The 41,366-nt window shown below is 72.1% G+C and carries 30 protein-coding genes (1 of these 30 cut by a window edge); 20 read left to right on the top strand and 10 right to left on the bottom strand.

The genetic code is table 11. From position 1 onward, the window contains the following. Window positions 1-120 precede the first annotated feature (120 nt). Window positions 121-609 carry a GNAT family protein gene (locus tag P3T39_RS18285; protein WP_280698908.1) on the top strand — a complete coding sequence of 163 codons (489 nt, stop codon included), beginning with the start codon at window positions 121-123 and terminating at the stop codon, window positions 607-609. Window positions 610-623: 14 nt separating this feature from the next. Here P3T39_RS18285 and P3T39_RS18280 read toward each other — a convergent pair whose 3' ends face one another. From P3T39_RS18280 to P3T39_RS18260, 5 genes are read right to left on the bottom strand one after another with little or no spacing between them, the layout of a single operon-like run. Next, a complete protein-coding gene (locus tag P3T39_RS18280; protein WP_280698906.1) occupies window positions 624-1,934 on the bottom strand; it encodes a DUF58 domain-containing protein in 1,311 nt (436 codons plus the stop codon). Between the two features lie 40 nt (window positions 1,935-1,974). Then, on the bottom strand, window positions 1,975-2,943 hold the full coding sequence (locus tag P3T39_RS18275; protein WP_280698930.1) for a MoxR family ATPase: 969 nt from the start codon (window positions 2,941-2,943) through the stop codon (window positions 1,975-1,977). A gap of 59 nt (window positions 2,944-3,002) precedes the next feature. Beyond that, window positions 3,003-4,232, bottom strand: a complete 1,230-nt coding sequence (locus tag P3T39_RS18270) for a DUF4350 domain-containing protein (RefSeq protein WP_280698904.1) — start codon at window positions 4,230-4,232, stop codon at window positions 3,003-3,005. Then, window positions 4,229-4,900 carry a DUF4129 domain-containing protein gene (locus tag P3T39_RS18265; protein ID WP_280698902.1) on the bottom strand — a complete coding sequence of 224 codons (672 nt, stop codon included), beginning with the start codon at window positions 4,898-4,900 and terminating at the stop codon, window positions 4,229-4,231. The genes P3T39_RS18270 and P3T39_RS18265 overlap by 4 nt, the downstream gene beginning before the upstream one ends. A 5-nt stretch (window positions 4,901-4,905) precedes the next feature. Continuing rightward, window positions 4,906-6,192: a hypothetical protein gene (locus P3T39_RS18260; RefSeq protein ID WP_280698900.1), complete on the bottom strand. Its 1,287-nt coding sequence runs from the start codon at window positions 6,190-6,192 to the stop codon at window positions 4,906-4,908. A 252-nt stretch (window positions 6,193-6,444) separates the two neighbouring features. Here P3T39_RS18260 and mtrA point away from each other — a divergent pair, with 252 nt between their 5' ends. From mtrA to P3T39_RS18245, 3 genes are all read left to right on the top strand, one after another. Further along, window positions 6,445-7,122: an MtrAB system response regulator MtrA gene (mtrA, locus tag P3T39_RS18255; protein WP_280698897.1), complete on the top strand. Its 678-nt coding sequence runs from the start codon at window positions 6,445-6,447 to the stop codon at window positions 7,120-7,122. Window positions 7,123-7,192: 70 nt separating this feature from the next. Continuing rightward, complete coding sequence (mtrB, locus tag P3T39_RS18250; protein WP_280698895.1) at window positions 7,193-9,382, top strand: MtrAB system histidine kinase MtrB; 2,190 nt, start codon at window positions 7,193-7,195, stop codon at window positions 9,380-9,382. Further along, window positions 9,354-11,264: an LpqB family beta-propeller domain-containing protein gene (locus tag P3T39_RS18245; RefSeq protein WP_280698892.1), complete on the top strand. Its 1,911-nt coding sequence runs from the start codon at window positions 9,354-9,356 to the stop codon at window positions 11,262-11,264. Before mtrB ends, P3T39_RS18245 begins: the two co-directional genes overlap by 29 nt. On the opposite strand, the gene P3T39_RS18240 is transcribed toward P3T39_RS18245, so the two are convergent. Beyond that, window positions 11,248-12,063, bottom strand: coding sequence for a ComF family protein (locus P3T39_RS18240; protein WP_280698928.1), 816 nt, complete (start codon window positions 12,061-12,063; stop codon window positions 11,248-11,250). The two genes, P3T39_RS18245 and P3T39_RS18240, sit on opposite strands and share 17 nt — an antisense overlap. A gap of 487 nt (window positions 12,064-12,550) precedes the next feature. Here P3T39_RS18240 and raiA point away from each other — a divergent pair, with 487 nt between their 5' ends. Together raiA and P3T39_RS18230 are read left to right on the top strand one after the other, a co-directional pair. Next, window positions 12,551-13,255, top strand: coding sequence for a ribosome-associated translation inhibitor RaiA (raiA, locus tag P3T39_RS18235; RefSeq protein ID WP_280698889.1), 705 nt, complete (start codon window positions 12,551-12,553; stop codon window positions 13,253-13,255). Window positions 13,256-13,456: 201 nt separating this feature from the next. Next, a complete protein-coding gene (locus P3T39_RS18230) occupies window positions 13,457-14,224 on the top strand; it encodes a response regulator transcription factor (RefSeq protein ID WP_280698887.1) in 768 nt (255 codons plus the stop codon). A gap of 16 nt (window positions 14,225-14,240) precedes the next feature. Here the strand turns inward: P3T39_RS18230 and P3T39_RS18225 are convergent, their stop codons facing one another. Next, on the bottom strand, window positions 14,241-15,392 hold the full coding sequence (locus P3T39_RS18225; protein ID WP_280698885.1) for a crosslink repair DNA glycosylase YcaQ family protein: 1,152 nt from the start codon (window positions 15,390-15,392) through the stop codon (window positions 14,241-14,243). A gap of 82 nt (window positions 15,393-15,474) precedes the next feature. Here P3T39_RS18225 and P3T39_RS18220 point away from each other — a divergent pair, with 82 nt between their 5' ends. Next, on the top strand, window positions 15,475-15,828 hold the full coding sequence (locus P3T39_RS18220) for a hypothetical protein (RefSeq protein WP_280698883.1): 354 nt from the start codon (window positions 15,475-15,477) through the stop codon (window positions 15,826-15,828). Window positions 15,829-16,016: 188 nt separating this feature from the next. Further along, window positions 16,017-18,803: a preprotein translocase subunit SecA gene (gene secA, locus P3T39_RS18215; protein ID WP_280698881.1), complete on the top strand. Its 2,787-nt coding sequence runs from the start codon at window positions 16,017-16,019 to the stop codon at window positions 18,801-18,803. Between the two features lie 100 nt (window positions 18,804-18,903). Here the strand turns inward: secA and P3T39_RS18210 are convergent, their stop codons facing one another. Beyond that, window positions 18,904-19,464 carry an Rv3235 family protein gene (locus tag P3T39_RS18210; RefSeq protein WP_280698878.1) on the bottom strand — a complete coding sequence of 187 codons (561 nt, stop codon included), beginning with the start codon at window positions 19,462-19,464 and terminating at the stop codon, window positions 18,904-18,906. Between the two features lie 547 nt (window positions 19,465-20,011). Between P3T39_RS18210 and P3T39_RS18205 the strand changes: the two genes are divergently transcribed. From P3T39_RS18205 to P3T39_RS18185, 5 genes are all read left to right on the top strand, one after another. After that, on the top strand, window positions 20,012-21,106 hold the full coding sequence (locus tag P3T39_RS18205; RefSeq protein WP_280698876.1) for a patatin-like phospholipase family protein: 1,095 nt from the start codon (window positions 20,012-20,014) through the stop codon (window positions 21,104-21,106). Window positions 21,107-21,315: 209 nt separating this feature from the next. Beyond that, complete coding sequence (locus tag P3T39_RS18200) at window positions 21,316-21,825, top strand: hypothetical protein (RefSeq protein WP_280698874.1); 510 nt, start codon at window positions 21,316-21,318, stop codon at window positions 21,823-21,825. Between the two features lie 45 nt (window positions 21,826-21,870). Beyond that, complete coding sequence (locus P3T39_RS18195) at window positions 21,871-22,527, top strand: HAD hydrolase-like protein (protein ID WP_280698872.1); 657 nt, start codon at window positions 21,871-21,873, stop codon at window positions 22,525-22,527. Window positions 22,528-22,659: 132 nt separating this feature from the next. Next, window positions 22,660-24,285 (top strand): L-glutamate gamma-semialdehyde dehydrogenase, encoded by a 1,626-nt coding sequence (gene pruA, locus P3T39_RS18190; protein ID WP_280698926.1) that lies wholly within the window; start codon window positions 22,660-22,662, stop codon window positions 24,283-24,285. A 349-nt stretch (window positions 24,286-24,634) separates the two neighbouring features. Beyond that, window positions 24,635-29,581, top strand: a complete 4,947-nt coding sequence (locus P3T39_RS18185) for an NAD-glutamate dehydrogenase (RefSeq protein WP_280698870.1) — start codon at window positions 24,635-24,637, stop codon at window positions 29,579-29,581. 184 nt (window positions 29,582-29,765) lie between these two features. Here P3T39_RS18185 and P3T39_RS18180 read toward each other — a convergent pair whose 3' ends face one another. After that, window positions 29,766-32,624, bottom strand: coding sequence for an FHA domain-containing protein (locus P3T39_RS18180; RefSeq protein WP_280698868.1), 2,859 nt, complete (start codon window positions 32,622-32,624; stop codon window positions 29,766-29,768). Window positions 32,625-32,976: 352 nt separating this feature from the next. Here P3T39_RS18180 and P3T39_RS18175 point away from each other — a divergent pair, with 352 nt between their 5' ends. From P3T39_RS18175 to prfB, 3 genes are all read left to right on the top strand, one after another. Continuing rightward, on the top strand, window positions 32,977-34,848 hold the full coding sequence (locus tag P3T39_RS18175) for a serine/threonine-protein kinase (protein ID WP_280698866.1): 1,872 nt from the start codon (window positions 32,977-32,979) through the stop codon (window positions 34,846-34,848). Window positions 34,849-35,006: 158 nt separating this feature from the next. Further along, window positions 35,007-36,329: a serine/threonine-protein kinase gene (locus P3T39_RS18170; RefSeq protein WP_280698863.1), complete on the top strand. Its 1,323-nt coding sequence runs from the start codon at window positions 35,007-35,009 to the stop codon at window positions 36,327-36,329. Window positions 36,330-36,364: 35 nt separating this feature from the next. After that, entirely contained in the window at window positions 36,365-37,483 is a 1,119-nt protein-coding gene (gene prfB / locus P3T39_RS18165) for a peptide chain release factor 2 (RefSeq protein WP_280698861.1), read from the top strand. A gap of 81 nt (window positions 37,484-37,564) precedes the next feature. On the opposite strand, the gene P3T39_RS18160 is transcribed toward prfB, so the two are convergent. Next, complete coding sequence (locus P3T39_RS18160) at window positions 37,565-37,759, bottom strand: hypothetical protein (RefSeq protein ID WP_280698860.1); 195 nt, start codon at window positions 37,757-37,759, stop codon at window positions 37,565-37,567. 341 nt (window positions 37,760-38,100) lie between these two features. Here P3T39_RS18160 and ftsE point away from each other — a divergent pair, with 341 nt between their 5' ends. The 4 genes from ftsE to smpB form a co-directional block, all read left to right on the top strand. Next, window positions 38,101-38,790, top strand: a complete 690-nt coding sequence (gene ftsE, locus P3T39_RS18155) for a cell division ATP-binding protein FtsE (RefSeq protein WP_045303489.1) — start codon at window positions 38,101-38,103, stop codon at window positions 38,788-38,790. Between the two features lie 54 nt (window positions 38,791-38,844). Next, a complete protein-coding gene (gene ftsX, locus P3T39_RS18150; protein WP_280698857.1) occupies window positions 38,845-39,753 on the top strand; it encodes a permease-like cell division protein FtsX in 909 nt (302 codons plus the stop codon). A gap of 97 nt (window positions 39,754-39,850) precedes the next feature. Next, on the top strand, window positions 39,851-40,978 hold the full coding sequence (locus P3T39_RS18145; protein ID WP_280698854.1) for a S41 family peptidase: 1,128 nt from the start codon (window positions 39,851-39,853) through the stop codon (window positions 40,976-40,978). 93 nt (window positions 40,979-41,071) lie between these two features. Then, window positions 41,072-41,366: the 5' portion of an SsrA-binding protein SmpB gene (smpB, locus tag P3T39_RS18140; protein ID WP_280698852.1), read on the top strand. 182 nt of this gene lie beyond the right edge of the window; only the first 295 of its 477 coding nucleotides appear in the window; the start codon lies at window positions 41,072-41,074; the stop codon falls past the right edge of the window.

The following is a 41,366-nucleotide window of genomic DNA, read 5'->3' as shown; positions in this document are numbered from 1 at the left end:
CAGGGGGGACCCTGTGGGAGAGTAGGACGCCGCCGAACAATTTTTCAGAGAAGCCCCTCCCGGGGATACCGGGAGGGGCTTCTCGCATTTCCGGGGCCAGAAACCCGGTTGTGTGGCGTGGTGAATGATGAGGGGCGTGACCACCTCGCGCCCTGGCTTCCGTGGGCCACGAGCATCAACGACGTCGAGGAGACCAGGCGTTGGCTGAAGCAGTTCGCGGAGGAGCAGGCCAAGGACCGTGGTCGGATGTACGGGATCTGGCTCGACGGGGTGTTGGTGGGAGGCGTGCTGTTCCAGGTGTTCAGGGCACGCTCGGGTATCTGCGAGGTGGGCGCCTGGCTGGCTCCCGAGGCCGAGGGGCGTGGGCTGGTGACGGCGGCGGTGCGACGCATGGTCGACTGGGCGTTCCAGGAGCGGGGCATGGCGCGGGTGGAGTGGCGTACCGAGCCGACGAATCTGCGGAGTATCGCGGTGGCGAAGCGGTTGGGTATGACGCGCGAGGGCGTGCTGCGGGACGTGTTCCGCTTCCAGGACGGCCGGCGTGACCTTGAGGTGTGGTCGCTGTTGGCCTCCGAGTACCGCGGGCAGGGACCGGAGCAGGGCCGGTAGCGCGGCACGACGGTTCAGAGGCGGCCGGCCGCCTTGAGGGCCAGGTAGGCGTCGGCGAGGGCCGGGGGCAGAGTGGCGGGCGGGGCGTCCAGGACGGTGGCGCCGTGCCTGGTGAGGCGCTCTGCGGTACGGCGGCGGTCGGCGCGGGTCTGCTCGGCGGCGGCCGCGCCGTACACGTCCCGGACGGTGCCGCGAGCGGTGGCGAGGTCGTCCAGGCGCGGGTCGGCGACGGAGGCCAGGACGACCTCGTGGCGGCGGGTGAGCAGCGGGAGGTGGGGGAGCAGCCCTTCCTCGATCGGGCGGGCATCGAGGCCGGTGATCAGCACGATCAGTGAGCGGTGCGGCGCCATCCGCAGGGCGCTGGAGGTGAGCGCGCGCATGTCGGTTTCGAGCAGTGCGGGTTCGAGGGTGGCCATCGCGTTGGTGAAGGCGGGCAGGATCTCGTTCGGCGAGCGGCCGACGACGCTGCCGCGCCGGTGCAGATCGTGGGCCAGGAGGTCGACGCGGTCCCCGGCCCGGGTGGCGAGGGCGGTGAGCAGCAGGGCGGCGTCCAGGGCGGCGTCGAGGCGTGGAGCGTCGCCGACACGTCCGGCACTGGTGCGCCCGGTGTCGAGCACGATGAGGATGTGCCGGTCGCGTTCGGGGCGCCAGGTGCGGACGGCGACGGTGTTGCGACGGGCGCTGGCCCGCCAGTCGATGGAGCGGACGTCGTCGCCGGGCAGGTACTCGCGCAGCGAGTCGAACTCGGTGCCCTGACCTCGCGCCAACACCGAGGTGCGGCCGTCGAGTTCGCGCAGTCGGGCGAGCCGGGAGGGCAGGTGCTTGCGGCTGGTGAAGGGGGGCAGGGCGCGGACCGTCCAGGGGGCCCGGTGGGAGCCCTGACGGCCCGCCAGGCCGAGTGGGCCCATGGAACGTACGGTCACTCGGTGGGCGTGGTGGTCGCCCCGGCGGGTGGGGGCGAGCAGGGTGGTGAGGCGACGGCGTTCCCCGGCCGGGATGGTGACGGTGTGCCGGGAACCGGCGGCGGCGGTGCCGGGGCGCCAGGCGGAGGGCGGCCAGGCGTCGCGGAGTTGGGCCCGAAGGGGCCGCTTCGAGGGGTTGGTGACGGTGAGTTCGACGGTGGCGCTCTCGCCGAGCCGGATGGCGGTGTCGCCGCTCCGGTCGAGGCGCAGGGTGCGGACCGGAGCGGCGAGCGCCAGGTCGACGAGGACGCCGAGGAGTACGGGCAGGGTGACCGCGCCGATCCCCGCCCACGAGGGCAGCAGGAGGCCCACGACGAGCGCGCCGAGCGCGGCGAGCAGGGCGGTCCGGCCGGTCAGGACCATGGGGTGTACTCCCTTGGTGGTGCCGTGAGATGGCTGAGCGTCAGCGCGGTGCTGGGGTCTGGGCGAGGACGGCCTGGATGACGGTGTCGGCGGTGACGCCCTCCATCTCGGCCTCGGCGCGCAGCTGGACCCGGTGCCGCAGGGTGGGCAGGGCGAGGGCCTTGACGTCGTCGGGGGTGACGTAGTCGCGGCCGGCCAGCCAGGCCCAGGCGCGGGAGGTGTTCAGCAGGGCCGTGGCGCCGCGCGGGGAGACGCCGATGGACAGCGAGGGCGACTGCCGGGTGGCCCGGCAGATGTCCACGATGTAGGCGAGCACCTCGGGGGAGACGGTCAGTTTGGCGATCCTGGCCTGGGCGGCGGCGACGTCGGCGGGTCCGGCGACCGGGCGGACGCCTGCTGCGGCGAGGTCGCGCGGGTCGAAGCCGGCCGCGTGCCTGCTCAGTACCTGGAACTCCTGGTCGCGGTCGGGCAGCGGCAGGACCAGCTTGAGCAGGAAGCGGTCCAGCTGGGCCTCGGGGAGGGGGTAGGTGCCCTCGTACTCGACCGGGTTCTGGGTGGCGGCGACCAGGAAGGGGACGGGCAGCCGGCGGGGGGTGCCGTCCATGGTGACCTGGCGCTCCTCCATGGCTTCCAGCAGGGAGGACTGGGTCTTGGGCGGGGTGCGGTTGATCTCGTCCGCGAGCAGGAGGTTGGTGAAGACCGGTCCTGGCTGGAAGGAGAACTCGGCGGTGCGGGCGTCGTAGACGAGCGAGCCGGTGACGTCGCCGGGCATCAGGTCGGGGGTGAACTGGATCCGCTTGGTCTCCAGGCTGAGCGCCGTGGACAGGGTGCGGATCAGCAGTGTCTTGGCGACGCCGGGTACGCCTTCGAGCAGCACATGGCCGCCGCAGAGCAGGGCGACGACCAGCCCGGTGACGGCGGCGTCCTGGCCGACCACGGCCTTGGCGATCTCGGCGCGCAGGGCGGTGAGGGCGGCGCGCGGGTCGCGACCGCCTTCCGGGGATGTCAGGGCCGGGGATGTCGGGGTCGCGGGCGCCTGGGTGGAGGGCTCGTTGGGGACCTGCTCGGTCACGGCTGTCGTACCTGCCTTTCCAGGGCATCGAGGTCGTCGGTGAACCGCACCAGGGCGGCGTCGTCGGTGGGTGGGGTGCCGTACAGCAGGGCGTGGACCTCGGCGGCGGGCCGACCCGACCGGTCGGCGACGGCGGCGCAGAGCGCGGCGGGGTCGGGTTCGCCCGCGGTCGGCGGGACGCCCAGGGCGGGGGCGAGCCGGTGCCGGGCGGCCTGGCGCAGTGCGTCGGCGGCGCGGCCTCGGGCCTTGGCGCGCTGGTAGAGGCGGGCCCGGCCCTCGGTGGTCTCGGTGGCACGGACCACCACGGGGAGGTTCTCGGTGACCACCGGGCCGAGTCGGCGCCCGCGCCAGACGGCGGCGAGCAGTGCGGCGACGGCGAGTTGGAGGCCGGCCCAGGTCCAGCCCCTGGGGATGTAGTCGTCGAGGGTCCGCTGTCCGCCGGCCGGTGCGTCGCCGGCGGCGGCCGCTGCGGCGTAGTCGGGCAGGTACCAGACGAGGCGCTGGCGGGAGCCGAGCAGGCCCATGCCGAGCGAGGCGTTGCCGTCCTTGTCGAGCCGGTCGTTGCTCAGCAGCCGGCCGGAGCCGAGGACGACCAGTTCGCGCGAGCCGGGGCCGGTGTGCCGGATCAGCGGGTAGGCGCCGAACCGGGGGTAGCAGGCTGTGTCGCCGGCGCCGGGCTGGTAGAGCAGGCCGCCGAGTTCGGCGTGGCCGGCCAGGTCGGCCTCGGGGAGGGGGCAGTCGGCGGGTACGCCGGTGGAGCCCGCGCTCCTCGGTATGCCGCCCGGGGTGGTCGCCAGGGCGATGCCGGGGGCGAGCGCGGCGAGGGCCGGGGCCTCGGGCGAGATCAGTACGAGGCGGCTGTCGCTGCCCCGGCGGACCTCGGCGATGCGGGCGAGCTGAGGTGTCGTCAGCAGATCCGGCTCGGGGAGGACCACGGTGGTGCCGGGCTCGGCGAGCGCTGCGGCCAGGTCGTCCTGGGTGGCCACCGTACGGGTCGTCAGGCCCTGCTTCTCCAGCAGGGCGACGACGGCGCGGGCGCCGTCCCGGTCGGGGGAGCGCGGGTCCAGCGGTGGGTACTGGCCCGAGCCGCCGAGGCCGGCGATCAGCAGGCCGACGAGCAGCAGCAGGACGGCGCAGAGCAGGAACCAGCGCGAGCGGAGCCAGAGTTGACGGTGGGTCGGCGAGACGCTTGTGGTGGATTCGGGGCCGGCGGTGGTGAGCGTCATACGGCGCCTCCGCCGGTCGGGACGAGCACGGGCCTGGTCTGCCGCAGGGCCCGGTCGAGGTCGAGCAGGGACTGGTAGGCGGCCTGGTCGGCTGCCTGCTCCCCGTACGCGATGTCGTCGAAGGTGCGGGCGGCCGCGGCGAGCGCCGTGGCGTGTGCGGGCAGGGCGCGGCCTGCCTCGGCGGCGGCCTCGTCGGCGGTGCGGCCGGGCCGGACGTCCAGCACGGTGCGCTCCTCCAGGGACCTCACCAGGGCGCGCATCTGCTCGCGAACGGCGGCGGCCCACTCGCCCGCGGCGGCGTGGGCGGCTGCGGCGCTGCGGTGCTGGTCGGCGGTGCGCGGTCCGTCGGTGGTGAACAGGGCTGCGGCGCTGCGGGCCTGGCGGCGCGGGGCGCCCAGCCGCCACCAGACGGCGGCGACGACCAGCGCGGCCACCGCCAGGAAGAGCAGCAGGCCGACGACACCGTTGCCGCCGACGGAGCCGAGCTTCTCCATGGCGTGGCCGAGCTGCTCCTGGATCCAGGTCATCGCCTGCTGGAGCAGGCTCGGATCGTGCTGGTGGTAGACGGGATTGAGCAGTTCCCGGCGGGCGTCGTCGCGGGCCGGGTCGCGTGGAACGGTGACCGGGGCGCCGCTCGTGAGCAGCGCCCCTTCCCCCCAGGAGGCCATCTCTGTCAGATCCTCTGCGGTCCGCCCTGGCCCGGGACGGTGGGGCCCTGCGGCCCGCCGGGACCGGCAGCGCCGGACCAGCCGGCCCCGCCGAACTCGGGCAGCCCGGCGGCACGGGCGAGTTCGATGTCCAGGGCCTCGCGGCGGATCCGCTGGTCGACGTAGAGCAGCACGTTGACACCGGCCGTGACCGGGATGGTGATGGTGGCGGCGATGGTGCCGCCGATGCCGAGGATCACCAGCTCCGCGGGCGTGGCGCCACCGGTCAGCGCGCTGAACGGCGAGCCGGTGGGCGCGGCGTTGTCCGGCGCGAGGAGGACGGCCAGGAAGACGCACGGCATCACGATGATCGAGCCGACGATGCCGATCACGATCCGGCTGAGCAGGGTGACGCCGAAGACCCGCCACCAGGCGCCCTTGACGAGCCGTCGGGAGCGGGACAGCGAGGCGATGACGCCCTGCTTCTCCAGCATCAGGGCCGGCGCGGCCAGGCTGAGCTGGATACCGAGCCAGAGCGCGACCGGGACGGCCGCCAGGATCGGCAGGAACAGCAGGGCGATCAGCCCGGGGCTGGGGACGCCGCCGATCAGTACGGCTATCAGCGGGACGGCGGCGAGCAGGAAGATCCCGGCGATGATCAGGCTGGTGAGGGCGGTGACCCCGGCCAGCCTGAGAAGCCGCGGCCGGGCGGCCCGCCACGCCTCGCCGAGGCCGGTCTGCTGTCCGAGGATCGCCTTGCTCACCACCATGGTCAGCAGGCCGGACGCGATGATGCCCAGCAGGAAGTTCACCGGGTAGGTGGCCAGCAGGCCGATGACGGGGCCGGCGGAGCGAGGGCTGGCGTGCTCCCACGCCTGCGCCAGCGCGGTCAGGGTCTGTTCCAGGGCGGCGACGCCGAGGGAGAGGCCGAGGGCCGTCCGCCAGTGGCGGCGGACGGTGGAGACGGCGCCGTCCAGGATTTCGCCGACGCCGAGCGGGCGCAGCGGGATGACGCCCGGCTTGGGGCTCGGTGGTGCGCCCCAGCCCTGGTAGCCGCCGGGGCCAGGCTGCGGGCCCCATCCGGGCTGCGGGCCCCAGCCCGGCTGCGGGCTCTGCGGGCCGGGGGCAGCGCCGTAGCCGCCGCCGTACGGGCCGGGGGCGCTCCAGCCCTGGGCGGGCGCGTCGGCGGGTGCGGCGGGGGTCTGCGGTGCGGACGCCTGCGGTGCGGACGTCGAGGGTGGTGCCGACGGCCCGGCGGCCTCATGGGGTGGCTCGGGCGAGCTGGGCGGGGCCCAGCCCGGGTTGTCGGTCATCACTGCTCCTCGTAGGGGCTGCACGGGGTTGCGGGGCGCTCGCGGTGTCGGCCGAGCGGCGCCCTGTGCCGCCCATCGTGCCATGGTGGTGCCGGACGCCCCAGAGGTGTTCCCATTGCTGATCGACAACGGTCCACGTGATCTGGTCAGCCTGCGAACTTTGCGACGATATGACTGAGTTGACGGTAGGCTCCACGCCGAAATGGCACGGCTGTGCGGCAGGTCACAATCCGGTAATGAGAGGATGGAGACATGAAGGGACGCGTCCTCGTCGTTGATGACGACACCGCACTGGCCGAGATGCTCGGCATCGTGCTGCGTGGTGAGGGTTTTGAACCGTTTTTCGTCGCCGATGGCGACAAGGCGCTAGCCGCGTTCCGGGAGACCAAGCCGGATCTGGTGCTCCTCGACCTGATGCTTCCCGGCCGGGACGGCATTGATGTCTGCCGACAGATCCGCTCGGAGTCCGGTGTGCCGATCGTGATGCTGACGGCCAAGACCGACACGGTGGACATCGTGGTCGGCCTGGAGTCCGGTGCGGACGACTACGTCACCAAGCCGTTCAAGCCCAAGGAGCTGGTGGCTCGGGTACGTGCGCGGCTGCGCCGTGCCGAGGAGCCCACGCCCGAGCAGCTGACCATCGGCGATCTGGTGATCGACGTGGCGGGCCACTCGGTCAAGCGGGACGGCCGGGGTATCCCGCTGACCCCGCTGGAATTCGACCTGCTGGTCGCCCTCGCCCGCAAGCCCTGGCAGGTGTTCACCCGCGAGGTGCTGCTGGAACAGGTCTGGGGCTACCGGCACGCCGCCGACACCCGGCTGGTCAACGTCCATGTGCAGCGCCTCCGCTCCAAGATCGAGAAGGACCCCGAGCGGCCCGAGATCGTGGTGACGGTGCGCGGCGTCGGCTACAAGGCCGGGCCCAGCTGACGTGACGCACCAGGCTGACACCCCCCCGTCGGGCTCCGCCGCCGACGGGGACCCGGCTGTGCGCGGAGACGTGCTGAGCTCGACCGTGCAGGGCCAAGGGCCCCGGCGGGGTCCGGCCGCGCTCCTCGCGTTGGTGGCACGTCAGCTTCGTCGTCCCGTGCACCGCGTGCTCGCGCTGTACCGGCGCTCCATCCAGGTCCGGGTGGTCGCCGCCACGCTGCTGCTCTCGCTCGCCGTGGTGCTGGTGCTCGGCGTGGTGGTGGTGGCGAACGTCCGGGCCGGACTGCTGGAGGCCAAGAAGCACTCCGCGCAGGGCCAGGCCATCGGCGGCTTCCAGATCGAGCAGGAGAAGATCAACGAGGCCATTGACGTACAGGCGAAGGCCGGTACCAGTGGCAGCGACTCGACCGCCGACGAGCTCAGCACCTGGCTGATCAAGCAGGTCTCCGACCTCGCCACCGGCGGGACGGGTGTCTACTCGGTGATCGCCATCGTCCCGACCACCGGGCAGGAGGAGAACGCGCCCAGCGCCGGACTGCGCGGGGCGTGGTACTCCGGCAACATCCTGCCCAGCAGCATCACGCAGCAGATGCGCCTGGACGTGGCCGCCGACCAGTCGGTCGCGCACGAAAAGGTCACCAAGATCCAGCGCGGCCCCGAGAACGGCAGTGCGCCCTACAGCGAGCCCGGCCTGGTCATCGGCAAGCAGTTCAACGGGCCCGACGGCCGCCCCTACCAGCTCTACTACGTCTTCTCCTTCGGGCAGGAGACCAAGACCCTCGGCTTTGTCACCGGCACGCTGGCCACCGCCGGTGTCTTCGTGGTGATCCTGCTCGGTGTCATCGCCTGGCTGGTGGTCCGCCAGGTCGTCACCCCCGTCCGGATGGCCGCCGGGATCTCCGAGCGGCTGGCCGCCGGGCACCTGGAGGAGCGGATGAAGGTGACGGGGACGGACGACATCGCCCGCCTCGGTGACTCCTTCAACCGGATGGCCAACGGCCTGCAGGCGCAGATCCGGCAGCTGGAGGAGCTCTCCAGGGTGCAGCGGCGCTTCGTCTCGGACGTCTCGCACGAGCTGCGCACCCCGCTGACCACCGTCCGGATGGCCGCCGACCTGATCTACGACAGCCGCGAGGACCTGGACCCGATGGCGGCCCGCTCCGCCGAGCTGCTCCAGGACCAGCTGGACCGCTTCGAGTCGCTGCTCGCCGATCTGCTGGAGATCAGCCGCTTCGACGCGGGCGCCGCGATCCTGGACGCCGAGCCGGTGGACCTGCGCGACATCGTGACCCGAGTGGTGGAGGCCGCCGATCCGCTGGCGCAGGCCAAGGGCAGTGCGGTGATCATCCGGGGCGCGGAGGAACCGGTCGTCGCCGAGGTGGACTCGCGGCGGATCGAGCGCATCCTGCGCAACCTGGTGGTCAACGCACTGGAGCACGGCGAGGGCCGGGACGTTGTCGTCCGGCTCGGCTCGGCCGAGGGCGCGGTCGCGGTCGGTGTCCGCGACTACGGCATCGGACTCAAGCCGGGCGAGGCATCCCGGGTGTTCCACCGATTCTGGCGGGCCGACCCGTCCCGGGTTCGGACCACCGGCGGGACCGGCCTCGGCCTGTCGATCGCGGTCGAGGACGCCCATCTGCACGGCGGCTGGCTCCAGGCCTGGGGCGAGCCCGGCGGCGGCTCGCACTTCCGGCTCACCCTGCCCCGCACCAGGGGCGGGGAGGTCGGCCGGGCGCCGTTCCGGCTGGAACCCGAGGACTCCCGGCACAACCGGGGCCTGGACACCCAGGGCACCCCCTACCGCCGGGCCGCGCGCCCGGCGGGGGCGACCGCGCTGACCGCCTCCGACGAGCGCGCCGGCGCGGCCGCCCCGGAGACGCCGGAGACCCCGGAGACCGGTCAGAGCAGCTTCGGCAGCGGGCTGGGCGGTGTGCTGAGTATCGGCCCTGGTCTCGGCAAGCTTCCGACGGCTCCGGTCTCGGACCCGTCCGACGTCCGGGCGGCCTCGGCGGGGTACGGTGCCACCGGTGCCCACGTGGTGGTGGACCGGCCGGTGGTCCGCCCGGCGGCGCAGCAGCCCACGGCGGGCGGTGCGGCTGCGAGCGACGAGGCCGCCGACGACAAGGCTGCCGGTAGCGGGACTGCCAAGGGCAGTGGTGCGGTCGAGAACGGTGCTGCCGACAACGGCACTGCCGGGACCGGTGCTGGGGACGTCGAGACGGAGGGGCAGCGTGCCAGGGACGGACGGCAGGACGACTGAGCCGAGCGCCGGGGCCGCGGACGCGGGCGGCCGGATATCCGGGCGGGGTCGCCGCCGATGGGGCCGGCCGGCGCTGGTCGTCCTGACGGCACTGCTGGCCGGTGGCTGTGTGCCGATGCCCGACGACGGCCCGCCCGAGCGGGTGGAGTTCGCGCAGGCGGCGGGGGCGGAGAACCTCCAGGTGCGGGTGTACCCGGTCGCGCCGTACCCGGGCGAGGACGTGGCCAATCTCCTGGCCGGTTTCCTGGACGCCTCCAACGCCGACGAGCCCAACTACCAGACCGCGCAGAAGTACCTGACTCCTGCTGCCATCGCACGTTGGCGGCCGGAGGCCGGGGTGACGGTGCTGGCCAAGAGCCCGAGCCGGGTGATCACCGATCCCAAGGACGGTGACGCGAGCGTCGACATCCCGGTGGGCGGGACCCAGGTCGGACAGATCGACGTCCGGCACACCTACCGCGTGGTGGACAATGCTCCGTACCAGGAGAAGTTCACCTTCGTGAAGGTGAAGGAGGGGCGGGACCGGGCGGAGTGGCGGATCGACCGGCTGCCGGACGGTCTGATCGTGGATCAGACCAACTTCAGGAACGGCTACCGCGCGGCCCATCGCTACTTCTACGCGGAGTCCGACCCGTCGGTGGGGGGAGAGCAGGCGCCGGTGCTGGTGCCCGACCCGATCTACCTGCGGCGCCGGACGGACCCGCTGACCGCTGCCGCGCAGGCGCTGGCCGAAGGCCCGTCCGACTGGCTGGGCAGTGCGGTGTACTCGGCCTTCAACGGCGCGAAGGTGGTGAACGGCGTCTCGGTGGGCGACGGCCGAGCCTCCGTCAGGGTGGATGTCCCGGACTTCAACGCGCAGCCGAAGCTCTGTCAGCAGATGGCCGACCAGCTCTACTTCACCCTGCTCGACCAGCAGGGCAAGGGCCAGCTCGACCGACTCGACCTGAGCGGCGCCAAGGGCAGCTGCTCGGTGAGTGCCGCTCAGGCCCAGTCCGTCGCCCCCGGCAGTCTGGCCGCCGGAGGGCCGGGACTTCCGCAGGCCTACTACCTGTCGGACGGCGGGCAGTTGATGCAGATTCAAGGTGCCGGTGAGGGAACGCCGGTGCCCGGCGGGCTGGGGCAGCCGCAGTCGGGGCAGCCGCAGATCGGGGCGGTGGCGGTGCGGCGGGACGGCAGTGCGGCGGCGGCCGTCAGCAGTGACCAGCGGCAGCTCTTCGTGGTCGGCCTCGGCGCCAACGACCGGCTCGGCAACCCCGTGGTCAGCAGCAGCGCGGGCCAGTCGAACCAGGGCCTGACCTCGCCGAGTTGGGACGGGCAGCAGGATCTGTGGGTGGTCGACCGGGACCCGGCGGCGCCCAAGGTGCTGATGGTGCGCGGGCGTTCGGTGATCCCCGTGGCGGTCGGCGACCTCGGCGGCCGTACGGTGCAGGCGCTCAAGATCTCCTCGGACGGGGTCCGCGTCGCCCTGGTGCTGGCGGACCGCTCCGGGGCTCGGACGCTGATGATCGGCCTGGTGGTGCACTCCGGCTCGCCCGCGCACCCGGAAGTGCGGATCACCGGTCTGCGGCCGGTGGCACCGCTGCTCAGCGAGATCGCCTCGGTGTCCTGGGCGGACACCGACCAACTGCTGGTCCTCGGCAAGGAACCGGGAAAGCTGCAGCAGCTGCACTACGTGGGCACGGACGGCTCGCAGAACACCGACTCCCCGTTGCAGGGCGGCGAGTCGATGACCGCGATCTCCGCCTCGGAAGTCCGCTCGGGCGACCAGGCGCTGCCGGTGCTGGCGGTGTCCACCAGCCAGCAGATCTACCGCCTCCAGGGCAACCAGTGGCGCGAGGTCGCACCGCAGCACCACGGCACCTCCTTCAGCTACCCGGGCTGAGGCCCGGGGCGGTCGAGGGTCGGCGGCTCGGTGCTGCTCCAGGGGCGGCCCTGGGGCCGGCGCGGCCGAGAGGCGGCTGGCCGGTGCGGATGGTGGCGGCCACCGTCGCGGCGGCCTGCGGCGGGAGGCCGGCGGCACCCAGCGCCCGGGCAGCCTCGGCCAGGCTCGCCCCGGTGGTGACCAGGTCGTCCACCAGGACCAGCCGGTGGAGCCGGTGGGCCGACGGCCGTCGGCCTGTGGGACGGCCGGTCAGCCGGGCGGCCAGGCGCGCGGGCACCATGAGCGCGCCGTGCAGATTGCGCCGACGCTCGGCCGCCGAGAGACCGGACTGGTCGGCGACCTCCCGCCGGTGCCGCAGCACGGGGGCGACCTGGGCGGCGAGCCCGGCCCGGCGCAGCTCCCCGGCCGCCGCGCGGGCCCGGCGCAGGGTGGGGTCGTGCCCGCGGGCCCGGACGGCCCGCCGGGTGGAGGGCATCGGGACCAGGAGGACGGGCCCGGGATCTTCCGGGGGACCGAGTGCGGAGCGGACGGCTGCGGCCAGTGCCCAGCCGAGCGGCCCGGCCAGCGAGAGGGCACCACGCTCCTTGTGGGCGAGCAGCAGCTGCCGGACCGGGTCGGCATACGGCGCGGCGGCGTGCAGCGGGGGCAGCCTGGACGGGGGCGGCTGCGGACCGGACGGCCCGGCGCGGGCCGTTCGCAGGGCGGACCGGCAGGTCGGGCAGAGTGGGCTGCGCCCCGTGCGGCAGCCCGCGCAGCAGGCCGGGAGCAGCAAGTCCAGCAGGTCGCGGAGGCCGAACAGGTGGCCGAGGGGTCGCGAGTGACCGGTGTGCCCGGCCTTCCTGGTGTGGTCGGCGGTGGGGGCGGAGGCGGCTGTGGAGTCGGTGGCGGAGGTGGTGACGAAGGCGGGAACGAGATCTGTCACGTACTCCTCCCGAGGGCTTCCAGGAGCGGAGACTGGGCCTTACGGTGGACCGCCTCGGTGCTGTTGTCCAGCCGTTTACCCTCGTTTCACCCGCAAGAGGGTAAACAGGGTGAAACAGCTGGACCGCCGATGCTGTGCCGCTACCTTGTTCGACTGGGGAGGCGAAATCCCCCCATGAGGTGTTCTATGAGGCTCCAAGGGGTTTCAAGCGTTCCTGGTGGGGAGGAAGTGAGGTGAGGGCCAGTCGCGATCGTCACCCTCGGCGAAGCGGAGGGTCGGCGGCAGAAGGGCTGGTCCGGCTGGGTCTCAGTCCGGTCCGGTAAGCACTCCGGATCGGCGTCAGCACGAGGGATCGGAGTTCTGCGTGGACATCGTCGTCAAGGGCCGCAAGACCGAGGTGCCCAAGAGGTTCCGCGAGCACGTGGCCGAGAAGCTGGAGAAGGTCCAGAAGTTCGACGGCAAGGTGATCAGCCTCGACGTCGAGGTGTCCAAGGAGCACAACCCGCGTCAGGCCGACCGGTCCGAGCGGGTGGAGATCACCCTCCGTACCCGTGGCCCGGTGATCAGGGCCGAAGCCGCCGCTGGTGACCCGTACGCGGCGCTCGACCTGGCCTCGGCAAAGCTGGACGCGCAGCTGCGCAAGTCCGCCGACCGGCGCCGGGTGCACAAGGGCGGCACCGGCGGCCGTACCCCGATCAGCGTCGCGGAGGCGACGGCCGCACTGGCTGCACTCCCCGAGACGGCACCGGCCGAGGGCGCGGCCAACGGTGCGGTCCGCAAGACCATGATGGGATCCCTGGAGGTGGAGGGCGACGGACCGCTCGTCGTCCGCGAGAAGACGCACCCCGCCGCGCCCATGTCGCTGGATCAGGCGCTGTACGAGATGGAGCTCGTCGGCCACGACTTCTATCTGTTCGTGGACAAGGACAGTGGGCTGCCGAGCGTGGTCTACCGCCGTCACGGCTACCACTACGGTGTCATCCACCTGGAGCCCAACGGCGCGGCCGTCGGTGAGATCGGCGGCGTCGGCGGTGCCGGCGGCGCGATCGGCGAGCCGGACGAGGACTGACCTCGGCCGGCCAACGGCCACCCGGCCGGCAGCGGCGGCCGCCGCTGCCGGCGACAACGGAACAGATCGACTGATCGGGTGACCCCGGTGGCTGGAGCCGCCGGGGTCACCCAGCTGGGCGGTCCGACGCCGGAGGGTGATCGCGCGCTGGTCGGCCATGGAATGATGGCCCGACACTGACCGACGATGGGGGAGGAGCGGATGGGGGAGCACTTCAGGCCCGGTGCGGGGGGAAGCATCGGTGCAGGGCAAAGCCCGGAGCGAGCAGGGCAGTTCGGACAGCCGCAGTACCCGCAGGGACAGACCGAACCGATCCGGGTGCTGGTGGTCGACGACCATGCGCTGTTCCGCCGCGGCCTGGAGATCGTGCTGGCCGAGGAGGAGGACATCAAGGTCATCGGTGAGGCCGGGGACGGCGCCGAGGCCGTGCTCAAGGCCGCCGACCTGCTGCCCGACATCATCCTGATGGATGTCCGGATGCCCCGGCGCAGCGGTATCGAGGCCTGCACCGCGATCAAGGACGTGGTGCCCAGCGCCAAGATCATCATGCTGACGATAAGCGACGAGGAAGCCGACCTCTACGAGGCGATCAAGGCCGGTGCCACTGGTTATCTGCTCAAGGAGATCTCCACCGACGAGGTGGCCACCGCGATCCGGGCGGTGGCCGACGGCCAGTCGCAGATCAGCCCGTCGATGGCCTCCAAGCTGCTCACCGAGTTCAAGTCGATGATCCAGCGCCGTTCGGACGACCGGGAGCTGGTGCCGGCCCCCCGGCTTACCGACCGGGAGCTGGAGGTACTCAAACTGGTGGCGACCGGAATGAACAACCGGGAGATCGCCAAGGAGCTGTTCATCAGCGAGAACACCGTGAAGAACCACGTCCGGAACATCCTGGAGAAGCTCCAGCTGCACTCCCGGATGGAGGCCGTGGTCTACGCGATGCGGGAGAAGATCCTCGAAATAGGGTGACCGCGCACCGGGCCGATCACGCCGCCAGCAGCCGCTCCAGAGCCGGCCGCAGCCGCTCGTCGCCGAGCTGCTCGATCCGGACGGTGTCGCAGCCCACCCACTCGGCGGCCTCGCACAGTGCCCCGGCCAGCGCCTCGACGTGCTTCGGCGCGTCCAGCGAGACCTGACGGGCCACCAGGGTGCGCCCCTCGCGGGCCGGGTCGACCCGGCCGACCAGGCGGCCCTGGGAGAGCAGCGGCATGGCGAAGTAACCGTGCACCCGCTTGTGCCTGGGGGTGTAGGCCTCCAGCCGGTGCGTCATGCCGAAGACCCGCTCGGTGCGGGCGCGGTCCCAGATCAACGAGTCGAAGGGCGAGAGCAGCGTCGTACGGTGCCGCCCGCGCGGCTCGCTCGCCAGGGCTGCCGGGTCGGCCCAGGCGGGCGCGCCCCAGCCCGCCACCTCGACCGGCACCAGCGGGGAGTCGGCGAGCACCGAGTCGACCTGCTCGGCCTTCAGCCGGTGGTAGTCCATCAGATCGGCCCTGGTGGCCACGCCGAGGGCGGCCCCGGCCTGGGTGACCAGCTGCCGCAGACACTCGGCGTCGGAGAGCTCCTGCCCGAACAGCTCGGCCGGGACCGCCTGTTCGGCCAGCTCGTACACCCGCTTCCAGCTGCGCCGCTCGGTGCAGACCACATCGCCGAAGGCGAGCGCCCGCTCGACCGCAATCTTGGTGTCGGACCAGTCCCACCACTCGCTCGTCCTCTTGGCGCCGCCTAGCTCGGTGGCGGTGAGCGGACCCTCGGCGCGCAGCTTGTCCAGGACGTGCCGGTACGTCTCCGGTGCCACCTGGTGGCCCCAGAGGTGGCCGCGATCACGGTGGCGACGGCGGCGGAAGGCGAACAGCGGCCACTCCTCCACCGGCAGGATGCAGGCCGCGTGGGACCAGTACTCGAAGGTGCTCTCCGTGCCCCAGTACGCCGACTCGACGGTGCCCCTGCCGATCGCGCCCAGGCGCGCGTAGGGCACCAGCTCGTGCGAGCGGGCCAGCACCGAGATGGTGTCCAACTGCACCGCGCCCAGGTGCCGGAGCACACCGCGCACCCCGGCACGGCGATCCGGGGCGCCCAGCAGCCCCTGGGCCCGTAGCGCGATCCGGCGGGCCTGGTCGGCCGAGAGCGTCAAGGTCATGCCCGCGAGCCTAGAACGCGGCACTGACAGCGCCCGACCCGGTGGCGCTACGCTGGGTTCGCCATACAAAGGGGGAGGCAGGATGTGGGATTGGCTGTGGATGCTGATCCCCGCCGTGATCATCGGTGGGGGCCGGGTGGAGCGCGCGCTGAAGACCCGGCACAGGCGGAAGTTGGAACTGCTAGAGGTCGCCGAGCGGCAGCAGCGTGAGCTGGAGGCGGCGAACCGGCCGCCGGAGCCGGTCTGCGGCTGCACCCATCACCTCGCCAAGCACGACCGGAGCGGCCGCTGCCACGAGGATGTCGAGGCCCCGGTCGCCTGGGACGCGGACCGCAGGCCGGTGCGGTACGAGCCGCGGCCGTGCAACTGCCAGCAGTACATCGGACCGGAGCCGCTGGGCACGGTCTTCGCGGCGGAGTTGATCGACCCTCGCTGAAGTGCCTTCTGCAGCGCCCCTTTTGCCCGGTAGCGTGCCACTAGGAGGGATTCCTCTCCCGGGTGACACGGGAATACCGTGCTGACGCACCTCCCGGCGCGTTGGCCTCCTCGCATACGATGGCCCATACGGTGGGGTGACCCACCTCGCAGTCGTCCAGAGCCGATCCAGGCAAGGAGCCCGCTCAAGTGTCCGTCTTCGACAAGATCCTGCGCGCAGGCGAAGGAAAGATCCTTCGCAAGCTGCAGCGGATTGCCGCCCAGGTCAACTCCATCGAAGAGGACTTCGTCAACCTCGCGGACGACGAGCTGCGTGCGCTGACCGACGAGTACAAGCAGCGCCTCGCCGACGGTGAGAGCCTGGACGACATCCTGCCCGAGGCGTTCGCCACCGTCCGCGAGGCGGCCAAGCGAGTCCTCGGCCAGCGGCACTACGACGTCCAGCTGATGGGTGGCGCGGCCCTGCACTTCGGCTATGTCGCCGAGATGCGCACCGGTGAGGGCAAGACCCTGGTCGGCACCCTGCCCGCGTACCTCAACGCGCTGACCGGCAAGGGCGTCCACCTGATCACCACCAACGACTACCTCGCCGAGCGCGACTCGGAGTGGATGGGCCGGGTGCACCGCTTCCTCGGCCTCGAGGTCGGTGTGATCCTCGGCAACATGTCGCCCGCGGAGCGCAAGCGCCAGTACGCCTGCGACATCACGTACGGCACCAACAACGAGTTCGGCTTCGACTACCTGCGCGACAACATGGCCTGGTCGAACGAGGAACTGGTCCAGCGCGGCCACAACTTCGCGGTCGTCGACGAGGTGGACTCGATCCTCATCGACGAGGCCCGTACGCCGCTGATCATCTCCGGCCCGGCCGACCAGGCGACCAAGTGGTACGCCGACTTCGCCAAGCTGGTGCTGCGCCTCAAGATCGACCGCGACTACGAGGTGGACGAGAAGAAGCGCACCGTCGGTGTGCTGGAGGAGGGCGTCAGCCGGGTCGAGGACTACCTCGGCATCGACAACCTCTACGAGTCGGTGAACACCCCGCTGGTCGGCTTCCTGAACAACGCCATCAAGGCCAAGGAGCTCTACAAGCGCGACAAGGACTACGTCGTCATGAACGGCGAAGTCATGATCGTCGACGAGCACACCGGCCGTATCCTGGCCGGCCGCCGCTACAACGAGGGCATGCACCAGGCGATCGAGGCGAAGGAAGGGGTGGAGGTCCAGAACGAGAACCAGACGCTGGCCACCATCACCCTGCAGAACTTCTTCCGCCTGTACGACAAGCTGTCCGGCATGACCGGTACCGCCACCACCGAGGCGGCCGAGTTCCACCAGATCTACAAGCTCGGCGTCGTCCCGATCCCGACCAACAAGAACCCGCAGCGCATCGACCAGCCCGACCTGATCTACAAGTCGGAGCCGGCCAAGTTCGCGGCCGTCGTCGAGGACATCGCCGAGAAGCACGAGAAGGGCCAGCCGGTGCTGGTCGGCACCGTGTCGGTCGAGAAGTCCGAGTACCTCTCCCAGGAGCTGCGCAAGCGCGGCGTCCCGCACGAGGTGCTGAACGCCAAGCACCACGAGCGCGAGGCCCTGATCATCGCGCAGGCCGGCCGCAAGGGCGCCGTCACCGTCGCCACCAACATGGCCGGCCGTGGCACCGACATCATGCTCGGCGGCAACGCCGAGCACCTCGCGGCGGCCGAGCTGGCCCAGCGCGGCATCACTCCGGACACCCCGGAGGAGTACGACGCCGCCTTCCCGGGCGCGCTGGAGAAGGCCAAGGCGGCCGTCAAGGCCGAGCAGATCGAGGTCCAGGAGCTCGGTGGCCTCTATGTGCTGGGCACCGAGCGGCACGAGTCCCGCCGTATCGACAACCAGCTGCGCGGCCGCTCCGGCCGTCAGGGCGACCCGGGCGAGTCCCGTTTCTACCTCTCGCTCGGCGACGACCTGATGCGCCTCTTCAAGGCGGGCATGGTCGAGCGCGTGCTCTCGATGGCCAACGTCCCGGAGGACGTGCCGATCGAGTCCAAGATGGTGACCCGGGCCATCGCCTCGGCGCAGACCCAGGTCGAGCAGCAGAACTTCGAGATCCGTAAGAACGTCCTCAAGTACGACGAGGTGCTGAACCGTCAGCGCGAGGTCATCTACGGCGAGCGGCGGCGCGTGCTGGAGGGCGAGGACCTGCAGGAGCAGGTCGGCCACTTCATGGACGACACCGTCGAGGCGTACGTCACCGCCGCGACCGGCGAGGGCTTCGAGGACGACTGGGACCTGGAGAAGCTCTGGGCCGCCCTCAAGCAGCTCTACCCGATCACCCTCGACCTGGAGACGCTGGAGGAGGAGGCCGGCGGCTCGGCCGGGCTCACCCCCGAGTTCCTCACCCGCGTACTGCAGGAGGACATCCAGGCCCAGTACGGCGCTCGCGAGGACCAGCTCGGCTCCGAGATCATGCGCGAGCTGGAGCGCCGGGTCGTCCTCTCCGTGCTCGACCGCCGCTGGCGCGAGCACCTCTACGAGATGGACTACCTGCAGGAGGGCATCGGCCTGCGGGCGATGGCGCAGCGCGACCCGCTGGTCGAGTACCAGCGCGAGGGCTTCGACATGTTCACCGCGATGATGGAGGGCATCAAGGAGGAGTCCGTCGGCTACCTGTTCAACCTGGAGGTCCAGGTCGAGCAGCAGGTCGAGGAGGTCCCGGTCGCGGACGAGGCGATCGAGGAGACCACCGCGCTGCTGGAGAAGCTCGCGAAGGACTCCGGCGCCGCGCGGCCCGAGATCAAGGCCAAGGGCCTGGAGGCCCCCAAGCCGCAGCGACTGCACTACACCGCACCGACGGTGGACGGCGACGACACGGTGATCGAGGGCGACTTCGAGGACGTCGCGGGCGAGCTCGACGGGGAGGGTGACGGCCTGACCCGGGCCGAGCGCCGCAAGGCCGCGAAGGCGGCCAAGGGGCGCCGCCGCAAGGCCTGACGCGCGGTCGACTCCGCCAGCCGGGGCGCCACTTCCCGTTCGGGGGTGGCGCCCTGCGGCGTTTCTCGGGGCAGGACCAGGTCCGGGCCGAGGACAGGCCCTAGCGGGCCTCGACCGCGGCGCACTGCCACTGTTCTGTGCGGCGGTGCCGTTCGAGACGGAAGGCGACCATGTGGTGGCGGTGCCCGAACTCGACCCGGACGCACACCTCCAGCGCTCCTGGGCCCGGGGCGGAGTCGTACACCCGGCCGAGCCGGTGGCCGACGACCTGGCCGCGCGGGCGCAGCGGGCCGCTCCTGACCAGGGCGGTGAGCTGCTGGTAGCCCGGGACGGTGGTGTGCCGCTGGAGCTGGCCCGCCGGGCGGCGGCCGGTGAGGACCTCGACCAGCCGGTGTGCGAAGCGTGCGGCGAGCTCGCTGTGGCCACCGCCGTGGGCCGGGGCGCAGGCGGCGCGCGGGTGGCGGGGGCGGCGCGGCTCGCTCACGCTGTGGGCATGGGCATGGGAGTTGTGCGCGGGCGCGGAGGTCGGCGCGGGCGCGGTGCAGGGGCGCGGGTGGAGGACGGGGCGCCGTGAGTGCGGATGCCCGGTGTGCACCAGGGGCCGTACGCGAGGGGCACGGAGCGTCGCGAGCTGCGGGGCGACGGCTGCGGGCTCGACCATGAGCGGTACCTCCGGCGGGTGCGGGATCGGTGGTGGGGCCTGTCGGGACCTTGGTACCCGTGCCGGGGCGGGGCGGCAATCATCCCTCGGCCGGTGGTCGGTGCTGCGCGGCCGGTCACCTATCCGGGTGACATCCGTTGCGGTTCGGGCGCTGTGGGGCGGGCTGTACGGATCCCGGGTTGACGTGAACGGGGAGCCGAGGGTGCTCGAAGGGGGACGTACGCTGGGTGGCATTCGCGGCACAGGCCAGGTGCGATGACGCTGGTACCGGTGGGTAGCGGGTGATAGCCAGGAGGATCGGGGAAGACGAGCCGGAGACCGGAGAGGCGGCAGCGGAATGGTGACTCAGCCCTCGCCCAGGCCGGCGGGGACGGACACGGGCCCTCTCCGGGCCGCGGGTACGTCCTCGCCGGCGGCCGCCGGCGCGACCGGCCGGGCCGGGAGTGAACGGGCCAGGGTCGGCCGTCCCGAGGCCGACGGTGCCGAGACGGAGCGGGGCGGCTGCGATCGGGTGCCGGTGAACGGCAGAAGCGTGAGCAGCAGAAGCGTGAGCAGCAGAACCGTGAACGGCAAGGCCGTGAACGGTGCGGTGGTGAAGACCGCCGTGCCGGCCGGTGTCGCGCCGGACGGGGTGCGGCGCGGGCTGGTCCTGGGCGGTGGCGGCATGCTGGGTGCGGCGTGGACCATCGGAGCGCTCTGCGCGATCGAGGAGAGCACCGGCTGGCAGCCGGGGCGGGCCGAGGTGATCCTCGGGACCTCTGCCGGTTCGATCCTGGGCACCATGCTGGCGGCCGGGGTGCGGGCCGAGGAGCTCAGGGACCATCAGCGCGGTCTGTCGATCCGTACCGGGCCGTTGGCCGGGGTGGAGTTCGACTACGACACTGCCGTGGGCGGTGCCCTGCCGCCGCGTCCTCGGCCGGGCATCGGCTCGCCCGGCCTGCTGCGGGACGCCGTCCGGCACCCGCGCGAGTACCCGTTCCTGACCATGGTCTCCGCCGTGGTGCCGACCGGTCGCGGCTCGGTGGCGCCGGTCGGCGACCTGGTGCGCGGGCTGGTCGGTGCGGACGGCTGGCCGCTCGGGTCCGGGCTGCGGGTGGCGGCGGTGGACTACCGCACCGGCCGCCGGGTGGTCTTCGGCGACCCGGACGCACCCGTGGCCGAGGTCGACCAGGCGGTGATGGCCTCCTGTGCGATCCCGGGCTGGTTCGCGCCGGTGGAGGTGGCCGGCAGCCCGTACGTGGACGGCGGCTGCTGGTCGGCCACCAACGCCGACCTGATGGCCGACCGCGACCTGGACGAGGTGTACGTGCTGGCGCCGATGGCGTTGCGCCCGGCCTGGGCGGACTCCGGGCACGTGGACGCAGGGCGGGGCACGGTCGCCGCGCTGCGCGAATGGCGGGCCAGGGACCGGCCGAAGGGTGTCCTGGCCCAGCTGGTCAGCCGCTACCGCCGCACCGTGACCCGGCAGATGCTGCGCGAGGCCCGCCACTTGCGGGATTCGGGCGTCCGGGTGCGGCTGCTCGCGCCGACGCTCGAGGACCTGGCGGTGATGGGCCCGAACATGATGGACCCCGCGCGTCGCCCCGAGGTGCTGGAGACGGCCCTGCGCACCAGCAGGGTGGCCCTGACAGCCGTCCAGTAGGCCCGGATCGGCAGCTCAGGACGCCGGCGCCGCCGGGTGGTGCACCGTGCGGTCCGCGCCGAGTTCCCCGCCCCCGTGGGTGGTCGGCCGGCGGGACCGGCGTACGACCGGGGCGTGAGCCGTATTCTTGGTGCGCGGTGCGATCAGGTGTGATCGGCCGTCCGTAGCGGCTCTGTCGTTGGAAGAACCCGAGAACCGGAGTGCCCCCGATGCGCGTGTACGTGCCCACCACCTTGAACGGCCTGGCGGCGGCGCACCCGGGCGGAGCTCTCGACGAGTCGGCGGCGTACGCCGTCACGCCCGCGCTGCGCGAGTGGTACGTCAGCGACGACCTGGAGGAGCTGGAGTACGCGGCCCTGAACCGGGCCGCCCAGGGCTCGCTGCGGCTGCTCGCCGCCGACCCCGAGGCGCCGCGCCGCCGCGTGGTGGTCGCGGTCGAGGTGGCCGACTCGGCGGTGGCGCCGTTCCCGGGCGACGAGTACCAGGACCAGTCCTCCCTCGGCCGGATCGTCCTGAGGGAGCCGGTCCGGCTGGCGAAGGCCGCTGCCGTGCACGCCGACGTCGCGGACACCGAGGTGGTCGAGGACGTCGCGGCCGCCGTCGCGGCGATCGAGGCCGCCGACAAGGGCGATGCGGACGCCCAGTTCACCGTGGACGGCGCCGAGGACCACGACCTGCTCTGGTTCGCGACCCAGGAGATCCCCACCCTGCTCGCCTGAGACCCTCCCTGTCGGTCTGTCGGTGGATCCCGTTACCGTTCCCGGGTGCGCACTCACATCGTCTGGGACTGGAACGGCACGCTCTTCCACGACATGGAGGCGGTGCTCGAAGCGAGCAACGCCGCCTTCGCGACCATGGGCATCGCCCCGATGACCTTGCAGCAGTACCGGGAGTCGTACGAGATCCCGATCCCGCGCTTCTACGAGCGCCTGCTCGGCCGCAGCCCGAGCAGCGCGGAGTGGGAGCAGCTGGACGGGGCCTTCCACGACCGGTACACCGAGCTGCGCGGCCGCTGCGGCCTCACCGAGGGCGCGCACGGTCTGCTGCGCGAGTGGCAGTCGGCGGGCAACACCCAGTCCCTGCTGTCGATGTACGAGCACGAGCAGCTGCTGCCGGTGGTGGACGCCTTCGGGATCACCCAGCACTTCGTCCGGGTGGACGGGCGGGTCGGGGACGCCGGTGGGCGGAAGGCCGGTTTCCTGGCCCGGCACCTGGCCGTGCTCGCCCCGCAGGTCGAGCCGCGGCGCACCGTGCTGATCGGGGACGCGGCGGACGACGCGCTGGCCGCGCTGGAGTCGGGCGCCCATGCCGTGCTGTACACGGGTGGTTCGAACAGCCGGTCCAGGCTGGAGAAGGTCGGCGTGCCGGTGGTGGACACTCTCGCCGCGGCGGTGGAGCTGGCAGCGGACCTCGCGGCGTGAGGCTCCGCGCCCCGCGTGGTCGCCCGATTGCGCAGGCGGCTTAGCGGCGTGTCACCGGGGCCCGGTCGGGCCCGGCTGGTCAGTCTGGAGCGACCCCGGACGAACCCGGACCGATCGGAGCCCAGCATGCCCATCGACGCAGTGACCCAGGTGCCGGCCCCGGCCAATGAGCCGGTGCACTCCTACGCCCCGGGCAGCCCCGAGCGGGCCAGGCTGGAGGCGAAGCTGGACGAGCTGGCCGCCGAGCAGATCCCGCTGCCGATGACGATCGGCGGCGAACAGCGCTTCGGCGGCGGTGAGCGGATCGAGGTGGTCCAGCCGCACCATCACGCGGCCAGGCTGGGCGTCCTGGGGAACGCGACCAGCAAGGACGCCAGGCTGGCGGTGGACGCGGCGCTCGCGGCCGCGCCCGGGTGGCGCTCGCTCTCCTTCGACGACCGGGCGGCGGTCTTTCTGCGGGCAGCCGATCTGCTGGCCGGTCCGTGGCGGGAGACGGTCGCGGCGGCGACCATGCTGGGCCAGTCGAAGACGGTCCAGCAGGCGGAGATCGACGCCCCGTGCGAGCTGGTGGACTTCTGGCGTTTCAATGTGCACTTTGCCCGGCAGCTGCTGGCCGAGCAGCCGGCCTCCTCGCCGGGGGTGTGGAACCGGACGGACCACCGCCCGCTGGAGGGCTTCGTCTACGCGATCACGCCCTTCAACTTCACGGCGATCGCGGGCAATCTGCCGACCGCCCCCGCGCTGATGGGCAACACCGTGGTCTGGAAGCCGTCCCCGACGCAGACGCTCTCCGCGTACTACCTGATGCGGCTGCTGGAGGCGGCGGGCCTGCCGCCCGGCGTGATCAACATGGTGACCGGCGACGGACAGCAGCTCTCCGCGGTGGCGCTGGCCGACCCCGACCTCGCCGGGCTGCACTTCACCGGCTCCACCCGGACCTTCCAGTCGCTCTGGCAGAGCATCGGCGCCAACATCGGCTCGTACCGGACGTACCCGAGGATCGTCGGCGAGAGCGGCGGCAAGGACTTCCTGCTGGCGCACCCCTCGGCCGACCCGGCGGTGCTGAGGACCGCGATGCTCCGGGGCGCCTTCGAGTACCAGGGCCAGAAGTGCTCGGCGCTGTCCAGGGCCTATCTGCCGCGCGGTCTGTGGCAGCGGATCAGGGACGAGTTCCTGGCCGAGGTGGACGCGCTGACGGTCGGTGATGTCACCGACCTGAGCAACTTCATGGGCGCCCTGATCGACCGGCGGGCCTTCGAGAAGAACCGGGCGGCGATCGACCGGGCCCAGCGGGTGCCCTCGGTGGAACTGGCGGCCGGCGGCCAGTACGACGACGCCATCGGGTACTTCGTGCGGCCGACCGTGCTGGTCTCCTCGGACCCGCGCGACGAGATCTTCCACACCGAGTACTTCGGTCCGATTCTCGCCGTGCACATCTACGAGGACGCCCGCTGGGAGGAGGCGCTGGAGCTGGTGGACACCGGGGCGCCGTACGGGCTGACCGGGGCGGTGATCGCCCAGGACCGGCCCGCGATCGCCCGGGCGGTGGAGCGGCTGCGGTTCGCCGCGGGAAACTTCTACATCAACGACAAGCCGACCGGCGCGGTGGTCGGGCAGCAGCCCTTCGGCGGCGGGCGCGCCTCCGGGACGAACGACAAGGCGGGTGCGGCGCAGAACCTGCTGCGCTGGACCTCGGCGCGCTCGATCAAGGAGACCTTCGTACCGCCGACCGACCACCGCTACCCGCACATGGGCTGAGCGTTTCCCGGCACCGGGCGCGGTCGGAACCTGACAGAGCCTGACACGTGGACGGGGCACATTGGACAAGATGTCCAGGACGGATCGATCTTCCTCTGAGTTTGTGCCTCCATGTCCCCTGACACCTTCGTTTCCGGCGGCTAGGCTGGCTGGCGTCGTCGGGTTTGGCATCACAGGCCAAATGACCTCATGTACCCAGACGAGAGGCATCTCATGCGTGGCATGAGCATCTTTCGTTCCGCGCATTAGGGCGGAATCTGGATCATGAGGGAAGATTGCAGACAGACCCGGCGGTGCACACCCGACACCACCGAGTCACGCAACGGCGCGCGACAGGAGCCAGACAGCCATGCAGACCAAGCTGGACGCAGCCAAGGCCGAACTGCTCACGAAGGCAGCAGCAGCCGCTGAGAACAGCCAGGTGGGGGGAGCGGCGCCAGGGGAGGGTCTGAGCAACGGTGCTCTGACCGCATACCTGCACCACTACTACCTCCACACCGCGCCCGAGGACCTGATCGACCGGGATCCGGTCGACGTCTACGGTGCGGCCGCCTCCCACTACCGACTCGGGCTCAAGCGGCCCCAGGGCACCGCCGAGGTCCGGGTGTACACCCCGACCGTCGAAGAGAACGGGTGGTCCTGCGGCCACACCGTGGTCGAGGTGGTCACCGACGACATGCCCTTCCTGGTCGACTCGGTCACCAACGAGCTGACCCGCGAGGACCGCGGCATCCATGTGGTCATCCACCCCCAGCTGGCCGTCCGCCGTGACATCACCGGCAAGCTGCTGGAGATCCTCGACATCGACGCCTGCTCGCGCAGCAAGGCCGCCGGGGCCGAGTGGCCGGCCGACGCCGTGGTCGAGTCGTGGATGCACATCGAGATCGACCGTGAGACGGACCGCGAGGACCTCCGCTCGATCGAGTCCAACCTGCGCCGCATCCTCGGTGACGTCCGCGAGGTCGTCGAGGACTGGTCGAAGATGCGTGACTCCGCGCTGCGCCTCGCCGACGAGCTTGCCGAGCAGCCCCCGGCCCACCTGCCCGAGCAGGAGGTCGGCGAGGCCTGGGAGCTGATGCGCTGGCTGGCCGACGACCACTTCACCTTCCTCGGCTACCGCGAGTACGACCTGGCCGAGCACCAGGGCGAGGAGGTGCTGCGGGCCGTCCCCGGCACCGGCCTGGGCGTGCTGCGCTCCGACCCGCTCAGCCACGACACCGACCACCACCCGGTCAGCGAGGCCTTCGGCCGCCTGAGCGCCCCCGTCCGCGCCAAGGCGCACGAGAAGAAGCTCCTCGTGCTGACCAAGGCCAACAGCCGTGCGACCGTGCACCGCCCGGCGTACCTGGACTACGTCGGCGTCAAGAAGTTCGACGCCAACGGCGAGGTGATCGGTGAGCGCCGCTTCCTCGGCCTGTTCTCCTCCGCCGCGTACACCGAGTCGGTCACCCGGATCCCGGTGGTCCGCCGCAAGGTGCAGGAGGTGCTGGCCGACTCCGGCTTCAGCAGCGAGAGCCACGACGGCCGCGACCTGCTGCAGATCCTGGAGACCTTCCCCCGGGACGAGATCTTCCAGACCCCGGCCGCCGGGCTGCTCTCCATCGCCACCAGCGTGCTCTACCTGCAGGAGCGCCGCCGGCTGCGGCTGTTCCTGCGCCAGGACGAGTACGGGCGCTACTTCTCCGCGCTGATCTACCTGCCGCGCGACCGCTACAACACCCGGGTCCGCGAGCGGCTCACCGCGATCCTCAAGGATGAGCTCAACGGCGACGCGATCGACTACACGATCTACTCGACCGAGTCCGTGCTCACCCGTCTCCACCTGGTGGTCCGGGTGGCCAAGGGCAGCGAGCTGCCGCAGCTCTCCGACGCCGACGTCGAGCGGATCGAGGCCAAGCTGGCCGAGGCCGCCCGGTTCTGGATGGACGGCTTCCACGACCAGCTGCACCTTGAGCTGGGCGAGGAGAAGGCCTCCGAGCTGGGCCGCAAGTACGCCAATGCCTTCCCCGACGGCTACCGCGCCGACTTCACCGCGCGCACCGCGGTCTCCGACCTCAAGCAGATCGAGTCGCTGAGCGGGGAGGGCGACTTCCGCCTCAACCTGTACCAGCCGGTCGGCGCGGGCGACGACGAGCGCCGCTTCAAGATCTACCGGGTCGGCGGCCCGATCTCGCTCACCGAGGTCCTGCCCGTGCTCTCGCGCCTGGGCGTCGAGGTGCTCGACGAGCACCCCTACGCGCTCACCCGCGCCGACGGCTCCACCGCCTGGGTGGTCGACTTCGGCCTGCGGCTGCGCGAGGTCACCGGCCTCACCGACGAGGCCCGCGAGCGCTTCCAGGAGACCTTCGCGGCCACCTGGACCGGCAAGGCCGAGAACGACCGCTTCAACGAGCTGGTCATGACCGCCGGGCTGACCTGGCGCCAGGCCATGGTGCTGCGCGCCTACGCCAAGTACCTCCGCCAGGCCGGGAGCACCTTCTCCCAGGACTACATGGAGGACGCGCTCCGCAACAACACCCACACCACCCGGCTGCTGGTGAACCTCTTCGAGGCCCGCCTCAGCCCCGGCCACCAGCAGGGCGCCGCGGAGCTGACCGAGGGCATCCTGGAGGAGCTGGCCGGTGCCCTGGACGAGGTCGTCTCGCTGGACGAGGACCGCATCCTGCGCTCCTTCCTCAACCTGATCAAGGCCACCCTGCGGACCAACTTCTTCCAGCACGACAGCGAGGGCAACTGGCCCTCGTACGTCTCGATGAAGTTCGACCCGCAGGCCATCCCAGACCTGCCGGCCCCGCGCCCGGCCTTCGAGATCTGGGTCTACTCGCCCCGGGTCGAGGGCGTGCACCTGCGCTTCGGCAAGGTCGCCCGCGGCGGTCTGCGCTGGTCCGACCGGCGCGAGGACTTCCGCACCGAGATCCTCGGCTTGGTCAAGGCCCAGATGGTCAAGAACACCGTGATCGTCCCGGTCGGCGCCAAGGGCGGCTTCGTCGCCAAGCAGCTGCCGGACCCGTCGGTGGACCGCGACGCCTGGATGGCCGAGGGCATCGCCTCGTACAAGACCTTCATCTCGGCGCTGCTGGACATCACCGACAACCTCAAGGGCGGCCAGGTCGTCCACCCGCGCGACGTGGTCCGCCACGACGAGGACGACACCTACCTGGTCGTCGCCGCCGACAAGGGCACCGCGACCTTCTCGGACATCGCCAACGGTGTGGCCGAGTCGTACGGCTTCTGGCTCGGCGACGCCTTCGCCTCCGGCGGCTCCGCCGGGTACGACCACAAGGGCATGGGCATCACGGCGCGCGGCGCCTGGGAGTCCGTCAAGCGCAACTTCCGCGAGCTGGGCGTGGACACCCAGTCGCAGGAGTTCACCGTGGTCGGCATCGGCGACATGTCCGGTGACGTCTTCGGCAACGGCATGCTGCTCAGCGAGCACATCCGCCTGTTCGCCGCCTTCGACCACCGGCACATCTTCCTCGACCCGAACCCGGACGCCGCCACCTCCTACGCGGAGCGCCGCCGGCTCTTCGACCTGCCGCGCAGCTCCTGGGACGACTACGACAAGTCCCTGATCTCCGCCGGTGGCGGGGTGCACCCCCGGTCGGCGAAGTCGATCCAGCTGACCCCGCAGGTCCGCGCGGCCCTCGGCATCGCGGAGAGCCGGCTCACCCCGGCCGAGCTGATGAAGGCCATCCTGCAGGCGCCCGTCGACCTGTTCTGGAACGGCGGCATCGGCACCTACATCAAGGCCACCAGCGAGACCAACGCCGAGGTCGGCGACAAGGCGAACGACTCCATCCGCGTCAACGGCGCCCAGGTCCGCGCCCGCGTCGTCGGCGAGGGCGGCAACCTCGGCTGCACCCAGCTCGGCCGGGTCGAGTACGCGGCGGTCGGCGGCCCGGAGGGCACCGGCGGCTGGATCAACACCGACTTCATCGACAACTCGGCCGGTGTGGACACCTCGGACCACGAGGTGAACATCAAGATCCTGCTCAACCAGGTGGTCGCCGACGGCGACATGACCATCAAGCAGCGCAACGCGCTGCTCGCCGAGATGACCGACGAGGTCGGCCGGCTCGTCCTGCGCAACAACTACGCGCAGAACGTGGTCCTCGCCAACGCCGTCAAGCAGGCGCACAGCCTGGTCAACGTGCACTCGCGCATGATCAACCGCTACGAGGCGGACGGCCAGCTCGACCGGGCCCTGGAGTTCCTGCCCTCCGAGCGCCAGATCCGCGAGCGCCAGCAGTCCGGGCGAGGGCTCTCCCAGCCCGAGCTGTCCGTGCTGCTCGCGTACACCAAGATCGTGCTGGCCGAGGAGCTGCTCGCCACCGACCTGCCCGACGACCCGTACTTCCGCAGCACGCTGCACGAGTACTTCCCGACCGCACTGCGTACCCGCTTCGCCGATGCGATCGACAAGCACCCGCTGCGCCGGGAGATCATCACCACCCTGATCGTCAACGACACGATCAACCGCGGTGGCTGCACCTTCGCCTTCCGCCTCCGCGAGGAGACCGGGGCGACCATGGCGGAGATCGCCCGCTCGCACACCGCGGCGCGCGCCGTCTTCAGCCTGGAGGACATCTGGGACGAGGTCGAGGCCCTGGACAACCGGGTGCCGGCCCGGATCCAGACCAAGATGCGGCTGCACTCGCGCCGCCTGGTCGAGCGCGCCACCCGCTGGATGCTCAACAACCGGCGCCAGCCGCTCGACATCGCGGGCACCATCGAGTTCTTCCGCGACGGTGTCGACCAGGTCTGGGGCAGCCTGCCCAAGCCGCTGCGCGGCGAGGACCTGGTGTGGTTCGAGTCGGTCTACCAGGAGCTGGCCGAGGCCGGTGTCCGCGAGAGCCTGGCCACCAGGATCGCGGGCCTCTCCTCGACCTTCCCGGCCCTCGACATGGTCGAGGTCGCGGACCGCTCCGGCGCCCAGGTCGCCGAGGTCGCCGAGCTCTACTACGACCTCGCCGACCGCCTGCAGATCACCCACCTGCTGGACCGGATCATCGACCTGCCCCGCACCGACCGCTGGTCCTCGATGGCCCGCGCGGCCATCCGCGAGGACCTGTTCGCGGCCCACTCGGCGCTGACCGCCGACATCCTGGCCTGCGGCCCCGAGGGTGCCACCCCCGAGGAGCGGTACGAGGCCTGGGCCGAGATCAACAGCACCCTGCTGGGCCGGGCGCGCACCACCCTGGACGACATAAGGAGTTCGGACAACTACGAGCTGTCCAGCCTCTCCGTCGCGATGCGGGTGATCCGTACGCTGCTGCGCACGGGCTCGATGCGCTGAGCATGACAGCACGCTGAGGGCGGCACCGGTTCCTTCCGGTGCCGCCCTCGCGGCGTTTGCGTGGGGGCCTTTCAGGGGCAAGGGGGAGCTCTTCAGGGGCGCGGGACTCTGAAGAAAGCCTCCTCGCGCCCCCGAGAAAGCCCTCTCCGTGGCCCCAGCGCGGCTGCCTTTCCCCGGGGCCGGCTCAGGGCTGGGTGGCGGCTCTTTGGAGGGCGCTGGCGAGGAGGGCCAGATCGGTCGGGCCGTTGCCCAGTTCGCGGACCGGGCGGCGGGTCGGCGGGGCGCCGAGCTGTGCGGGGTCGATGGCGACGACGGTCGGGCGCAGGGTGGCGGTGCGCGGGATGCGGCCGCTGACCCTGGCGGTCTGGAAGGCCGTCACTCCGCCGTCGGGGCGGCGGAGGTAGCCCCGTCCGGGGGTGTCCTCGGTAAGGGCGGCGGCGTCGCCGAGGTGGATCAGCAGGTCGGAGTCGGCGGGCTCGGCCGTGCGCAGGGCGATCCGCAGGGAGGCGGCCTCGTCCACCTCCGTACCCGCTGTCTCCTCGGGCGCGCCGGTGGTGACCACCAGGTGCACCCCGAGGCGCCCGCCGCGCTGCGCGACGGCCGCGAGGGCACGCGCCAGCGGCCGGCCGGCCGGGGAGGTGGGGGCCAGCAGCGCCTCGTAGTCGTCCACCGCCACGATCAGCCGGGCGGGTGCGGCGGGCTGGCTGTCGGCCCCCGCCCGGGGTGCGGTGGCCAGGGCGGCGGCGGTGGTGACCGGGCCGATCGGGCCGCCCGCCGTCACCAGGGAGACGCCGGGTGTACCGCCGAGGGCGCGGGTGGTGTGCCAGGAGGTGAAGTCGAGTCCGCCGAGGACGGACTCGCGGTGGGCGAGTTCGTCCAGCAGGGATTCGGCGGTGAGCAGGGCCTGCCGGGGTTCGGCGGCGGCGTCCAGATGTTCCGTCACATGCGGCAGGTCGGTACAGCTGCGCAGGCCGGACGAGTCGTCGGGGCCGACAGGGCCCCGGGCCTCGATGACGGTGATGCGCAGCCGCTCCGGCCGTTCGGAGACGGCGAGCGAGGCGAGCAGCGTACGCAGCAGCTCGGTCTTGCCCGCGCCCTTGGCGCCGCCGATCAGCAGGTGCGGGCCCGTGGCCTCGCCGGAACCGAAGGGCTGGGGGCCGACCAGGTCGGGGTCGGTGAGATCAATGGTGCAGTGGTCGTCGCGGCTGGTGCCGAGCAGGGCGGTGGCGGTGCCTGGGCTGGCGGGCAGGTCGGCCCAGCGGGCGGAGAGCTTGGCGGGGGTGACGGTGTCCAGCCGCAGCAGGTCGAGCAGGCGCAGCGCGTCCGGCAGCGGGCCCCGGCTGGCGGGGGAGGACTCGGTGAGCGGGGCGAGGACGCGGGCGAGCCGCTCGGCCCAGGCGGCGGAGACGGCGTCCAGGGACACCTCCTCGATCACCTCCCGCCCGGCTGCTCCGGCGAAGGCACCTGCGGGCACCGGCCGGGCGAGGGTGAGCTGGGTGGCGACCTCGCCGGTGATGACGGCGGTGGCGCCGAGCCCCGGCGGCAGCTCCTCGGGGCGCTCGGCGAGGCAGACCGGGAACACCCGCCCGGCCGGGCCCCGGGCGAGCAGCAGCTCCAGGGCGCTGCGGGCGGCGGGGCTGCCCGGGGCGCCGTCCAGCACCAGGACGGTGGCGGGTGGGGCCGCGGCGGCATCCAGGGCGGAGAGGGCGGTGAGTTCGGCGAGGCGGGCTTCGGCCTGCTCGGGGCCGAAGCCGACCAGCAGCCGGCAGTCCTGCCCGTGGGCGGGCCGCAGATGCGGCAGCCACAGGGCCCAGGACCAGTCGGCGGTGCGGGTTTCGTCGGCACTGAGCAGCACCAGGTTCAGGCTGCTCGGCGGGTGCAGGGCGGCGAGCTGGGCGACGGCGGCGCGCGCCAGCCCGGTGAGCCGGGCGCGCGGCCCGGCCAGGCCGAGGCTGCCGGAGCTTCGCAGGTCGACGGTGACGGGGACGGCGGGCAGCACGGTGCCGGGCGCGGTGCCGGGGCCGCCGGGGCTGTCGGCGGTGCCGAGCCGGAGGGTGAGCGCGTCGGGGTGGGCGGGGCCGCGCTCCCAGAGCCGGGGCCCGGTGCCGAGTGCGGTGAGCAGCAGACCGGCCGGGTCGGGCCAGCGCTCGCGCTGGGCGGCGGTCTGCCGCAGCCGGGCGGCGGCGTGCTGCCGGGCGGCGCTGGGCTGGCTGTCGGCGGCGGTGGCGGAGCGGCCGAGCGTACGGGAGAGCAGGGCTCGGGCGCGGCCGCCGGGGGAGGGCGCTTCGGTGGCGGCGGGCGCGGGCGGCTCGGCGGAAAGGGCCTTGGCGGGTGGTGCGGGGGCGAGCTGGAGGCGGCCCTGCCCGTCGGGTACGGCCTGCCGGGGCGCCCCTGAAATCTCCCCCAGATCTGCGTGCGGGCCCGCAGTGGCCCGGGCCGCGTCGCTCCTGGCGACCTGGAGGGTGGATTCGCCGAGGCGGATCAGCCCGCCGTCGGGCAGGTCGGCGGCGGCGCCGCGGAGGAACCGGCCGTCCACGGTGGTGCCGTTGGTGGAGCCCAGGTCACGGACCGTCACCCGGCCGTCGGGGCCGAGGTGCAGGGCGAGGTGGAGCCGGGAGACGTCGGGGTCGTCCAGCGGTACGTCGGCCTGGCTGGAGCGGCCGACCTGGATCTCCTGGCCGTGCAGCCGGTGCACGCCGCCCGCATCGGGACCACCGACGACGCGCAGTTCGGGCGCGGTGCCGTCGGCCGGTTCGTCGGCGTCGGGGTCGGGCTCGTTGAGGCAGAGGACGGCGCCGTCCAGCAGCGGGGGGTGGCCGAGCAGGGCCTGGTCGTCGAGGCGCTGGGTGCCCGCGTACAGGTGCACATGGGTGGCGGAGCGCGGCCCGCGCACGCCCACCGCACCGGCGAGTGCGCCCGCGACGGTGCCGAGTGCCGTACCGACGGGGGCCGTGACCAGCACGTCGGTGGCCCATCCGGCGGTGACCGAGGAGGCGGCGGCCGAGCCGCTGCGCGGTCGGAGGACGGTCAGCCGGATCTGCATCTCGCCCGGTCCCTTCTGCTCGTCGTGCCGACGCCGTGCCCTCGCTTGCCGTCACACGTGTGGCGCATGCCATCCTGCCACCCGGGACCGACAGTGCGCGCCCGGTACCGGATTTGACGATCTTGCGATGATCGCCATGGTGGAGCCGACGGGCAGTCAGGTCAACCTGTCCCCCTCCCCGACCCCTAGGGGAGACCCCCGAGGCTCCCTGTGCGCTCTCGGCGGCACGGCTCGGCCACTGCCTCTCAAAGCCGTGCGCTCACCGTTAGAGTTGCCGAAAACACGGGCCCGGCAGCCCGGTCGCGAATGGGCCCCTCCTGCCCGATGGAGGGCAAGCTAGGGAGAGTCACAGGTGCGGCCAGTCGGCAGCAAGTATCTGCTTGAGGAGACCCTCGGGCGCGGAGCCACCGGCACCGTGTGGCGCGCCCTGGTGCGGGAGGACGCCGCCGTACCCGGGATCGAGCCGGGGCGGCCGGTCGCGATCAAGATACTGCGCGAGGAGCTGGCCGCCGACCCGGATGTGGTGATGCGCTTCCTGCGCGAGCGCTCCGTCCTGCTGCGGCTCACCCACCCGAACGTCGTCCGGGTCCGCGACCTGGTGGTCGAGGGAGAGCTGCTCGCCCTGGTGATGGACCTGGTCGAGGGCCCGGACCTCTACCGCTACCTGCGCACCAACGGCCCCTTCAGCCCGGTCGCGGGCGCGCTGCTGATGGCCCAGATCGCCGATGCGCTGGCCGCCAGCCACACCGACGGCATCGTCCACCGCGACCTCAAGCCGGCCAATGTGCTGCTCGCCACCGTCACCGTGGACGGTGCCGAGCAGATGCATCCGATGCTCACCGACTTCGGCATCGCCCGCCTCGCCGACTCCCCGGGCACCACCCGCACCCACGAGTTCGTCGGCACCCCGGCGTACGTCGCCCCCGAGTCCGCCGACGGCCGCCCGCAGACCGCGGCCGTGGACGTCTACGGCGCCGGGATCATGCTGTACGAGCTGGTCACCGGGCGCCCGCCGTTCCAGGGCGACAGCCCGGTGGCGATCCTCCAGGCCCACCTGCGCGAGGAGCCGCAGCGCCCGCGCACCATGCCCGAGCCGGTCTGGACGGTGATCGAGCGCTGCCTGCGCAAGAACCCCGCCGAGCGCCCGAGCGCCGTCTCGCTGGCGCACGCCCTGCGGGTGGTCGCCGCCGGGATCGGCGTGCACTCCTCCCCGGCGGCGGTGGATGCGGCGATCGAGGTCGGCGCCCTGCTGCTGCCCGACCCGCTGCTGACCGCCGGGCTCGAAGCCGCAGCCCCCTTCGGCGAGGCGGACCCGACCCAGGTGCTGCCCTCGGGCGCGGGCGGCTACAGCCCGGCGGCCGCCACCCAGGTGTTCGGCGCCGAGGAGCGCACCCAGCTGATGGGCGGCGGCCCGGCCGGTGCCGAGGACCGTACGCAGCTGATGGGCACCCCGGCGGGCGCGCCGGACCGGACCCGGGTGATGCCGCCGATGCCCCCGGCTCCCGCAGGGCCGCCGCAGGCCGAGACGCCGCACCCGTGGCAGACCCAGCTGCGGGCCGCCCGCGACCGCAACCAGCAGACCGAGATCGGCTACCTCGGCGCCGAGGAGCTGGCCGCCCCGCAGGTCGCCCCGCGCCCGTACCAGGCCCCCCGGCCCGGCCAGCAGCCGCCTGCCCAGCCGTACGGCCGGCCGCCGCAGGAGCGGCAGCCGAACCCCGGCTACGCCCAGCGGCCGCCGGTCGCCCCGCCGCCCTACCGTGCCAACCAGGGCGGCCAGGAGCCGCAGCCGTACGGTGGCCGACAGCAGTACCAGGAGCCGCAGGGCTACCAGCCGCCGCAGCCGTACCAGCAGCCGCCGAGGTCCGGGCAGGGCTATCCGCAGGCGTACCCGCCGCCCGCTCGGCCCGCCCCCGCGCCGCAGCCGGCCCGTCGGGCCGAGCCCGAGTCGCCGCGCAGGGCCGAGCCGCCGGCCCCGCAGCCGCGCGAGCCCCGGGAGCGCGAGCCCCGCCGCGAGGCGCCGCCCGCGCGTGAGCCGCGCCGCCGCAGCCCGAACCGGATGTACATCCCCGGGCTCGGCTGCCTCAAGGGCTGTCTGATGGTGCTGCTGATCCTCGCGGTGGCGGCCGTGGCGCTGTGGAACTTCACACCGCTGCCGCACTACTGGGACAACGTGCACCACTGGTACACCAGCGTGAGCGACTGGGTCGGCAGGTACACCGGCTAGCTGACGCCCCGGCAGTTCGCGACTTTGGCGCTTTGTCGACAATTCACGATATTTCTCGTCAATTGGCGTCCCTCGGAGCCCTCCCGGCGTCTCTCGGAGGGCTCCGAGGCGCGTAGGTTGGTCGCCGAGCACCGACCTATCGAGCCCACGGAGCAGCATTGGCACGCAAGATCGGCAGCCGGTACACCGTCCACCAGGTGATCGGCCGGGGTTCCGCGGGGACCGTGTGGCTCGGCGAGGGGCCTGACGGGCCGGTGGCAGTCAAGCTGCTGCGCGAGGACCTGGCATCCGACCAGGTACTCGTCGGCCGCTTCGTCCAGGAGCGGACCGCCCTCACCAGCCTGGACCACCCCCGGGTGGTCGGCGTGCACGACATGGTGGTCGACGGCAGCGATCTCGCCCTGGTGATGGACCTGGTGCAGGGCACCGACCTGCGCACCCGGCTGGAGCGCGACGGCGTCCTCACCCCCCAGCACGCCGTCTCGGTGATCGCCGACGTGGCGGACGGCCTGGCGGCCGCCCACGCGGCCGGGATCGTCCACCGCGACGTCAAGCCGGAGAACGTCCTGCTCGACCTCGCCGCCCCGCCGGGACCCGGCGGCGCCCCGCGCGCCAAGCTCACCGACTTCGGCATCGCCCGACTGGTCGACGCCCCCCGCCGCACCCGCGCCACCCGGATCATCGGCACCCCCGACTACCTCGCCCCGGAGATCATCGAGGGCCTGGAGCCCAGGGCCGCCGTCGACATCTACGCCCTGGCGACCGTGCTGTACGAGGTGCTCGCGGGCTTCACCCCCTTCGGCGGCGGACACACCGGAGCCGTTCTGCGCCGCCATGTGACCGAGTCCGTGCCGCCCGTACCCGGCCTGCCGGACGGCCTCTGGCGGATCATCGCCGAGTGCCTCGCCAAGGCCCCCGCCTCCCGGCTGCGCGCCGCCGAGCTCGCCGAACGCCTGCGCGAGCAGCTCCCGCTGCTCGGCGAGCTGCCGCCGCTGGCCCTCCCCGCGCAGGGCCAGCCGCCCGCCGAGGAGGCGCTCACGCCCGGCGAGGCGGTCTATGCCGAGGCCGACTCGGGCCCCGGCACCCATCGGCGCCGCCGAGGCCCTGCGGTACCGCTGGTGCCAAGCCCCTCCCCGGACTCCACCCGGGACACCCACACCAGCCTGCGCCGCCCCTCCCCGAACGAGCTGGCCTCGTACGCGGCCGAGTCGCACGCCCAGCGCAGTGTCGCCCCCCACGTGCACCGCAAGGGCCGCCGGGCGCTGGTCCGGCGGCGCCGGACGATCGCGGTGCTGATCGCTCTCGTGCTGCTGCTGGCGGGCGCGGCGGCCGCGTACGCGGCCTTCGCCTCCGGCGACGGCAGGGGCGGGGGCGGGCGCGGCGGTGCCAGGGAGGGCGGTCGCGTGGGCGCGGCGGCCCAGGTACGGAGCATCCAGGCGGCCTTGAGTCCCTTGCATGCGCCGGTGATCCCCGGGTTGTAGCCGAGCTCCCTCGCGGAACCATTAGTCTTGGATACGTGGCAGCCGTCGATCCTTCCGAAGAGCTCAAGTCCCTCGAAACGACCATGGGGTCGATCGAGGCCGTCCTCGACCTGGACAAGATCCGGGCCGACATCGAACGCCTGGAGGAGGAGGCAGCCGCCCCCAACCTGTGGGACGACCTCGCCAACGCGCAGCAGGTGACCAGCCGGCTCTCCTTCCTGCAGGGGGAGCTGCGCAAGGTGCAGACCCTGCGCGGGCGCGTCGACGACCTGTCCGTCCTGTTCGAGCTGGCCGAGTCCGAGGACGACGCGGACACCCGCGCCGAGGCCGAGAACGAGCTTCAGTCGGTCAAGAAGGCCGTCGAGGAGCTGGAGGTCCGTACTCTCCTCTCCGGTGAGTACGACGCCCGCGAGGCCCTGGTCAACATCCGTGCCGAGGCCGGTGGCGTGGACGCCGCCGACTTCGCCGAGCAGCTGATGCGCATGTACCTGCGCTGGGCCGAGCGGCACGGGTACCCGACCGAGGTCTACGACACCTCGTACGCGGAGGAGGCCGGCATCAAGTCCGCGACCTTCAGCGTGAAGTCCCCGTACGCCTACGGCACCCTCTCGGTCGAGCAGGGCACCCACCGCCTGGTGCGTATCTCGCCCTTCGACAACCAGGGCCGCCGCCAGACGTCCTTCGCGGGTGTCGAGGTGCTCCCGGTCGTGGAGCAGAGCGACCACGTCGACATCGACGAGGGAGACCTGCGGATCGACGTCTACCGCGCCTCCGGCCCCGGTGGCCAGGGCGTCAACACCACCGACTCCGCGGTCCGGATCACCCACCTGCCGACCGGCGTCGTGGTCTCCTGCCAGAACGAGCGCTCGCAGATCCAGAACAAGGCCTCGGCGATGAACGTGCTCCAGGCCAAGCTGCTGGAGCGGCGCCGTCTGGAGGAGCGGGCGGCGATGGACGCGCTCAAGGACGGCGGCAGCTCCTGGGGCAACCAGATGCGGTCGTACGTTCTGCACCCGTACCAGATGGTCAAGGACCTGCGCACCGAGTACGAGGTCGGCAACCCGCAGGCCGTGCTGGACGGCGACATCGACGGCTTCATCGAGGCCGGTATCCGCTGGCGCAAGCAGAGCGAGATCGCCGAGAGCCAGGGCTGAAGCGAGAGCCGGAGCTGAAGGCAGACGAGAAGGGCCCCCGGGAGACCGGGGGCCCTTCTCGTCTGCCTGAGTGGCCGGTGTCTAGGCCAGCGCCTGCTTGGCGATCAGTGCCACCGCCAGCAGCCCTACCAGCAGGGCGATCAGGGTGGCGGGGGTCAGCGCGGCGAAGGGGCCCTGCTCCTGCTGGAGCCGGGCGCGGTTGGCGCGACACACCCGGCAGCGGCCCTCGCTCACGCGGCCGTTGCAGTTGGCGCACACCAGATGGTCGCAGGTCATGCGATCTCCTCCTTGCTGCTAAGCCAACGCACCGGACGCGGCTTTGGTTCCGCTTCCCTCCACTGTGCCAGGTTCTGGACAGTACGGCCCGTGGGCTGTGAAATCGCTCGCTTTTTTCAGGGCAAATACGGACATTCTTCTTTTGGCTCCCGGGCGGCGACTGCAAGCCGTCATCCGTGTCGCGTAGGGTCCCAGCCTGGAGGAGGGGCAGACGGCCCTTCCTGCCGACCGAGGAACGGCGCCGCGAGCCGCACCTTCCGGCCTTGAGTTTAACGATCGGGTCACGGAGGTTTGGCCGAGTCGGTCGCCATTCCACCTAGGATGGCCTCCGTGATGCAGCCGTGATCAGATTCGACAACGTCTCCAAGACCTATCCCAAGCAGAACCGTCCCGCCCTGTCGGACGTCTCGCTAGAGATCGAGAAGGGCGAGTTCGTCTTCCTGGTCGGCTCCTCGGGTTCGGGCAAGTCCACCTTCCTGAGACTGTGCCTGCGTGAGGAGCGTCCGAGCACCGGTGCGGTGCACGTGCTGGGCAAGGACCTCGGCAAGCTGTCCAACTGGAAGGTGCCGCACATGCGGCGCCAGCTGGGCACCGTCTTCCAGGACTTCCGCCTGCTGCCCAACAAGACGGTGGCGCAGAACGTGGCCTTCGCCCTCGAGGTGATCGGCAAGCCCAAGAGCGCCATCAACAAGGTGGTGCCCGAGGTGCTCGACCTGGTCGGCCTCGGCGGCAAGGAGGACCGGATGCCCGGTGAGCTCTCCGGTGGTGAGCAGCAGCGCGTGGCGATCGCCCGGGCCTTCGTCAACCGTCCGATGCTGCTGATCGCGGACGAGCCCACCGGTAACCTCGACCCGCAGAACTCCGTCGGCATCATGAAGCTGCTCGACCGGATCAACCGCACCGGCACCACGGTTCTGATGGCCACTCACGACCAGGCCATCGTCGACCAGATGCGCAAGCGGGTGATCGAGCTCGACAAGGGGCTGCTGGTCCGCGACCAGGCCCGCGGCGTCTACGGCTACCAGCACTGAGACGCCCCGCCCGCCAAGTCGCCCCACCCGCATTGACCCTGGAGTGAGAAAAGCATGCGCGCCCAGTTCGTCCTGTCGGAGATCGGTGTCGGTCTTCGCCGCAACCTGACGATGACCATCGCCGTCGTCGTCAGTGTCGCGCTCTCGCTCGCCCTCGCCGGTGCCAGCCTCCTGGTCAGGGACCAGGTCAACTCGATGAAGGGTTACTGGTACGACAAGGTCGAGGTGAGCATCTACTTCTGCACAAAGTCCGACGCGAAGACCTCCGCGCAGTGCTCGGCCGGTGCCGCCACCGACCAGCAGATCCAGGACGTCAAGACGCTGCTGGACAAGATGCCGCTGGTGCAGTCGTCCACCTTCGAGAGCTCGGCGGAGGCGTACAAGCGCTGGAAGGACACCAACCCGGACAACCCGCTGCTCGCCGCCGTCGGCGCGGAGGCGATGCCGCAGTCCTGGCGGGTGAAGCTGAACGACCCGGAGAAGTACGACGTGGTGCAGAGCGCCTTCGCGGGCAAGCCCGGCGTCAAATCGGTCGAGGACCAGCGCAAGATCCTGGACAACCTGTTCGGTCTGCTGAACGGCCTTCAGGCGGCAGCCTTCGTGATCATGGTGCTGATGCTCTTCGTTGCGCTGCTGCTGATCGTCAACACCGTCCGGGTGTCGGCCTTCAGCCGACGGCGCGAGACCGGCATCATGCGCTTGGTCGGCGCTTCGAACTTCTACGTCCAGATGCCGTTCATCGCCGAAGCCGCGTTCGCCGCGCTGCTTGGTGCGATGCTGGCCTCCGGACTGCTGCTGGCGGGGCACTTCTTCGTGCAGAACTTCCTCGCCCAGCGGGTGCAGTTCATCCACTTCATCGGGCTCTCCTCGGTGCTGACGGTGATCCCGCTGCTGATCGTGATCGGTATGGGCATGGCCGGTATCGCCGCCTTCATCACGCTGCGGAAGTACCTCAAGGTCTGACGCGGCATCATGGAACGGCCCCGGACGGCACCACGCCGTTCCGGGGCCGTTCCGTTTGGACCACCGCCGCGACCTGCGGCGCCTAGACTCCGGTGCCATGGCACGAACACCACGCGGAGTACGGCAGGGCGCCGCGCTCACCCTGGTGTTCGGCACCGTACTGCTCGCGGGTGCGGCCACCGGGGCCTGGGGCGGACCGACCACCGCGCCCGGACCCCTCTCGGCGGACGCCGCGCACCGGCCCGCCGGCGCCGACCTGTCGGGTGCCGACCTGTCCCCGCAGCAGGCCGAGCAGCTGGTCGCGAGCGGCGAGGATCCGTGGGCCGCGTACTACAGCCCCCAGGCGTACCAGGACTTCACCCAGGGCCGGTACCTGGGCGTCGGCCTCTCGGTGGGGCGCGGGCAGGACGGAAGCACGGCCGTGTCCCAGGTGCAGCCCGCCGGGCCGGCCGAGCAGGCCGGGATCGCGCCGGGCGACCGGCTGCTGCACATCGACGGCGTCCCGGCCGACCGGCTGCCGGTCACCGAGGTGGTGGCCCGGCTGCGCGGCCCGGCCGGGGCCGACCGCAGGGCCGGTTCCATGGTCGCCCTCGCCGTGCAGCGCCAGGGCGGCCCGGTGCGGGAGCTGGTGCTGCGGCGGCGGCTGCTGGCGGCGCAGGAGGTGACGGTGGCGCATCCGCGGCCCGGCGTGGTCCGTGTCGCCGTCCGGGGCTTCACCGACGGCGTGGCCGAGCAGGTGCGGGCCGCCGTCCGCGGTGCCCACGGTGTGGTGCTGGACCTGCGCGGCAACTCCGGCGGCCTGGTCGAGGAGGCGGTCGAGACCGCCTCTGTCTTCCTGGACGGCGGCCCGGTGGCCTCGTACGAGGCACGTGGCGAGCGGCGCGAGCTGACGGCGGCCCAGGGCGGGGACACCACCACCCCGCTGGTCGTGCTGGTGGACGGCGGCACCATGAGCGCCGCCGAACTGCTCGCGGGCGCCCTCCAGGACCGCTGCCGCGCGGTACTGGTCGGTGCCCGTACCTTCGGCAAGGGCACCGTGCAGCAGCCCAGCCGCCTGGCCGACGGCTCGGTACTGGAGCTCACCGTCGGCCGCTACCGCACCCCCGGCGGCCGCTCCCCGGACGGCACCGGCCTGATCCCCGACGCCCCGCTGCCCGCGGGCGGCACCCCGGAGGACGCGGCGGCGCTGGCCGACACCGTACTGTCCGGCCTGGGCAGAGGCTGAGGGTGCGTACGCGCTTCCCCGCGCCCCCGAGGTGTGCACGCGGAAAGAAAGGGGCTGCCAGCCGGTGTCCCGAGGTGCGAGAATATCGGCGCTATGGCAAAGGAAACGGGAACGAAGCTGATCGCGCAGAACAAGCGGGCGCGGCACGAGTACACGATCCTCGACACGTACGAGTGCGGCCTGGTGCTCACCGGCACCGAGGTGAAGTCACTGCGCGAGGGTCGTGCCAACCTGGTGGACGGCTATGCCTACATCCAGGGGCACGAGGCATGGATCGACAACGTCTTCATCCCCGAGTACACCCAGGGTACGTGGACGAACCATACGGCGCGGCGCAAGCGCAAGCTGCTGCTGCACCGGATGGAGATCCGGAAGATCGAGGCCAAGG

This window comes from Kitasatospora sp. GP82 (assembly GCF_029892105.1).
Taxonomy (GTDB): Bacteria; Actinomycetota; Actinomycetes; order Streptomycetales; family Streptomycetaceae; genus Kitasatospora.
This window is presented reverse-complemented; position numbering and strand designations above follow the sequence as displayed.

What these genes read in the sequence shown, in the direction of transcription:
- P3T39_RS18160 (WP_280698860.1), bottom strand. Translation starts at nt 37,759, where the DNA reads ATGACCTGCGACCATCTGGTGTGCGCCAACTGCAACGGCCGCGTGAGC.
- P3T39_RS18260 (WP_280698900.1), bottom strand. Translation starts at nt 6,192, where the DNA reads ATGACCGACAACCCGGGCTGGGCCCCGCCCAGCTCGCCCGAGCCACCC.
- P3T39_RS18265 (WP_280698902.1), bottom strand. Translation starts at nt 4,900, where the DNA reads ATGGCCTCCTGGGGGGAAGGGGCGCTGCTCACGAGCGGCGCCCCGGTC.
- P3T39_RS18220 (WP_280698883.1), top strand. Translation starts at nt 15,475, where the DNA reads ATGTGGGATTGGCTGTGGATGCTGATCCCCGCCGTGATCATCGGTGGG.
- P3T39_RS18230 (WP_280698887.1), top strand. Translation starts at nt 13,457, where the DNA reads ATGGGGGAGCACTTCAGGCCCGGTGCGGGGGGAAGCATCGGTGCAGGG.
- P3T39_RS18210 (WP_280698878.1), bottom strand. Translation starts at nt 19,464, where the DNA reads ATGGTCGAGCCCGCAGCCGTCGCCCCGCAGCTCGCGACGCTCCGTGCC.
- P3T39_RS18185 (WP_280698870.1), top strand. Translation starts at nt 24,635, where the DNA reads ATGCAGACCAAGCTGGACGCAGCCAAGGCCGAACTGCTCACGAAGGCA.
- P3T39_RS18200 (WP_280698874.1), top strand. Translation starts at nt 21,316, where the DNA reads ATGCGCGTGTACGTGCCCACCACCTTGAACGGCCTGGCGGCGGCGCAC.
- P3T39_RS18270 (WP_280698904.1), bottom strand. Translation starts at nt 4,232, where the DNA reads ATGACGCTCACCACCGCCGGCCCCGAATCCACCACAAGCGTCTCGCCG.
- ftsX (WP_280698857.1), top strand. Translation starts at nt 38,845, where the DNA reads ATGCGCGCCCAGTTCGTCCTGTCGGAGATCGGTGTCGGTCTTCGCCGC.
- P3T39_RS18145 (WP_280698854.1), top strand. Translation starts at nt 39,851, where the DNA reads ATGGCACGAACACCACGCGGAGTACGGCAGGGCGCCGCGCTCACCCTG.
- P3T39_RS18225 (WP_280698885.1), bottom strand. Translation starts at nt 15,392, where the DNA reads ATGACCTTGACGCTCTCGGCCGACCAGGCCCGCCGGATCGCGCTACGG.
- P3T39_RS18180 (WP_280698868.1), bottom strand. Translation starts at nt 32,624, where the DNA reads ATGCAGATCCGGCTGACCGTCCTCCGACCGCGCAGCGGCTCGGCCGCC.
- P3T39_RS18280 (WP_280698906.1), bottom strand. Translation starts at nt 1,934, where the DNA reads ATGGTCCTGACCGGCCGGACCGCCCTGCTCGCCGCGCTCGGCGCGCTC.
- mtrA (WP_280698897.1), top strand. Translation starts at nt 6,445, where the DNA reads ATGAAGGGACGCGTCCTCGTCGTTGATGACGACACCGCACTGGCCGAG.